48 protein-coding genes and 1 pseudogene (1 of these 49 cut by a window edge) are annotated in these 56,761 nt (G+C 70.3%); 23 read left to right on the forward strand and 26 right to left on the reverse strand.

Features of this window, described 5'->3' with window-relative positions; genetic code table 11:
- The 4 genes and pseudogenes from AB0Q90_RS30315 to glgB form a co-directional block, all read left to right on the forward strand.
- Nucleotides 1–1,230: pseudogene (locus tag AB0Q90_RS30315) on the forward strand (alpha-1,4-glucan--maltose-1-phosphate maltosyltransferase); the annotation flags it as partial.
- Nucleotides 1,227–2,927, forward strand: a complete 1,701-nt coding sequence (gene treS, locus AB0Q90_RS30320; protein WP_363163171.1) for a maltose alpha-D-glucosyltransferase — start codon at nucleotides 1,227–1,229, stop codon at nucleotides 2,925–2,927. The pseudogene AB0Q90_RS30315 and the gene treS, both read left to right, overlap by 4 nt.
- Nucleotides 2,928–3,025: 98 nt before the next feature.
- On the forward strand, nucleotides 3,026–4,447 hold the full coding sequence (locus tag AB0Q90_RS30325) for a maltokinase (RefSeq protein ID WP_363163172.1): 1,422 nt from the start codon (nucleotides 3,026–3,028) through the stop codon (nucleotides 4,445–4,447).
- A complete protein-coding gene (gene glgB, locus AB0Q90_RS30330) occupies nucleotides 4,444–6,936 on the forward strand; it encodes a 1,4-alpha-glucan branching enzyme (RefSeq protein ID WP_363163173.1) in 2,493 nt (830 codons plus the stop codon). The genes AB0Q90_RS30325 and glgB overlap by 4 nt, the downstream gene beginning before the upstream one ends.
- 208 nt (nucleotides 6,937–7,144) lie before the next feature.
- Here glgB and AB0Q90_RS30335 read toward each other — a convergent pair whose 3' ends face one another.
- The 4 genes from AB0Q90_RS30335 to AB0Q90_RS30350 form a co-directional block, all read right to left on the reverse strand.
- A complete protein-coding gene (locus tag AB0Q90_RS30335; protein WP_363163174.1) occupies nucleotides 7,145–9,376 on the reverse strand; it encodes a UvrD-helicase domain-containing protein in 2,232 nt (743 codons plus the stop codon).
- 168 nt (nucleotides 9,377–9,544) lie between these two features.
- The gene (locus AB0Q90_RS30340; RefSeq protein ID WP_363163306.1) at nucleotides 9,545–9,859 is read right to left on the reverse strand and encodes a thioredoxin domain-containing protein; all 315 of its coding nucleotides are present in this window, start codon (nucleotides 9,857–9,859) and stop codon (nucleotides 9,545–9,547) included.
- 14 nt (nucleotides 9,860–9,873) lie between these two features.
- Nucleotides 9,874–10,263, reverse strand: a complete 390-nt coding sequence (locus AB0Q90_RS30345) for a MerR family transcriptional regulator (protein WP_363163175.1) — start codon at nucleotides 10,261–10,263, stop codon at nucleotides 9,874–9,876.
- Between the two features lie 28 nt (nucleotides 10,264–10,291).
- Entirely contained in the window at nucleotides 10,292–10,801 is a 510-nt protein-coding gene (locus AB0Q90_RS30350) for an Lrp/AsnC family transcriptional regulator (protein WP_363163176.1), read from the reverse strand.
- Between the two features lie 39 nt (nucleotides 10,802–10,840).
- On the opposite strand from AB0Q90_RS30350, the gene AB0Q90_RS30355 reads away from it, so the two are divergent.
- Nucleotides 10,841–11,758 (forward strand): NAD-dependent epimerase/dehydratase family protein, encoded by a 918-nt coding sequence (locus AB0Q90_RS30355; RefSeq protein ID WP_363163177.1) that lies wholly within the window; start codon nucleotides 10,841–10,843, stop codon nucleotides 11,756–11,758.
- Nucleotide 11,759: 1 nt separating this feature from the next.
- A complete protein-coding gene (locus tag AB0Q90_RS30360; protein ID WP_363163178.1) occupies nucleotides 11,760–12,680 on the forward strand; it encodes an aldo/keto reductase in 921 nt (306 codons plus the stop codon).
- On the opposite strand, the gene AB0Q90_RS30365 is transcribed toward AB0Q90_RS30360, so the two are convergent.
- The 3 genes from AB0Q90_RS30365 to AB0Q90_RS30375 all read right to left on the reverse strand — a co-directional run bounded on the left by AB0Q90_RS30365 (nucleotide 12,667) and on the right by AB0Q90_RS30375 (nucleotide 16,105).
- Nucleotides 12,667–13,329, reverse strand: a complete 663-nt coding sequence (locus AB0Q90_RS30365; protein ID WP_363163179.1) for a TetR/AcrR family transcriptional regulator — start codon at nucleotides 13,327–13,329, stop codon at nucleotides 12,667–12,669. The two genes, AB0Q90_RS30360 and AB0Q90_RS30365, sit on opposite strands and share 14 nt — an antisense overlap.
- 85 nt (nucleotides 13,330–13,414) lie before the next feature.
- Nucleotides 13,415–14,887 (reverse strand): ATP-binding protein, encoded by a 1,473-nt coding sequence (locus AB0Q90_RS30370; RefSeq protein WP_363163180.1) that lies wholly within the window; start codon nucleotides 14,885–14,887, stop codon nucleotides 13,415–13,417.
- A 585-nt stretch (nucleotides 14,888–15,472) separates the two neighbouring features.
- On the reverse strand, nucleotides 15,473–16,105 hold the full coding sequence (locus AB0Q90_RS30375; RefSeq protein ID WP_363163307.1) for a maleylpyruvate isomerase family mycothiol-dependent enzyme: 633 nt from the start codon (nucleotides 16,103–16,105) through the stop codon (nucleotides 15,473–15,475).
- 86 nt (nucleotides 16,106–16,191) lie between these two features.
- Here AB0Q90_RS30375 and AB0Q90_RS30380 point away from each other — a divergent pair, with 86 nt between their 5' ends.
- The gene (locus tag AB0Q90_RS30380) at nucleotides 16,192–16,632 is read left to right on the forward strand and encodes a MarR family transcriptional regulator (protein WP_363163308.1); all 441 of its coding nucleotides are present in this window, start codon (nucleotides 16,192–16,194) and stop codon (nucleotides 16,630–16,632) included.
- 130 nt (nucleotides 16,633–16,762) lie between these two features.
- On the opposite strand, the gene AB0Q90_RS30385 is transcribed toward AB0Q90_RS30380, so the two are convergent.
- Entirely contained in the window at nucleotides 16,763–18,184 is a 1,422-nt protein-coding gene (locus tag AB0Q90_RS30385) for a cation:dicarboxylase symporter family transporter (protein ID WP_363163309.1), read from the reverse strand.
- 120 nt (nucleotides 18,185–18,304) lie between these two features.
- Here AB0Q90_RS30385 and AB0Q90_RS30390 point away from each other — a divergent pair, with 120 nt between their 5' ends.
- Together AB0Q90_RS30390 and AB0Q90_RS30395 are read left to right on the forward strand one after the other, a co-directional pair.
- On the forward strand, nucleotides 18,305–19,957 hold the full coding sequence (locus AB0Q90_RS30390; protein WP_363163181.1) for a sensor histidine kinase: 1,653 nt from the start codon (nucleotides 18,305–18,307) through the stop codon (nucleotides 19,955–19,957).
- Nucleotides 19,954–20,643, forward strand: coding sequence for a response regulator (locus tag AB0Q90_RS30395; protein ID WP_363163182.1), 690 nt, complete (start codon nucleotides 19,954–19,956; stop codon nucleotides 20,641–20,643). Before AB0Q90_RS30390 ends, AB0Q90_RS30395 begins: the two co-directional genes overlap by 4 nt.
- Here AB0Q90_RS30395 and AB0Q90_RS30400 read toward each other — a convergent pair.
- Nucleotides 20,636–21,169 (reverse strand): hypothetical protein, encoded by a 534-nt coding sequence (locus tag AB0Q90_RS30400; RefSeq protein ID WP_363163183.1) that lies wholly within the window; start codon nucleotides 21,167–21,169, stop codon nucleotides 20,636–20,638. The two genes, AB0Q90_RS30395 and AB0Q90_RS30400, sit on opposite strands and share 8 nt — an antisense overlap.
- A 46-nt stretch (nucleotides 21,170–21,215) precedes the next feature.
- Here AB0Q90_RS30400 and AB0Q90_RS30405 point away from each other — a divergent pair, with 46 nt between their 5' ends.
- From AB0Q90_RS30405 to AB0Q90_RS30430, 6 genes are all read left to right on the forward strand, one after another.
- Nucleotides 21,216–22,052, forward strand: a complete 837-nt coding sequence (locus AB0Q90_RS30405) for a 5'-methylthioadenosine/S-adenosylhomocysteine nucleosidase (RefSeq protein ID WP_363163184.1) — start codon at nucleotides 21,216–21,218, stop codon at nucleotides 22,050–22,052.
- A gap of 130 nt (nucleotides 22,053–22,182) precedes the next feature.
- Nucleotides 22,183–24,099 (forward strand): tetratricopeptide repeat protein, encoded by a 1,917-nt coding sequence (locus AB0Q90_RS30410; protein ID WP_363163310.1) that lies wholly within the window; start codon nucleotides 22,183–22,185, stop codon nucleotides 24,097–24,099.
- Between the two features lie 78 nt (nucleotides 24,100–24,177).
- Nucleotides 24,178–25,536 (forward strand): extracellular solute-binding protein, encoded by a 1,359-nt coding sequence (locus AB0Q90_RS30415; protein ID WP_363163185.1) that lies wholly within the window; start codon nucleotides 24,178–24,180, stop codon nucleotides 25,534–25,536.
- Nucleotides 25,537–25,546: 10 nt separating this feature from the next.
- Nucleotides 25,547–26,422, forward strand: a complete 876-nt coding sequence (locus AB0Q90_RS30420) for a sugar ABC transporter permease (protein WP_363163186.1) — start codon at nucleotides 25,547–25,549, stop codon at nucleotides 26,420–26,422.
- A 5-nt stretch (nucleotides 26,423–26,427) separates the two neighbouring features.
- Nucleotides 26,428–27,255 carry a carbohydrate ABC transporter permease gene (locus AB0Q90_RS30425; RefSeq protein WP_363163187.1) on the forward strand — a complete coding sequence of 276 codons (828 nt, stop codon included), beginning with the start codon at nucleotides 26,428–26,430 and terminating at the stop codon, nucleotides 27,253–27,255.
- 47 nt (nucleotides 27,256–27,302) lie between these two features.
- Nucleotides 27,303–30,080 carry a tetratricopeptide repeat protein gene (locus AB0Q90_RS30430; RefSeq protein WP_363163188.1) on the forward strand — a complete coding sequence of 926 codons (2,778 nt, stop codon included), beginning with the start codon at nucleotides 27,303–27,305 and terminating at the stop codon, nucleotides 30,078–30,080.
- Here AB0Q90_RS30430 and AB0Q90_RS30435 read toward each other — a convergent pair.
- A complete protein-coding gene (locus AB0Q90_RS30435; protein ID WP_363163311.1) occupies nucleotides 30,077–30,520 on the reverse strand; it encodes a PPOX class F420-dependent oxidoreductase in 444 nt (147 codons plus the stop codon). The genes AB0Q90_RS30430 and AB0Q90_RS30435 overlap by 4 nt on opposite strands.
- A 282-nt stretch (nucleotides 30,521–30,802) precedes the next feature.
- On the opposite strand from AB0Q90_RS30435, the gene AB0Q90_RS30440 reads away from it, so the two are divergent.
- Nucleotides 30,803–31,438: an XRE family transcriptional regulator gene (locus AB0Q90_RS30440; protein ID WP_363163312.1), complete on the forward strand. Its 636-nt coding sequence runs from the start codon at nucleotides 30,803–30,805 to the stop codon at nucleotides 31,436–31,438.
- Between the two features lie 20 nt (nucleotides 31,439–31,458).
- Here AB0Q90_RS30440 and AB0Q90_RS30445 read toward each other — a convergent pair whose 3' ends face one another.
- A complete protein-coding gene (locus tag AB0Q90_RS30445; protein ID WP_363163189.1) occupies nucleotides 31,459–32,484 on the reverse strand; it encodes an ATP-dependent 6-phosphofructokinase in 1,026 nt (341 codons plus the stop codon).
- Here AB0Q90_RS30445 and AB0Q90_RS30450 point away from each other — a divergent pair.
- The 4 genes from AB0Q90_RS30450 to pyk all read left to right on the forward strand — a co-directional run bounded on the left by AB0Q90_RS30450 (nucleotide 32,477) and on the right by pyk (nucleotide 37,517).
- Nucleotides 32,477–32,743 (forward strand): hypothetical protein, encoded by a 267-nt coding sequence (locus AB0Q90_RS30450; protein ID WP_363163190.1) that lies wholly within the window; start codon nucleotides 32,477–32,479, stop codon nucleotides 32,741–32,743. The genes AB0Q90_RS30445 and AB0Q90_RS30450 overlap by 8 nt on opposite strands.
- Complete coding sequence (gene pta, locus AB0Q90_RS30455) at nucleotides 32,703–34,793, forward strand: phosphate acetyltransferase (protein WP_363163191.1); 2,091 nt, start codon at nucleotides 32,703–32,705, stop codon at nucleotides 34,791–34,793. The genes AB0Q90_RS30450 and pta overlap by 41 nt, the downstream gene beginning before the upstream one ends.
- On the forward strand, nucleotides 34,790–36,013 hold the full coding sequence (locus tag AB0Q90_RS30460; protein ID WP_363163192.1) for an acetate kinase: 1,224 nt from the start codon (nucleotides 34,790–34,792) through the stop codon (nucleotides 36,011–36,013). Before pta ends, AB0Q90_RS30460 begins: the two co-directional genes overlap by 4 nt.
- A gap of 73 nt (nucleotides 36,014–36,086) precedes the next feature.
- Nucleotides 36,087–37,517 (forward strand): pyruvate kinase, encoded by a 1,431-nt coding sequence (gene pyk, locus AB0Q90_RS30465; RefSeq protein ID WP_363163193.1) that lies wholly within the window; start codon nucleotides 36,087–36,089, stop codon nucleotides 37,515–37,517.
- Between the two features lie 98 nt (nucleotides 37,518–37,615).
- On the opposite strand, the gene AB0Q90_RS30470 is transcribed toward pyk, so the two are convergent.
- From AB0Q90_RS30470 to AB0Q90_RS30485, 4 genes are all read right to left on the reverse strand, one after another.
- Entirely contained in the window at nucleotides 37,616–38,923 is a 1,308-nt protein-coding gene (locus AB0Q90_RS30470) for a hypothetical protein (protein WP_363163194.1), read from the reverse strand.
- Nucleotides 38,913–39,530: a DUF6114 domain-containing protein gene (locus tag AB0Q90_RS30475; RefSeq protein ID WP_363163195.1), complete on the reverse strand. Its 618-nt coding sequence runs from the start codon at nucleotides 39,528–39,530 to the stop codon at nucleotides 38,913–38,915. The genes AB0Q90_RS30470 and AB0Q90_RS30475 overlap by 11 nt, the downstream gene beginning before the upstream one ends.
- Before the next feature lie 128 nt (nucleotides 39,531–39,658).
- Complete coding sequence (locus AB0Q90_RS30480; RefSeq protein WP_363163196.1) at nucleotides 39,659–40,297, reverse strand: DUF6230 family protein; 639 nt, start codon at nucleotides 40,295–40,297, stop codon at nucleotides 39,659–39,661.
- Between the two features lie 652 nt (nucleotides 40,298–40,949).
- Nucleotides 40,950–41,924, reverse strand: coding sequence for a tetratricopeptide repeat protein (locus tag AB0Q90_RS30485; protein WP_363163197.1), 975 nt, complete (start codon nucleotides 41,922–41,924; stop codon nucleotides 40,950–40,952).
- A 196-nt stretch (nucleotides 41,925–42,120) separates the two neighbouring features.
- Here AB0Q90_RS30485 and AB0Q90_RS30490 point away from each other — a divergent pair, with 196 nt between their 5' ends.
- Nucleotides 42,121–42,750, forward strand: coding sequence for a TetR/AcrR family transcriptional regulator (locus AB0Q90_RS30490; protein WP_363163198.1), 630 nt, complete (start codon nucleotides 42,121–42,123; stop codon nucleotides 42,748–42,750).
- Nucleotides 42,751–42,856: 106 nt separating this feature from the next.
- Here the strand turns inward: AB0Q90_RS30490 and AB0Q90_RS30495 are convergent, their stop codons facing one another.
- The 4 genes from AB0Q90_RS30495 to AB0Q90_RS30510 form a co-directional block, all read right to left on the reverse strand.
- Entirely contained in the window at nucleotides 42,857–44,557 is a 1,701-nt protein-coding gene (locus AB0Q90_RS30495; RefSeq protein ID WP_363163199.1) for a methylmalonyl-CoA mutase family protein, read from the reverse strand.
- Between the two features lie 128 nt (nucleotides 44,558–44,685).
- On the reverse strand, nucleotides 44,686–45,024 hold the full coding sequence (locus AB0Q90_RS30500) for a DUF3817 domain-containing protein (RefSeq protein ID WP_363163200.1): 339 nt from the start codon (nucleotides 45,022–45,024) through the stop codon (nucleotides 44,686–44,688).
- Between the two features lie 43 nt (nucleotides 45,025–45,067).
- Nucleotides 45,068–45,577 (reverse strand): MarR family transcriptional regulator, encoded by a 510-nt coding sequence (locus tag AB0Q90_RS30505; RefSeq protein ID WP_363163201.1) that lies wholly within the window; start codon nucleotides 45,575–45,577, stop codon nucleotides 45,068–45,070.
- 11 nt (nucleotides 45,578–45,588) lie between these two features.
- Nucleotides 45,589–46,884 carry an MFS transporter gene (locus tag AB0Q90_RS30510; RefSeq protein ID WP_363163202.1) on the reverse strand — a complete coding sequence of 432 codons (1,296 nt, stop codon included), beginning with the start codon at nucleotides 46,882–46,884 and terminating at the stop codon, nucleotides 45,589–45,591.
- Between the two features lie 77 nt (nucleotides 46,885–46,961).
- On the opposite strand from AB0Q90_RS30510, the gene AB0Q90_RS30515 reads away from it, so the two are divergent.
- Both AB0Q90_RS30515 and AB0Q90_RS30520 read left to right on the forward strand, forming a co-directional pair.
- Entirely contained in the window at nucleotides 46,962–47,945 is a 984-nt protein-coding gene (locus AB0Q90_RS30515) for a DUF5937 family protein (protein ID WP_363163203.1), read from the forward strand.
- A gap of 76 nt (nucleotides 47,946–48,021) precedes the next feature.
- A complete protein-coding gene (locus AB0Q90_RS30520) occupies nucleotides 48,022–49,020 on the forward strand; it encodes a glycoside hydrolase family 6 protein (RefSeq protein WP_363163204.1) in 999 nt (332 codons plus the stop codon).
- A gap of 4 nt (nucleotides 49,021–49,024) precedes the next feature.
- Here the strand turns inward: AB0Q90_RS30520 and AB0Q90_RS30525 are convergent, their stop codons facing one another.
- The 7 genes from AB0Q90_RS30525 to AB0Q90_RS30555 all read right to left on the reverse strand — a co-directional run.
- Nucleotides 49,025–50,980 carry a kelch motif-containing protein gene (locus AB0Q90_RS30525; RefSeq protein WP_363163205.1) on the reverse strand — a complete coding sequence of 652 codons (1,956 nt, stop codon included), beginning with the start codon at nucleotides 50,978–50,980 and terminating at the stop codon, nucleotides 49,025–49,027.
- Between the two features lie 3 nt (nucleotides 50,981–50,983).
- Nucleotides 50,984–52,780: a cellulose synthase catalytic subunit gene (locus AB0Q90_RS30530; protein WP_363163313.1), complete on the reverse strand. Its 1,797-nt coding sequence runs from the start codon at nucleotides 52,778–52,780 to the stop codon at nucleotides 50,984–50,986.
- 1,135 nt (nucleotides 52,781–53,915) lie between these two features.
- A complete protein-coding gene (locus AB0Q90_RS30535; protein WP_363163206.1) occupies nucleotides 53,916–54,572 on the reverse strand; it encodes a TetR/AcrR family transcriptional regulator in 657 nt (218 codons plus the stop codon).
- Nucleotides 54,569–55,249, reverse strand: a complete 681-nt coding sequence (locus tag AB0Q90_RS30540; RefSeq protein ID WP_363163207.1) for a DUF4166 domain-containing protein — start codon at nucleotides 55,247–55,249, stop codon at nucleotides 54,569–54,571. Before AB0Q90_RS30540 ends, AB0Q90_RS30535 begins: the two co-directional genes overlap by 4 nt.
- Nucleotides 55,246–56,007, reverse strand: coding sequence for a hypothetical protein (locus AB0Q90_RS30545; RefSeq protein ID WP_363163314.1), 762 nt, complete (start codon nucleotides 56,005–56,007; stop codon nucleotides 55,246–55,248). Before AB0Q90_RS30545 ends, AB0Q90_RS30540 begins: the two co-directional genes overlap by 4 nt.
- 144 nt (nucleotides 56,008–56,151) lie before the next feature.
- Nucleotides 56,152–56,448, reverse strand: a complete 297-nt coding sequence (locus AB0Q90_RS30550; protein ID WP_363163208.1) for an MTH1187 family thiamine-binding protein — start codon at nucleotides 56,446–56,448, stop codon at nucleotides 56,152–56,154.
- Nucleotides 56,445–56,761: the 3' portion of a DUF3817 domain-containing protein gene (locus AB0Q90_RS30555; protein ID WP_363163209.1), read on the reverse strand. The gene runs 34 nt beyond the window's last position; 317 of the gene's 351 nt are visible here — the last part of the coding sequence; its start codon lies beyond the right edge, outside the window; its stop codon occupies nucleotides 56,445–56,447. The genes AB0Q90_RS30550 and AB0Q90_RS30555 overlap by 4 nt, the downstream gene beginning before the upstream one ends.

Raw genomic sequence — 56,761 nt, forward strand, 5'->3', positions numbered from 1 at the left:
CGCAAGGGCCCCGACAACACCCTGTCCGCCGCACCCGAGGACGTCGGCGTGCCCTGGGCGATCGGCTCCCCCGAGGGCGGCCACGACGCCGTCCATCCCGGCCTTGGCACCATCGAGGACTTCGCCCGGTTCGTCGCCCGGGCCGGCGAGCTGGGCATGGAGGTGGCCCTCGACTTCGCGCTGCAGTGCTCCCCGGACCACCCCTGGGTACAGAAGCACCCGGAGTGGTTCCACCACCGCCCCGACGGCACCATCGCGTATGCGGAGAACCCGCCGAAGAAGTACCAGGACATCTACCCCATCGCCTTCGACGCCGACCTGGACGGCCTGATCACCGAGACGCTGCGGGTGCTGCGGCTGTGGATGGGCCTGGGCGTGCGGATCTTCCGGGTGGACAACCCGCACACCAAACCGGTCCTCTTCTGGGAACGGGTGATCGCGGACATCAACGCCACCGACCCCGACGTGATCTTCCTGGCGGAGGCGTTCACCCGGCCGGCGATGATGCACACCCTGGCCCAGATCGGCTTCCAGCAGTCCTACACCTACTTCACCTGGCGCAACACCAAGCAGGAACTCACCGAGTACCTCACCGAACTGGCCGGTGAGGCGGCGAGCTACATGCGGCCGAACTTCTTCGTCAACACCCCCGACATCCTGCACGCCTTCCTCCAGCACGGCGGCCGCCCCGCCTTCGAACTCCGCGCCGTCCTCGCCGCCACCCTCTCCCCCACCTGGGGCGTCTACAGCGGTTACGAACTGTGCGAGAACACCCCCCTGCGCGAGGGCAGCGAGGAATACCTCCACTCCGAGAAGTACCAACTCAGGCCACGCGACTGGGACACCGCCGACACCATCGCTCCACTGATCACCAAGCTGAACGCCGTCCGGAACGCGAGCCCCGCCCTACAGCAGGTGCGTAGTCTCCACTTCCACCATGCCGACCAGGAAGCGGTGATCGCGTACTCGAAGCGTTCGGGGTCGAACACGGTTCTGGTGGTCGTCAACCTCGACCCCCACCACACCCAGGAGGCGACGGTCTCGTTGGACATGCCGCAACTCGGCCTGGACTGGCACGAGTCGGTGCCGGTGCGTGACGAGCTCACCGGCGAGACCTATCACTGGGGCAGGACCAACTATGTGCGCCTCGAACCGGGTCATCGGCCCGCGCACGTCTTCACGGTGCTGCGACCGTCCACCCCGCAGATCGGAGGGTCACCCACAAAATGATCGTCAACGAGCCCGTTCCGGACACCTTCGAGGACACCCCCGCCAAGGACCGGGACCCGGATTGGTTCAAACGCGCGGTCTTCTACGAGGTCCTGGTCCGCTCCTTCCAGGACAGCAACGGCGACGGCGTCGGCGACCTCAAGGGCCTGACCGCCAAGCTGGACTATCTCCAGTGGCTGGGCGTGGACTGCCTGTGGCTGCCGCCGTTCTTCAAGTCCCCGCTGCGGGACGGCGGTTACGACGTCGCCGACTACACCTCCGTACTGCCCGAGTTCGGTGACCTCGCCGACTTCGTCGAGTTCGTGGACGCCGCCCACCAGCGCGGTATGCGCGTGATCATCGACTTCGTGATGAACCACACCAGCGACCAGCACCCGTGGTTCCAGGAGTCCAGGAAGGACCCGGACGGGCCCTACGGCGACTACTACATGTGGGCCGACGACGACAAGCAGTACGCCGACGCGCGCATCATCTTCGTCGACACCGAGGCCTCCAACTGGACCTTCGACCCGGTCCGCAAGCAGTACTTCTTCCACCGCTTCTTCTCCCACCAGCCGGACCTCAACTACGAGAACCCGGCCGTGCAGGAGGAGATGATCTCCGCGCTGAGGTTCTGGCTGGACCTGGGCATCGACGGCTTCCGCCTGGACGCCGTGCCGTACCTCTACGCGGCCGAAGGAACCAACTGCGAAAACCTTCCGGCAACCCATGAGTTCCTCAAGCGGGTACGCAAGGAGATCGACGCCCACTACCCGGACACGGTGCTGCTGGCGGAGGCCAACCAGTGGCCGGAGGACGTCGTCGACTACTTCGGCGACTACGCCTCCGGCGGCGACGAATGCCACATGGCCTTCCACTTCCCGGTCATGCCGCGCATCTTCATGGCGGTGCGCCGCGAGTCCCGCTACCCGGTGTCCGAGATCCTGGCGAAGACCCCGGCGATCCCCTCCAGCTGCCAGTGGGGCGTCTTCCTGCGCAACCACGACGAGCTGACCCTGGAGATGGTCACCGACGAAGAGCGCGACTACATGTACGCGGAGTACGCCAAGGACCCGCGGATGCGCGCCAACATCGGCATCCGCCGCCGACTGGCCCCGCTCCTCGACAACGACCGCAACCAGATCGAACTCTTCACCGCGCTCCTGCTCGCCCTGCCCGGCTCGCCGATCCTCTACTACGGCGACGAGATCGGCATGGGCGACAACATCTGGCTCGGCGACCGCGACGCCGTCCGCACCCCCATGCAGTGGACGCCGGACAGAAACGCGGGCTTCTCGTCGTGCGACCCGGGCCGGCTGTATCTGCCCACGATCATGGACCCGGTCTACGGCTACCAGGTCACGAACGTCGAGGCATCGATGTCGTCGCCGTCGTCGCTGCTGCACTGGACCCGTCGCATGATCGAGATCCGCAAGCAGAACCCCGCGTTCGGCCTCGGCTCGTACACGGAACTCCAGTCGTCGAACCCGGCGGTGATCGCGTTCCTGCGCGAGTACGAGGACGACCTCGTCCTGTGCGTCAACAACTTCTCCCGCTTCGCGCAGCCCACCGAGCTGGACCTGCGCAGGTTCAACGGGCGGCACCCGGTCGAGCTGTTCGGCGGGGTGCGATTCCCGGCCATCGGCGAACTGCCGTACTTGCTGACCTTGGCGGGGCACGGCTTCTACTGGTTCAGGCTGCGCAAAGAGGGCGCGTGACGCTCCGCTGAGGGAAGCCCGGTCGGGGCGGTTTCTCCCGTCCCGCCGGGGGCACGCATCACTAACACCCCGACCACCCGGGGAAAGGACGCGACGTCATGTCGGAAGCCGTCACCCGTACCGCTGCGACCAGTCCCGGCCTGCTCGCCTCGCTGGACCCTTTGCTGCGGGAGTGGCTGCCGCGGCAGCGCTGGTTCGCCGGCAAGGGGCGTCCCGTCACCGGGTTCTCGCTGGTCGCGGCCACCGAACTGCTGCCGTCCGACGGACGGCTGGGCCTGTACCACCTGCTGGTGCAGGCCCATCAGTCGCCCGCGCCCGGCGACTGCTACCAGCTCCTCATAGGCGCGCGCGAGGCGCTGCCGCCCCATCTCGCGCCCGCGCTGATCGGTCATGTGGACCAGGGCCCGCTCACCGGACGCACGGTGTACGAGGCCCTGTACGACCCCCGGCCCGCCGAAGTGCTCCTGGAGGCCCTGCGCACCCAGGCCCGCATCGGCGGGCTGCGTTTCGAACGGGAACGGAACCAGGAGATCCGCCCGGGACTCGTACCGCGCGTGGTCACCTCCGAGCAGTCCAACTCCTCCGTCGTCTACGGAGATACGTTCATCCTGAAGCTGCTTCGCCGGATCGTGCCCGGCATCAACCCCGACCTGGAGCTTCCGCTGGCGCTGGCCCGCGAGGGCTGCCCCCGGGTGCCTCCGCCGACGGCGTGGATGCAGGCGGAACTTGAAGGGGAGCCGTATGTGCTGGGTGTGCTCCAGCCGTTCGTGCAGGGCGCGGCGGACGGCTGGGAGCTGGCGCTGCGGGAACTGGCCAAGGGCGAGGACTTCGCCGCCGAGGCGAGGGCGCTCGGGCGGGCCACCGCCGAGGTGCACACGGCGCTGGCCCGGGCGCTGCCCACGGTCACCCTCGGCCGTGCCCAGCTGGAGCTGATGGTCGAGGGCATGGTGGAACGGCTGGAGGCGGCCACCCAGGCGGTGCCCGCGCTACGGCCGTACGCGCCCGGGCTGCACTCCGCCTTCGACGCGCTGGCCGGCCTCGCGGCGGAGGGCCGCACCTGGACCGCCCAGCGCGTCCACGGCGATCTGCACCTGGGCCAGTGCCTGCGCTCGCCCGCCGGACAGTGGTGGCTGATCGACTTCGAGGGCGAGCCCGCCAAGCCGCTGGCCGAACGGCGCATGCCGCAGCCGACCGTGCGGGACATCGCCGGAATGCTCCGCTCCTTCGACTACGCGGCCCACTCCGCCGACCTGCCGGTGCCGGGCTGGGCCGACGCCTGCCGGGCCGCGTACTGCTCCGGGTACGCGGAGATCAGCGGCGTGGATCCGCGTACCGACCCCGTGCTGCTGCGGGCCTGCGAAACGGACAAGGCGATCTACGAGGTCGTCTACGAGGCCCGCCACCGCCCCGACTGGCTCCCGGTGCCGCTGTCGGCGGTCCGCCGGCTCGCCGCGGACGCCGGCGAGCCGACCACCCTCACCCCACCCTCGTCACCCTCGTCCAGGAGGCCCCACTCGTGACCCCCCGTCCCCCGTCCAGCGGTCCCGCTCCGAAGAAGTCGGCCGAGGAGACGGCCGAGGAGAAGAGCGTCGCGAAGAAGGCGGCCGCGCAGAAGAAGAGCGTCGCGAAGAAGGCGGCGAAGTCGGCCGAGAAGGCCACGGAGAGCGTGAAGAAGGCGGCGGCGAAGAAGACGACGAAGAAGGCTGCCGCGAAGAAGACGACGACGAAGAAGACCGCGGCGAAGAAGGCGGCGCCCCGGAAGACCGCGGCCAAGAAGGTCGCGGCGAAGAAGACCCCCGTCAAGAAGGTCGCGGTTCCGGAGCCCTCGGCCGAGCCGGCCGTCTCCCCCGCCGTGGACGGCGGTGACCGTGACCGGCTGCTCGCCGGGACCCATCACGACCCGCACGGCGTGCTCGGCGCCCACCCGGTGCCCGGCGGGGTCGCCTTCCGCGCCTTCCGGCCGTACGCCCGCTCGGTGACCGTCCTCGCCGGGGAGCTGCGGGCCGAACTGCACGACGACGGCGAGGGCTTCTTCTCGGGGCTGCTGCCGCTGCAGGGTGTGCCGGAGTACCGGCTCCTCGTCGCGTACGAGGGCGCCGAGCAGGACACCGAGGATCCGTACCGCTTCCTGCCCGCGCTGGGCGACCTCGACCTGCATCTGATCGGCGAGGGCCGGCACGAACAGCTGTGGACGGCGCTCGGCGCCGAGCCGATGACGCACCAGGGGGTGCCGGGGACCCGGTTCACCGTGTGGGCGCCGAACGCGCGCGGGGTGCAGCTGGCCGGGACCTTCAACTTCTGGGACGGCACGGGGTATCCGATGCGTTCGCTCGGCTCCTCCGGGGTCTGGGAGCTGTTCGTGCCGGGCATCGGCGAGGGCGAGCTGTACAAGTTCGAGATCACCCGCCCCGACGGTTCCCGGACCCTGCGCGCGGATCCGCTGGCCCGCCGCACCGAGGCTCCGCCGAACACGTCGTCGATCGTGCACGCCTCGCACTACGAGTGGGGCGACGCGGAGTGGCTGGAACGGCGCGGGAGGATACCGGCGCACGAGGGGCCGTTCTCCGTCTACGAGATCCATCTGGCCTCCTGGCGCCCCGGCCTGACCTACCGTCAACTCGCCGAGCAGCTCCCCGCATACGTGAAGGACCTGGGCTTCACGCACGTCGAGCTGATGCCGGTCGCCGAGCATCCCTTCGGCGGCTCCTGGGGCTACCAGGTCACCGGCTTCTACGCGCCCACGGCGCGGCTCGGTACGCCCGACGACTTCAAGTACCTGATCGACGCGTTGCACCAGGCCGGGATCGGGGTCCTGATGGACTGGGTCCCCGCGCACTTCCCGCGCGACGACTGGGCGCTGGCCGAGTTCGACGGGCGTCCGCTGTACGAGCACGAGGATCCGCTGAAGTCCGCGCATCCCGACTGGGGGACGCTGGAGTTCGACTTCGGCCGGCGCGAGGTCCGCAACTTCCTGGTGGCCAACGCCATTTACTGGTGCGAGGAGTTCCACATCGACGGGCTGCGGGTGGACGCGGTCGCCTCGATGCTCTACCTCGACTACTCGCGCGAGCCCGGGCAGTGGATTCCGAACGTGCACGGCGGGCGGGAGAACCTGGACGCGGTGGCGTTCCTCCAGGAGATGAACGCCACGGTGTACCGGCGTTCGCCGGGCGTCGTGACGATCGCGGAGGAGTCCACGGCGTGGGACGGGGTGACCCAGCCCACCGACAGCGGGGGCCTGGGCTTCGGCCTGAAGTGGAACATGGGCTGGATGCACGACTCGCTCGACTACATGACCCACGAACCGGTCCACCGCAAGTACCACCACAACGAGATGACGTTCTCGATGGTGTACGCGTACAGCGAGAACTACGTGCTGCCGATCTCCCACGACGAGGTCGTCCACGGCAAGCGGGCTCTGGTGTCGAAGATGCCGGGCGACTGGTGGCAGCAGCGCGCCAACCACCGCGCGTATCTGGGCTTCATGTGGGCGCACCCCGGCAAGCAACTGCTGTTCATGGGGCAGGAGTTCGCCCAGGGGGCGGAGTGGTCGGAGGCGCACGGCCCGGACTGGTGGCTCCTCGACCCGGCCTACGGCGCCGAGGCCGACCACCGCGGTGTCCGGGACCTGGTCCGTGACCTGAACACGGTGTACCGGGTGACTCCGGCGCTGTGGCAGCTCGATACCGACCCTGCGGGCTTCCAGTGGGTGGTCGGGGACGCGGCCGACGACAACGTCTTCGCGTTCCTCCGCTACGACGAGGAGGGCGCCCCGCTGTTGGCGGTGTCGAACCTCTCCCCCGTGGTCCGCCACGACTACCGTCTCGGCGTCCCGGACGACATCCCCGCCTGGCACGAGACCTTGAACACCGACGCCGCCCGCTACGGCGGCAGCGACGTCACCAACCCCGACGCAATCAAGCCGGAGCCACTGCCTTGGCACGGCCGCGGCGCCAGCATCCACCTGACACTCCCACCCCTGGCAACGCTATGGCTCCGCCCGGCCTAGCTTTTCTCGCCCCCGCCGCCCTTACCCGTCCCATCCCAGGGGGCGCTGCCCCCTGGACCCCCGCTCCTCAAACGCCGGAGGGGCTGACTACTCAGCCCGTCCGGCGTTTGAGGACGAGGCCGTTCAGGCCGAAGCGGGGGTCTGGGGGCGGCAGCCCCCAGGGGACGGGAACGGGTAGGGGCGGCGGGGGCGAAAACCAGCCCGACCGTCAGCCGGACTCCGTCGTCAAGCCCCGCGGCAAGCGGCCCGTGTGCAGCACCCCCAGTCGCTGGGTCGCGCGGGTCAGGGCGACGTACAGGTCGCTCGTGCCGTAGCGGCCCGGTTCGACGACCAGGACGGAGTCGAACTCCAGGCCCTTCGCCTGACGGGGGTCCAGCAGGACCACGGACCGCGTCAGGTCAGGTTCGGCACCCGCCGTGACGCCGTCGAGGCGGGACGCAAGACGTCGATGGAGCTCGCGCGGAGCGATCACCGCCAACCGCCCCTCCGCCGGCGTCAGTTCCCCCACCGCCTTCGCCACCGCCCCCGGCAGATCATCGGTCGCCCGGATCCACGGCCGCACCCCCGTCGACCGCACCGAACTCGGCGGCGAGAAGTCGGGCCGCTCGGCCCGGACGACCGCCGCCGCAAGGTCCATGATCTCTGCGGGAGTGCGGTAGTTGACGCCCAACCGCGTGTGCTCCCAGCGGTCCTCCACATACGGCGCCAGGATCCCCTCCCAGGACCCGACCCCCGCCGCCTCCGCGGTCTGCGCGGGATCGCCGACCAGCGTCATCGACCGCGTCGGACAGCGCCGCATCAGCAACCGCCACGCCATCGGCGACAACTCCTGCGCCTCGTCCACGATGATGTGCCCGAACGCCCAGGTCCGGTCGGCGGCCGCCCGTTCCGCGGCACTGCGGTGATCGTCCTCCTCGTGCCGCTCCGCGAAGCGCTCCGCGTCGATGATGTCGTGCGCGGACAGCACCTCCGAGGCATCGGGATCGCCGTCCTCCTTGTCCTCGAACTCGTAGGTGCGCGAGGCGTACGACACGTCCAGCACGCCCTGCGCGTACGCGATCTGCGTCTCCCGCTCGCGTTCCGCCCGCAGCCGCGCCACCCGGTCGTCCTCGCCCAGCAGTTCGGCCGCCTCGTCGAGCAGCGGCACGTCGGCCACCGTCCACGCCCGGGTCGTCGGACGCCGGATGGCGGCCGCGTCCTCGTCGGGGAGGTAGCCCACGGGGTCGGCGAGGAAGTCCGCGACCAGCCGCTCCGGAGTGAGCAGCGGCCACAACTGGTCGATCGCCGACCAGACTTCGGGGTTCTCGGCCAGCTCGTCGCGGATCTGGGTGATGTCGCTCGGGTCGAGGAGGTTCGTCCCGTCGTAGGGGTCCGTGCCGATGCGTTCGGCGACCATGTCGGTGAGTGTGTTGAGGATGTGGCCCTCGAAGTGCTCGCGCGCCACGTTGTGCGGGAGCTTCGCCGCGCGGGCGCGCTCGCGGGCCACCTTCACCAGGCCGTCGTCGAGCATCAGGATCTCGCGGTCGTGCTCGATCGCGATCACCGGATCGGGCAGCGACTGCCAGTCGCGTACGACGGCGGCGAGCACGTCGGCCATGTCGGCACGGCCCTTCACGGCGGCCGCCTCACGCGTGTCGCCCGCCGTGGCCTTCACGCCGGGGAACAGTTCCCCGACCGTCGCCAGCAGCACGCCCGTCTCGCCCAGCGAGGGCAGCACCTCGCCGATGTAGCCGAGGAAGGCGGGGTTGGGGCCGACGATCAGGACGGCACGCTTGGCGAGCAGTTCCCGGTGTTCGTAGAGGAGGTAGGCGGCTCGGTGCAGGGCGACCGCCGTCTTTCCGGTGCCCGGACCGCCCTCGACCACCAGGACGCCGCGGTGCGGGGCGCGGATGATCTCGTCCTGCTCGGCCTGGATGGTCTGCACGATGTCGCCCATCCGGCCGGTGCGCGCGGAGCCCAGCGCGGCGAGCAGCACGGCGTCACCGCTCGGGTCCTCGTGGCCGGTCCGCTCCTGGTCCCCGAGGTCGAGGATCTCGTCGTGCAGCGCGGTCACCGTACGGCTGTCGGTGCTGATGTGCCGGCGCCGGCGCAGGCCCATCGGGGTGTGGCCGGTGGCCAGGTAGAAGGGGCGGGCGACGTCGGCCCGCCAGTCGATGAGGATCGGCGTGCGCTGCTCGTCCTCGGTGCGCAGGCCGATGCGGCCGATGTGATGGGTGATGCCCGTGGACAGGTCGATCCGGCCGAAGCAGAGGGAGCCGTCGACCGCGTTCAGGGCGGCCAGCAGCCCGGAGCGTTCGGCGACGAGGATGTCCCGTTCCAGCCGGGCCTGCATGGGCGTGTTGCCCTGGGCGAGCGCGTCCTGGACGGAGGTCTCGGTGTCACCGCGCAGGGCGTCCACGCGCGCATACAGGCCGTCGATGAATTCCTGCTCGCCGCGCATTTCATCGTCCGGAAATTCGCTGTTTGACAATTCCACTCCCGCCCGGATATACTGTGCCCACTGAACTTCTTTGCGACTCAATTCCCTTGAAGTCGCGAATCATTGAATATACGCAAAGAAATCCCCCGAGCGCAATTGCTCGGGGGATTTCTTCGTGTACGGCCGGGGTTACAGCACGTCGGACAGCTCCTCCAGGAGCCTGCGCTTCGGTCGCGCCCCCACCATCGACTTCACCGGCTCACCGCCGCGGAAGACCATGAAGGTCGGCATCGACAGCACCTTGTACGCGTTCGTCGTGTCCGGGTTGGTGTCCACGTCCAGCTGGACCACCTTGAGCCGCTCGCCCTCCTCCGCCGCGAGGGCGGCGAGCACCGGCCCCATCTGCCGGCACGGCGGGCACCAGTCGGCGGTGAACTCCACCAGCACGGGCAGTTCCGCGCCGATCACCTCCGTATCGAAGTCCGCGTCCGTCACCTCGGCCACACCCGCTGCCCTGATCACAACTCCCGCCCTCCCAGTTCGCACATCGGTGGTTCCGCTTCCGTCATCGCCGCCAGCCGTACGCCGATCTGCGCCCGTACGGCCTGCAAGTCGCCGATCAGCGCGTCGAGTTCGTCCAGCTTGCGCCGGTAGACCGCGAGCGAGGCCGGGCATTCGTCGCCCTCGGGATGGCCGGCCCGCAGACACTCCACGAAGGGCCGGGTCTCCTCCAGGTCGAACCCGAAGTCCTGGAGCGTCCTGATCTGCCGCAGCAGCTTCAGGTCGCTCTCGTCGTAGGTCCGGTACCCGTTGCCACTGCGCCGCGCGGGCAGCAGCCCCCGCGACTCGTAGTACCTGAGCGTCCGGGTCGTCGTCCCGGCCCGCTCGGCCAGCTCGCCGATTCGCATGCCCCGACCGTAATCCTTGACGTCGGCGTCAGGGCAACAGCGGTTTGCGCTCCACCGGGGAGGTGAGCACGATCGACGTCGTCGTGCGGCCGAGGGCGGAGACCTCTTCGAGGACCTCCTCCAGGTGGACGGTGTCATGGACGGCGACCTTGAGGATCCAGCAGTCCTCGCCGACCACGTGGTGCACCTCGGTGATCTCGGGGCGCTCCATCAGCTCCAGGGTCCTCGGGTGCTTCAGGTTGTAGCCGCCGTGCGGGTTGACCCGGACGAAGGCCTGGATGCCGTAGCCGAGCCGGGCCGGGACGACCTGGGCGCCGTAGCCGCTGATCACGCCCGCCGTCTCCAGGCGGCGCACCCGTTCGGTGACCGCCGCGGGGCTCAGGCGGACACGGCGGCCCAGCTCGCTGAGTTTGATCCGGCCGTCGGTCTGGAGGAGCTGGAGGATCTGCCGGTCCAGCGCGTCGAAGGCCACCGACGTTTCGTCGGCGGTGCCGCGCGAACGTCGTGGTTCTTTTGGCGTGATGGCCCGAACTCCCATGGTTCCCCCTTCAGGACGTGGATGTACGCCGGGAGAATTATGGTCATGGAAAAGGCGCGAGAGGTACTGGTCATCGGCGGTAACCGCTATTTCGGAAAGCGGCTGATCGGCCGGCTGCTGGCCGCCGGGGACCGGGTCACGGTCCTCAATCGGGGCTCGGCCGCGCCGCCCGCCGGAGCCCTTCATCTCGTCGCCGACCGGGACGACGAGAACTCCCTGCGGGAGGCTCTCGGTTCACGCACCTTCGACGTCGTCGTCGACCAGGTCTGCTACACCCCGCGCCAGGCGGCCGTGGCCCGCCGGGTGTTCGCGGGGCGCGTGCGGCGGTATGTGCTGACGTCGACGGTGGAGGTGTACGAGTACGAGGACTCCCCCGCGCCGGTCGGGGAGGCGGCCGTCGATCCCCGCTCGGTCGCCGTCGATCTCGAACTCCCCTGGGACGAACCGGAGTTCCTCGAAGCGCACTACGGCGAGGGCAAGCGGCAGGCGGAGGCCGTGCTGGCCGCGGACCCGGCGTTCCCGTACGTGGCCGTGCGCGTCGCCCATGTGCTGGGCGGGGACGACGACTTCACCGGACGGCTCGCGCACTACGCCGACCGCATCCGCTCGGGCACCCCGATCGCCGTCCCGGCGGTGAACCGGCCCGCCACCTACATCCACGTCGAGGAGATCGCCGACTTCCTGGCCTGGACGGCGGGCGCGGACTTCACCGGGCCGGTCAACGCCGCCTCCCACGGGCTGCTGACCACGGCCGAGCTGTGCGAGGCGGTAGCGGCACAGATCCCCGGCGGACGGACCGTCCTGCGGCCGGTCGAGGTCGGCGCCGTCTCCCCGCTGTCCTTCGCCCGCTCCTACGGCATGGACAACGCCCGGGCCACCCGGCTCGGGTTCACCTTCGGCGACGTACGGCAGTGGCTGCCGAAGGCCGTCGCCGAGACGCTGGGGAAGGACAACTGACATGCGGTACCGCACACTTGGCGGCCTGCGCGTGAGCGCGATCGGGCTCGGCGCCATGCCCCTGTCCATCGAGGGGCGGCCGGAGGAGACACGCGCCCTGGCCACCGTGCACGCGGCGCTGGACGCGGGGGTGACGCTGCTGGACACGGCGGACTCCTACCATCTGCCCGGTGACGGGCCGGGTCACAACGAGCTCCTGGTCGCCCGCGCCCTCGCGGCCTACGGCGGCGACACGGCCGATGTCCTGGTCGCCACCAAGGGCGGGCGGGGCCGGCCCGCGGACGGCAGCTGGACGGTGACGGGCGGCCCCGGTCATCTGAAGTCGGCCGCGGAGGGGTCGTTGAAGCGGCTCGGCGTCGAGGCCATCGGCCTCTACCAACTTCACAAGCCCGACCCCGCCGTGCCCTTCGAGGAGTCGGTGGGCGCACTGCGCGAGCTGCTCGACGAGGGCAAGATCCGGCTGGCTGGCGTCTCCAACACGGACGTGACACAGATCCGTGCGGCCCACGCGATCCTGGGCGACCGGCTGGTCTCGGTGCAGAACCGGTACTCGCCGGCCGTCCGGGACAGCGAGGCCGAGCTGCGGCTGTGCACGGAACTGGGGCTGGCGTTCCTGCCGTGGAGCCCGCTGGGCGGACTCTCGCGCAGCTCCCTGGACGGGCCGTCGAGGATGGAGGGCGGCGCGGCGGGCCGCCTGGAGGCGTTCCACGACGTGGCGCGGGAGCGGGGCGTCAGCGCACAACAGGTGGGCCTGGCCTGGCTGTTGGAGCGGTCGCCCTCGGTGATCCCGATCCCTGGGGCGAGTCGGCCGGAGACGATCCGGGACTCGGCGGGGGCGGCGGAACTGGAGCTGAGCGCGGAGGAGATGACACGGCTGGACGCGGCCGCGGACGGGGCTGCGGACGCGCTCAGGGGCTCGTGAGGGCTGCCGTCTCGGCGGCGTAGAGCTCGGCGGCGTCGAAGCCCATGCCGGTGAAGTGCCCGGCGAGTTCGAGGGACAGCACGCCGTGCAGGCGGGTCCAGAAGGTGAGAGAGCGACGGAGCGCCGCCGCGGACGCCGGATGGTCACCGGCCCAGTCCCGGTGTTCGGCGAGGTGCGCGTCGAGGGCTTCCGCCGCGGGGTCGGCCGGAGGTTCGAGGGCTTCGACGGCGGCGAAGGCGTCGAGCAGGACGGCCATGACCTCGGAGGCGATCCGGGTGGTGTCCTCGGGTGCCTGATAGCCCGGCACGGGCGTCCCGAAGACGAGCAGATAGCGGTGCGGGTCGTCCAGCGCCCAGCGGCGCATCGTACGGGCCAGTTCCGCGAGGTCCGCTCCCGCCGCGGCGCGCGCACGGAAGACGTCCGCGAGACTCCGGTACGCGTCCCTGATCAGCGCGGTGATCAGCTCGTCCCGGTTGGCGAAGTACCGGTACAGCGCGGGTCCGCTCATGCCCATCTGCTTGGCGATGGCATTGAGCGAGATCGCGGACGCGCCTGCGCTGCCGATCTGCTCCCACGCGAGCTTCTTGATCTCTTCCCGTACCTGGGCGCGGTAGCGCTCCCGGGGGGTTCTGGGATCAGGCTCGGGCACGGTGGCCTCCGGGCTGCGTGGCTATAGTGTCGAGGTTTTGCTAGACGCTATCACCATGCGAGGGCTGGGGCTCAGGGCCTGGGGGTCAGGGGGCTGACGCTGCCGCGGTCTCGGTCTCTGTTTCCGCCTCCGTCGCTTCTTCTTCGGCCTCGTTCTCGCCCTGCACCCCGAGCAGCCTGCGGGTCAGGCGGTCGTGGTCGGAGAGGAGTTCGTCGAGGGCGGCGCGGACGTCCGCCGGCCGGGTCCGTTCGGACTCGCGCTCGGCGGCGATCAGTACGGCGCGACGGACCAGTTCCTTGGTGAAGGAGGCGGTCGTGCCCTCGGTACGGGTCACCACCTCCGCGGCGACGTCCTCGCCGAGGCCGAGGCCGGAGCCGTACAGACCGAGGAGGCGGGCGCGGCCCTCCGCGTCCGGGAGCGGGATCTCCACGGCCAGGTCGACTCGGCCGGGGCGCTGGACGAGGGCCGGCTCCAGCAGGTCGGCCCGGTTGGTGGTGAGCAGGAAGGCGACGTCGGCGTCGTCGCCGAGGCCGTCCATCTCGTTCAGCACCTGGAAGAGCAGGGGCTGCTCGCCGCCGCCGTAGTCCCGGGCCTCGGCGATCAGGTCGCAGTCCTCCAGGACGACCAGCGCGGGCTGGAGCATCCGGGCCAGGGCGCAGGCCGGGCCGATGGCCTGGATGCTCGTGCCGGCCAGGATCACGACCGTGAACTGCGGGAGGTGGGAGAGGAGATAGCGGATCGTGTGGGTCTTTCCGGTGCCGGGCGGACCGTAGAGGAGGAGTCCGCGGCGCAGGTGCTGGCCCGCGGCGCGCAGCTGCTCGCGGCGCCGGGCCACGCCGACGACCTGGCGTTCCACGCGCTCCAGGAGGCCGGCCGGGAGGACGATGTCGTCGCGGGTGAGGTCGGGGCGGCGGTGGAAGCGGAAGGGGCCGAGGCCGTGGCCGAACTCCGAGCCCTCGAAGGAGAGGACCTGGCCGCGGAAGATGTTGCGCTCGCGCACGAGTGCGTCGATCTCGGCGAGGAAGCGGTCGGCGAACTCGGTGTTGGTGGCGAGGACTTCGATCTCGACCTTGTTGCGGCCGTACTCGTCCTGGGGGCCGCGGAGCAGGACCGCGAATCGTTCGTCGGCCTCGGTGCCGAGGTAGAAGCCGCAGGAGACGCAGGCCAGTTCCTCGTCCGGGGAGACCGGGAGGTGGGCGTAGTCGACGGCACCGATGGTGAAACGGTCGTAGCGGTCGGCGGCTTCGAGGATGTCGCCGAGGGTGAGGTCGCCGTGGTGCTGGGAGCCGCGGAGGCCGATGAGTTCGTGGGTGCGGGTGGGGGTGGCGAACCAGCGTTCCAGGGCGAGGTGGACGTTGGGGAGGTCGTAGGGGGCGTAGGCGGCCTTGACCACGGGGCGGTCGGTGGGGGTGGCGCCGAGGTGTTTGCGGAGGCGGTTGCTGAGGTTGCGGGTGGGGTCGTTGTGGTCGGGGCGGTGGGGGTGGGCGACGGCGGTGAGGAAGTCGTAGAAGAGTTCGCTGACGCGTTCGAGGTCGATCGGTTCCGTCGATTCGCCCATGCCGTGACCTCCGTATGCCCGAACGGACCGTTTCACACCGGGGTGTCCAGGGTGGGTCGAACGAGGCTGACGGGTCAAAGGATTTCCCTCGCCCCCGCCGCCCTTACCCGTCCCATCCCCAGGGGCTGCCGCCCCTTCGACCCCACCAGGGGGCTCCGCCTCCTGAACCCCCGCGGGGCTTCGCCCCCTGCACCCCACCAGGGGCTCCGCCCCTGGACCCCGCCGGCCTGAACGGCCTCGTCCTCAAACGCCGGACGGGCTGGATATACCGACCGGCACCGAAAAGGGTGCCGTCAGTCTGCGGGCATGCGTGCCGCCTGGGGCGGCGCCCACCCGGGCAGGCGGTGCCGATGAAGCCGCTGAGCCTGCGGGCATGAGTGCCGCCTGGGGCGGCCCCGCTGCCAAAGAGAGGCGGCACCCCGTTGGCGCCGGGCTGCGCGACCCACCCCCGGCCGGCGCGAAACTGCGGGTGCGTGGGGGCTGGTCGCGCAGTTCCCCGCGCCCCTTTCGGGGCGCTGGCAGCGGCGCGAGGCGGCGGGCTCTGGGCGTGCCCGCCGCCTCGTTCCCCCGTCCCCCGAGGGTCCGCTACTCCCCCGTCCCCGTCCCCGCCCGCGCAGCGTCCCGGCGGCCGGTCATGAGGAGGAGGAGGTCGGCGATCGGGGCGCGGACCTCCTCGCCCTTGCCGCGGGTCCAGTCGATGTCGGTGGCGATGATGCGGGCGTGCGGGAGTGGCCAGGGGCGGGGCGGGAAGCGCATCGTCCAGACGCGGTCGGCGGCGTCTCGGGCGGCGGCCGGGGGCATTGCGCGCCGGCGGCCGAGGGCGAGGGCGATGTCCTGGCCGTGGACGAGGATGTCTAGCAGCGGTTCGCGGGGCGTGGTCGTAGGCGCCAGGCGGCGGGAGCCGATGGTCGAGCGGAGGTTGGCGACGATGTCCGCCACGGGGCGCTCCGCCTCCCGGACCGCCGTGTCGTGGATCATCCGGTCGACGTTGCCCCGGGCCCGGGCGAAGTCGCGCAGGCAGCCGGCGTAGGTGATGCGGGCCGCGAGGGTGAGGTGGGCGGCCACGTCACGCACCCGCCAGTCGCCGCAGCGCGTCGGCGTCTCCCATTCCTCCGGGGTCAGCCCCTCCAGGAGGTCGGCCAGGCTCGCCCGCTCCCGGTCGACGATCTGCCAGCGCTCGTCGGTCCCCAGCACCACGCCCACGCCCACGGGAATCACCACCCACTCAAGTGGTAAGCTTCTCTGACCAAAGTAGTCAGAGGCTCTGACCAATGTCAAGGCGAAGGAAGGACGGAGGCGCGGTCATGGTCGCGGAGAGCGAGCTCAATACGGGCGTGCTCCTGTTTCTCCCTTACCGGGCCCTGGAGAATCGTGTCTTCGCCGCGCTCGCCGAGGCCGGTTTCGACGACTTCACGCCCGCCCAGGCCCGGGTCATGCAGCGCATCGGGCCCAACGGCACCCGGCTCACCGAGCTCGCCGAGCAGGCCCAGGTCACCAAACAGACGGCCGGCTTCCTCGTCGACCAGCTGGAGAAGGCCGGCTATGTGACACGTAAGCCGGACCCGACCGACAGGCGGGCCCGGCTGGTGTGCACGGCGGAGAAGGCCCAGGCCGCCAAGGTGGTCGCCGACGCCGTGGTCGCCGAGGCGGAGCGGGAGTGGGAGGAGCACCTCGGCAAGCGCCGTATGAAGCAGCTGCGCGAGGCGCTCACCCTGCTGCGGGAGATCACCGACCCGTGGGCGTGAGCCCTTGGCCGGAGCGGGAAATGAGCCGAGCGGCCAAGGGCGTGAGCCCTTGGCCGGAGCACAGAAAAGAGCCGAGCGGTCAGGCCAACGGGGGGAGTGCCTGACCGCTCGGGGTTGTGGGGAGGGCTGCCTACGCCTTCGCGAGTTCCTTCTCGCCGCCCTGCTCCGGAACGTCCACGGGAACCGCGTCCTCCGCGCCGTCCTCCGCGCCGTCGTCCAGCAGCGTCTTCTCGTCGAACGGAAGCTGTCCGGCCAGCACCTGGTCCACCCGGCCCCGGTCGATCTCCTTCGTCCACGTACCGATCAGGACCGTCGCGACCGCGTTGCCGGCGAAGTTCGTCAGCGCACGCGCCTCGCTCATGAACCGGTCGATGCCGACGATCAGACCGATGCCGTCCACCAGCGCGGGCTTGTGGGACTGGAGTCCGCCCGCCAGGGTGGCCAGGCCCGCGCCCGTGACACCCGCCGCGCCCTTGGACGCGACCAGCAGGAACAGCAGCAGCGGGATCTGCTCGCCGATCGACATCGGCGTCCCCATGGCGTCCGCGATGAACAGGGAGGCCATGGTCATGTAGATCATGGTGCCGTCGAGGTTGAAGGAGTAGCCGGTCGGAACCGTGATGCCGACCACCGGCTTGCTGACACCGAGGTGCTCCATCTTCGCGATGAGCCGCGGCAGCGCGGACTCCGACGACGACGTCGACAGGATCAGCAGGAACTCACGGCCCAGGTACTTGAAGAACGTGAAGATGTTCAGGCCCGCGACGACCCTCAGCAGCGCGGCGAGCACGATGAAGACGAACAGGAAGCACGTGGTGTAGAAGCCGAGCATCAGCACGGCCAGGCTCTTGAGCGCGTCCAGACCGGCCGAACCGGTGACGGCGGCGATGGCACCGAAGGCGCCGATCGGGGCGGCCCACATCACCATGGCGAGGATGCGGAAGACCAGCCGCTGGATGTGCTCCACACCGCGCAGGATCGGCTGCCCGGCCGGGCCCATGGCCTGGAGCGCGAAGCCGGTGAGCAGCGCGACGAGCAGGGTCTGGAGGACCTCGCCGCCGGTGAATGCGGAGACGATCGTGGTCGGGATGATGCCGAGCAGGAACTCGGTGGTGTCCTTGGCCTCCGCGTCGACCTGTGCGTGGCCGACGTCCTTGACCGCGTCGGTGACCGCGAGGCCGGTGCCGGGCTCCAGGATGTTGCCGACGACCAGGCCGATGCCCAGGGCCACCAGCGACATCACCGTGAAGTAGGCCAGGGCGATACCGCCGACGGCACCGACCTTGGCGGCCTTGCGCACCGAGCCGATGCCCAGCACGATCGTGCAGAAGATGATCGGCGAGATCATCATCTTGATCAGGTTCACGAAGCCGGTACCGATCGGCTTCAGCTCGACGGCGAAGTCCGGCGCGGCCAGACCGACGGCGATGCCGAGGGCGACCGCGACGATCACCGCGATGTAGAGGTAGTGGGTGCGGTCTCGTTTGACTGCGGGTGCCGTTTCGGGGGTGCTGGCGGCCACGGCTGCCCTCCTTGACGTCTTCGTCGGCATCACCGGCGTGCGGCTCACGTCCGGGGGATTGAGGAATGCCGTGACTATCTCCCGCCCTGTGAGGGCGGTCACCCTTCCGTTCATTTAGTTCATGCTTAACCGGAGAGGCACACTGACGACATGCGCTTCCCCGTCCCCCGACCCCGCAGCCTGGCCGGCCAGCTGTTCGCCATGCAGGCCGTGCTGATAGCGGTGCTCGTGGCCGGATACGCGCTGTTCACCTACGTCAGCGACCGCAGCCAGGCCGAGGAAGCGGCCGGCCGTCAGGCGCTGGCAGTGGCCCGCTCGGTGGCGGACGCCCCGTCCGTGCGGGAGGCGATCCGCACCTCCGACCCCACGGCCCGGCTCCAGCCGTACGCGCAGCGGGTGCAGCGGGACACCGGGGTCGACTTCGTCACGATCATGAACCCGCAGGGCATCCGCTGGACCCACCCCCGGCCGGAGGAGATCGGCCAGCACTTCCGCGGCCACATCGAGGCCGCGCTGCGGGGCGAGACCTTCACCGAGACCTACACCGGCACCCTCGGCCCGTCGGTCCGCGCCGTCACACCGGTCCGGGACGGCGGGGAGATCGTCGGCCTGGTCAGCGCGGGCATCAGGGTCGAGGAGATCAGCAAGCGGGTGGAGGGCCAGCTGACGGCCCTCATCGGGGTCGCGGGCGGCGCGCTCGCGCTGGGCGCGGTCGGCACGTACGTCGTCAACGCCCGGCTGCGCCGGCACACCCACGGCATGAACGCGGCCGAGCTCAGCCGGATGCACGACTACCACCAGGCCGCGCTGCACGCCGTGCGCGAGGGGCTGCTGATGCTCGACGGCCAGTTCCGCGTGGCGCTGGTCAACGACGGCGGCCGTGAACTGCTGGGCGTCTCGGAGGAGGTCGTCGGCCAGTCCGTCGCCGACCTCGGGCTGCCACCGTCGCTGACCGGCGCGCTGCTGGCCTCGGAGCCGCGGGTGGACGAGGTGCATCTGACGGCGGACCGGGTGCTGGTGGTGAACACCTCGCCGGTGTCCGGCGGAGAGCGCCGCGGCACCGTCGTGACCTTGCGCGACGTAACCGAACTCCAGTCGCTGATGGGCGAGTTGGACTCCGAACGGGGTTTCACTCAGGCGCTGCGCTCACAGGCGCACGAGGCGGCCAACCGCCTCCACACGGTCGTCTCGCTGATCGAGCTGGGCCGGGCCGAGGAGGCCGTCGACTTCGCCACCGCCGAACTGGAACTGGCCCAGGCGCTGACCGACCAGGTGGTGGCCGCGGTGAGCGAACCGGTGCTGGCGGCCCTTCTGCTGGGCAAGACCGCCCAAGCGAACGAGCGGGGCGTGGAGCTGGTGGTGTCGGAGGACAGCCGCCTGGACGACGGCCTCCTGCCGTCGTCGCTGCCCGCGCGGGACCTGGTGACGATCCTCGGCAACCTGATCGACAACGCCGTGGACGCGGCGCAGGGCGGTGTGCCGGCGCGGGTGACGGTGACGGCGTACACGGAGGACGGGGCGCTGGTGCTGCGGGTGTCGGACACCGGGGAGGGAGTGGACCCCGCGCACGCCGAGACGGTGTTCGAGCGGGGCTTCTCGACGAAGCCGGCGGGGCCCGGCGGGCGCGGGCTGGGGCTGGCGCTGGTGCGGCAGGCGGTGAGCCGGCACGAGGGCTCGCTGACGGTCGCGGCGGCGGCCGGGGGCGGGGCGGAATTCGAGGTGCGGTTGCCGCTGGGGGCGGGGGCCGTACGGACAGGTGAAGGCGTAGTTTCTGGGGGCGCAGTCTCTGGAGGCGACGTATGACCACCGAACAGCAGATCCGTGTCCTGGTCGTGGAGGACGACCCCGTCGCCGCCGACGCGCACGTCATGTACGTCAACCGCGTCCCCGGCTTCACGGCGGTCGGCAAGGCGCACACCGGCGCGGAGGCGCGCCGCGCGCTGGACCGTACGCCGGTCGACCTGCTCCTGCTGGACCTCCACCTGCCGGATGTGCACGGCCTCCAACTCGCCCGCTCACTGCGGGCGTTGGGCCACCACGCGGACGTGATAGCGGTAACGTCGGCACGGGATCTGGCGGTGGTGCGGGAGGGCGTCTCGCTGGGCGTGGTCCAGTACGTCCTCAAGCCGTTCACCTTCGCCACCCTGCGGGACCGTCTGGTGCGCTACGCCGAGTTCCACGCGGCCGTCGGCGAGGCGAGCGGCCAGGACGAGGTCGACCGGGCCCTGGCGACCCTGCGCGCACCGGGTCCGGCGGCCCTGCCGAAGGGCCTGAGCGCGCCGACGCTGGAACGGGTGACGGTGGCCCTGCGGGACTGCGGGGAGGGACTGACCGCAGCCGGCCTCGCCGAAGCGGTGGGCATCTCGCGGATCACGGCCCGGCGGTATCTGGAGCATCTCGTCGATGCCGGGCGGGCGGCGCGGAGTCCGCAGTACGGGACGGTGGGGCGGCCGGAGCTGCAGTACCGGTGGGTGCGCCGCTCTACGTGAACGGCCGTGCGTAGAGAACGACTTGGGAGGCGAGTCCGGTGAGGGCGAGGGCTTCGACGACCGAGACGACGAGGAGCCCGGCAGACGTCTGCCCGGCGCCCCAGTAGACGGCGAGTCCGGCGAGCGGGACGACACAGAACGCCAGCAGGTCCACGGCGCACTGGAGTGCTTTACGGGTGTGGCGGCGGCCGTCGGTGCGATGCGCGGTCTCCCACGCGAACGCCCCCTCCGCCTGGGCGAGTTGACCGAGCCGGGGCCCGAGGTCCTGACGTATGTACCGGCCGATCGCGGAGATCTTCTCGTCGTTGACGAGGTAGGTCCAGCCGAGGACCACGCACACCGGCGGAATCGCGAGCAGCATCGCCGACTGCTCGGCCTGCGCGGCCGCGGCGATCACGACGGCGACGACGGTGAGGGTGACGTAGAGGAGGTTGTCGCGGAAGCCGATGCGGGTCTTCTGCTCGTCCTTGACGGTCTGGTACTCGGCGAGGAGGAGTTGACCGAGGGTGACGTCCTGCTCCGCCATGCGCTTTCCTTCCCCCGGTGGTGATGCTTGGCAGTACCTTAAATGCGTGCCGCAGACTTCACCGACTGTTGTCGTGCTTACCGCGCTGGCTGTCGAGTACGACGCCGTCCGTGCGTACCTTGAGGCTCCGGAGGAGTTGGTCCACGACGACGGCATGCGGGTGGAGCGCGGGCGGCTCGCCGGCACTGAATGGACGCTGGCCGTCGCCGAGTTGGGCGAGGGCGCCCTGAACTCCTCCGCGCTCACCACGCAGATCATCGCCTGGCTGCGCCCCGAGGCCGTGCTCTTCGTGGGGGTGGCGGGTGCCCTGAAGGACGATGTCGCGATCGGTGACGTCGTGGTGGGGACGAAGGTGTACGCCGTGCAGGGCGGGAAGGTGACGCCGGAGGGCTTTCAGGCGCGGCCCGAGGTCTGGCACGGGTCGAACCGGCTGCTGCAGGCGGCGCGGTCGGCGTTGCGGGGGCAGGGGGATGTCCGGGGGCACCTGAAGCCGATTGCCTGCGGGGATGTGGTGCTGACCGACGACAGGTCGGCGTTCGCCGAGTTCATCGGGCGGAACTACAACGACGCCAACGCGATCGAGATGGAGGGGGCGGGGGCGGCGCATGCGGCGCATCTGAGCGGGCAGTTGGACGCGCTGGTGATTCGCGGGATCAGCGACCGGGCGAACCCTGGGAAGTCGAAGGCGGACAAGGGGGGTTCGCAGGAGCGCGCGGCCGCGCAGGCGGCGGCTGTGGCGGTGGGGGTGCTGCGCAAGCACCGGCCCCGGGGTTCCGGAGGTTCCGCCGACTCCGAGGAGGGGCCCCATTACGGGGGCGACCACATCGACTTCCGGGGCGGGGTCTTCCACGGGCCGGTCGTCGGAAAGCAGATCGGGCAATAGAGGGACCGTTCACGGTCCGGTGCCGCGGGCGACGGCGACACTCCCACCGCGCCCGCTGGGCTTCACCGGCAGGTCGGCCGAGCTGGAGCGGCTGCTGGGGCAGCTCGCGCCGGGGGCGGACGGACAGGCGGTGCTCATCTTCGCGGTGACCGGCATGGGCGGCATCGGGAAGACGGCACTGGCGATCGAGGCCGCGCACCGGGCGAGCGCGAGGGGCTGGTTCCCCGGCGACACGCTGTTCGTGGACCTGCGGGGGTACGACGACAATCCGGTGACCGCGGACCAGGCGGTACTGGCGCTGCTGGACGCCTTGGGCGTACGGGGTGCCGATCTGCCACCGACGGCGACGCAGCAGTACGACGCCTATCGCGCACTGCTCGCCGAACGGCAGGAGCGGACGCTGCTGATCCTCGACAACGCCTCGGATCCGGCGCAGTTCCTGGAGCTGCTGCCCGGTACCGACCGTCACCGGGTACTGATCACTTCCCGGGACCGTCCGGACTCCTTGCCGGTACGGCTGATCGACCTGGAGACGCTGCGTCCGGACGACTCCGTGGCCCTGGTGACCCGGGCGCTGCACGACGCGGACGAGCGGGACGACCGACCGGCGAGGGAGCCGTCGGCGCTGCGTGAACTGGCCGACCTGTGCGGCCACTTGCCGCTCGCGCTCCAGATCGCGGCGGCGATGCTGCGCAGACGGCGGCATCGCCCCGTCGCCGTACTGGTGAGAGAGATCAGAGACGCCGGGGACCCGACCGCCGTCCTCGACAACGGCAGCCCCGGCACCGATCTGTACGGCCGTTCCCTCGTCCTGAGGCCGGTACTGGAGACGTCGTACCGCCGGCTGGCGCCGGAACAGGCACGCCTGCTGCGGCTGCTGTGCCTCGCTCCGGGCACGGACAGCGGCACCGAGGCCATGGCGGCGCTGGCCGACCGCGACGAGGGGGCGGTGACAGGACTGCTGGAGGACATGGCCGCCGCGTCGCTGGTGTCCCCAGTGCAGTCGGGCGGGCGATGGCGGGTGCACGACCTGGTGCGGGCGTTCGGGGCGGGTGTGGTGGCGAGGGACGCGGAACTGCGGGAGGAGGGGGAGGAGGCACGGGAGCGGCTGCTGGTCTTCTTCTGGCGGTGGGCGTATGCGGCCAACACCCGGTTGCTCTGGCTGCCCGGAATGGCGGAGCCGGAGCGCTTCGCGGACCGGCCACAGGCACTGGCCTGGCTGGACCGGGAGCGGGCGGGGCTGGTGGCCGCCGTGCAGTGGGCGGGCGAAGGGCGGTACGCGCACTGGGCGATGAGGCTGGCCCTGTCGCTGGCGGAGTACCTGGAGTGGCGACGGTACTTCGACGACGCGATCACCGTTGCCGGTACTGCCCGGGAGGCCGCCTGCCGCGCCGAGGATCTCCACTCCGAGACCCGCGCCCTGACCGACCTGGGCATGGCCTTGGACGAGGTCGGGCGGGCGGAGGAGGCGATCGAGGCCCACACCCGCTCCCGCGACCTGTACCAGGCCATGGGAGACCTCGAAGGCGAGGCCGACGCGTGGAACAACCTGGGCTGGTCCCTGGGGGAGACCGGCCGGACGGAGGAGGCCATCGAGGCCCACACCCGCTCCCGCGACCTGTACCGGACCGTGGCAGCGCCCGGAGGCGAGGCCGACGCCTGGAACAACCTCGGCAGCGCCCTGAAGGCGGTCGGCCGGACGGAGGAGGCCATCGAGGCCCACACCCGGGCCCTCGACCTGTACCGGGCCACCGGAGACCACCACCGCAGGGGCAAGGCGCTCCACAACCTCGGCAATGTGATGCTGGCAACGGGCCGGATCGAGGACGCGATCAAGGCGTACTCCATGGACCTGGAGATCTGCCGCCAGTTCGAGGACTGGTACGGGACGGGCCAGACCCTCGATGCCCTGGCCATCGCCCACTCGCGCGCTCACCGACTCGCCGAAGCCCGCGCCTACTACCTTGAGGCCGCCGACGCCTACACCCGGGCCAACGCCCCCGACAAAGCCGCCACCGCCCAATCCGCCGCAGACGCATTGACCTGACTAGACCACCCCACCTACGTTCACACGGCAGCCATCCCCGCGCCACAACGAAGTGAGCCCGCTGGAGGTCATGCCGTCATGCCTGTGCGCCGCACCGCCGCGTTACTTCTCACCACCGCCCTCGCCGCAGCCGCGACCCTCACCGCCTGCGGCGACGACTCCGGAAGCGACCCGGACACCCTGAAGGTCTCCTTCAAGCAGTCCACGGACAACAACATCAAGGTGATGGACACCTTCCTCGCGGACATCAAGAAGCAGTTCGAGAAGAAGTACCCCGGCAAGAAGGTCGAGTTCATCCCCATCAAGGCCCCGGACTCGGAGTACTACACCAAGCTCCAGCAGATGCTCCGCTCCGCGAAGACCGCCCCGGACCTGGTCTACGAGGACACCTTCCTCATCAACTCCGACATCACCAGCGGCTACTTGAAGCCCCTCGACGGGTACCTCGCCAAGTGGCCGGACTGGAACGAGTTCATCGACACGGCGAAGGCGGCGGCGAAGGGCGAGGACGGCAGGACGTACGGCGTTCCGGACGGCACCGACACCCGCGGACTCTGGTACGACAAGGGCATCTTCGCCAAGGCCGGCCTGCCCACCACCTGGCAGCCGAAGACCTGGGACGACGTCCTCGAAGCGGCCCGCACGATCAAGGAGAAGGTCCCCGACGTCACCCCCCTCAACGTCTACACCGGCAAGCCCGCGGGCGAGGCCGCCACCATGCAGGGCTTCGAGATGCTGCTCTACGGCACCGAAGACCGGCTCTACGACGAGCAGTCCAAGAAATGGATCGCGGGCAGCCAGGGCTTCAAGGACGCCCTGACCTTCGTAGAGACCGTCTACAAGGAAGAGCTCGGCCCGGACATCTCCACCGCTCTCGACCCCAACATCCAGACCATCGTCCGCGGCGACCTGCTGCCGAACGGCAAGCTGGGCATCAACCTCGACGGCTCCTGGCTCCCGCAGGACTGGCTGGAGGGCAGCGGTCACGAATGGCCCGAGTGGTCGGACGAGTTGGGCCTCGCCGCGATGCCCACCCAGCACGGCCAGGCCCCCGGCAAGGTGAGCATGTCCGGCGGCTGGACGTGGGCGATCCCGGACAAGGCGGCCAACCCCGGCCTCGCCTTCGACTTCATCGAGGTGATGCAGACGAAGGCCAACGCCCAGAAGTGGTACGTCGCCAACTCCGGCATCGCGGTCCGCAGCGATGTCGCCGACGACCCCGCCTACGCCGACGCCCAGCCCGGCATCAAGTTCTTCACGGACCTGGTGGCCAGCACGCACTACCGGCCCGCGTTCCCGGCGTACCCGAAGGTCTCCACGGCCGTCCAGGAGGCGATGGAGGGCGTGACGACGGGGGACGTGTCGGTCGAGGACGCGGCGAAGAACTACGACGAGGAGCTGCGGACGGCGACCGACGACCAGGTGATCGAGAAGTGAGCCCCCGCGCATGAGGAGCACGAGGACCATGCGGAGGACGACCACCCGCTTCCTCACCCTCTCCCCCGCCGTCGTCCTCCTGCTCCTCTTCCTCGCCGGCCCGATCGCCTACTGCGCCTGGATCGCCTTCACCGACCTCCAGCTCACCGGCCAGGCCGAGGAGTCGTTCGTCGGGTTCGAGAACTTCCGTACGGCGTTCGGGGACGAGGCGTTCCTGAACGCCGTATGGCTCACGCTCGTCTTCACGGTCGTATCGGCGCTGATCGGCCAGAACACGCTGGGCCTGGCGCTCGCCTCCCTGATGCAGCGCGCGTCGAAGCCGGTGCGCACACTGACGGGCGCCGTCGTGATCGCGGCCTGGGTGCTCCCGGAGGTCGTCGCCGGGTTCCTCCTCTACGCCTTCTTCCGCCGCGAAGGCACCCTGAACGCCATCCTGGACTGGCTCCATCTCCCCTCCCAGAACTGGCTGTTCACCCTCCCGATCCTGGCGGTGTCGTTCGCGAACGTCTGGCGGGGCACGGCGTTCTCGATGCTGGTCTACTCGGCCGCCCTGAACGAGATCCCCAAGGAGATCACCGAGGCGGCGGAGGTCGACGGCGCGAGCGGCTGGCGCCGCATGTGGCACATCACGCTGCCGATGATCCGCCGCTCCATCGGCACGAACCTGATGCTCATCACCCTCCAGACCCTGTCCGTCTTCGGGCTGATCTGGGTGATGACGAGGGGCGGGCCGGGCGGCAGGAGCCAGACGCTCCCCCTGTTCATGTACGAGGAGGCGTTCCAGAAGAGCATGATCGGCTACGGCACGGCGGTGGCGCTGTTGTTGCTGGTGGTGGGTTCGCTGTTCTCGGTGGTCTACCTGCGGCTGCTGCGGACGGAGGTGTAGCGCCCTTGCGGTCCCGAAGAACGACTCGCCGCCTGGCCGCCGACGCGGGTCTGCTGGCCGTCGCGGCGGCCTTCGTGCTCCCGCTGGCCTGGGTGGTCCTCTCCTCCCTCGACCCGCGCGCGGACCTGACGGTGAAGGTGCCGGACGGCGTGACGCTGGACAACTTCGACGCGGTCCTGACGGACGAGATCACCTTCACGCCGCTCCTCAACAGCCTGCTGCTGTGCGGAGGCGGGACCGCGTTGACGGTGGCGTGCGCGGCACTGGCGGCGTACCCGCTGTCGAGGTTCCGCTCCCGCCTCAATCGCCCCTTCCTCCTGACGATCCTGTTCGCGACCTGCCTGCCGATCACGGCGGTCATGGTCCCGGTGTACGCCCTGTTCGTCCAGGTCAACCTGATCGACACCATGCGGGGCACGATCTTCTTCTTCGCCGCCTCCCAACTCCCCTTCGCCATCTGGCTGATGAAGAACTTCATGGACGGCGTACCGAAGGAACTGGAGGAGGCGGCCTGGACGGACGGGGCGAACTCCCTCCAGTCACTCATCCGGATCGTGCTCCCCCTGATGGGCCCGGGAGTCGCGGTCGTGACCGTCTTCTCGTTCGTGATGATGTGGGGGAACTTCTTCGTCCCGTTCATGCTGCTGCTGACACCGGACCAGATGCCGGCGGCGGTGAGCATCAATGAGTTCTTCGGGAACCGGGGATCGGTGGTGTACGGGCAGCTGGCGGCGTTCTCGGTCATCTACTCGACGCCGGTGATTCTGCTGTACGTGCTGGTGGCCCGGCGGCTGGGCGGGGGGTTCGCGCTGGGCGGGGCGGTCAAGGGGTGACCCCCAACTCCCCCTCTGATCAGGGGACTTCGCAGTACCTTGAGCAGGTGCCCACCATCGCCGTGCTCACCGCCCTCCCCCTCGAATACATGGCGGTCCGTGCCCACCTCACGGACATCGAGAAGCGCGTGCACCCCGAGTACGGCACCCGGGCAGAGGTGGGCCGGCTGCCCGGAACCCCCTGGCAGATCGCGCTCCTTGAGATGGGCGAGGGAACACGCGGGGCCGCCGCGCTCACCGAGCGCGCGATGACCTGGCTGACCCCGCAGGCGGTCCTCTTCGTCGGCGTGGCGGGCGGCCTGAAGGAGGACATCGGGATCGGCGACGTCGTCGTCGCCACCAAGGTGTACGCCATCCACGGCGGCAAGGAGACCCCCGACGGCTTCCTCGATCGCACGGAGACCTGGCAGGCCCCGCACGACCTGGAATCGGCCGCCCGGCACGCCCTGCGCGGCAAGCCCCACATCCACTTCAAGCCCATCGCCGCCGGTGAAGTCCTCCTCGCCGACGCCGACTCCCCTCTCGCCCACCGCCTCCGGCAGCGCTTCAACGACGCGGTCGCCATCGAGATGGAGGCCTCCGGCGTGGCGCACGCGGCCCATCTCGCGGGCGGGGCGGGCGCGTTGATCATCCGGGGCATCAGCGACAGGGCGGACGCGGGGAAGTCGGCGGCGGACGCACGGGGCTCCCAGCCGGAGGCTGCCGCCCGGGCGGCGGAGGCGGCGGTGGCCGTACTCCACGAATGGGAACCCAAGGAGAAGCCGCTCCAGCACCACGGCCCCGTGCCCACCGCCTCGACCACCCTCCCGCCCCGCCCCCTCGGCTTCACCGGACGATCGGCAGACCTGTCCCATCTGCTCGCCCACCTCACCCCCACCCCCGACGCCCCGACCGCGCCCCCGCTCCTCATCTCCGCCGTCACCGGCATGGGTGGCATCGGCAAGACGGCACTGGCGATCGAGGCCGCGCACCAGGCGTGTGCGCAGGGCTGGTTCCCGGGCGGGATGCTCTTCGTCGATCTGCGGGGGTACGACGACAATCCGGTCACCGCGGACCAGGCGGTACTGGCGCTCCTCGACGCTCTCGACGTACGCGGCACGGATCTGCCGACGTCCACGGCACGCCAGTACGACGCCTACCGGAGCCGGCTCTCCCAGCACCAGCCGCGCACCCTCCTGATCCTCGACAACGCCTCGGACCCGTCCCAGTTCCTTCCCCTCCTCCCCGGCACCGGCCATCACGGTGTCCTGATCACGTCCCGCGACCGCCCCGACTCGCTCCCGCTGCACACCGTCGACCTGGAGACCCTCTCCGAGGCCGACTCGATCGCCCTGGTGACCACCGCCCTCAGCAACGACCCGCGCGACGACCGCCCGTCCCGCGAGCCGGAGGCCGTCCGCGAACTGACCGCTCTCTGCGGCCACTTGCCCCTCGCCCTCCAGATCGCCGCCGCGATGCTGCGCAGACGCCGCAACCGTGACATCGCCACCCTGGTGGCCGAGATCAGGAGGGTCGGAGACGCGCTGACCGTCCTCGACCACGGCAGCCGGGGCACGGACCTGTACGGCCGTTCCCTCAGCCTCCGCCCGGTCCTGGAGACGTCGTACCGCCGGCTGCCGCCGGACCGCGCCCGGCTGCTGCGGCTGCTCGCCCTCGCCCCGGGCGCCGACGCGAGCACGGAGGCCGTGGCCGCGCTCACCGGCCTGGACCTGGATCTCACCGCGAGCCTGCTGGAGGACCTGACCGCCACCGGTCTCGTCACGGCCGTGAAGGCACCGAGAGGTGTGCGCTGGCGACTGCACGACCTGGTGCGGGCGTTCGGGGCGGGCGTGGTGGCGGAGGACGCGCTGCTCCGGGAGGAGGGGGAGGCGGCGCGGGTTCGGCTGCTGGAGTTCTACATGCACTGCACCGTAAGGGCGGACAACCGGCTGGAATGGCGTCCGGGGGTGGAGGAACCGGAGCTGTTCACGGACCGGGCCCACGCACTGGCGTGGCTGGACGCGGAGCGGGCGGGGCTGGTGACCGCCGTGCAGTGGGCGGCGGGCGAGAAGCGGTACGCGTACCAGGCGGTCTTCCTGGCCAACTGCCTGGATGTGTATCTGCGTTGGCGCCGGTACTTCGACGACGCCATCACCGTGGCCCGCACCGCGCAGGAGGCCGCGCACCAGGCCGGGGAACGCGGCGCCGAGGCCGTCTCATGGACCGCCCTGGGCAGCGCCCTGCGGGAGGCGGACCGGGTGGAGGAGGCCATCGAGGCGCACACCCGCTCCCGCGATCTGTACCGGGCCAGGATCGACCGCCGGGGCGAGGCCATCGCCTCGCACAATCTCGGTAACGCCCTGCGGGACGCCGGCCGGATCGAGGAGGCCATCGAGGCCCTCACCCTCGCCCGGGACGCCCACCACGCCTCCGGGGACCAGCGCGGCGAGGCCGACGCCTGGACGAACCTCGGCCTCGCGCTGATCAAGCAGGACATGGTGGAGGACGCCATCGACGCCCACAGCCGGGCCCGCGACCTGTACCAGGCCGCCCGTGACCGCCACCGCGAGGGTATGGCGTGGAACAACCTCGGCTTCGCCCTGGACGATGCCGGCCGGATGGAGGAGGCGGTCGAGGCCTACCGCAAGGCGCTGGAGACCCACCGGGAGTTCGAGGACTGGTACGCGACGGGCGCCACCCTCTTCAACCTGGCTCTCAACCACAAGCTGACCCACCGCACCGCCGAGGCCCGGACGCTCTTCCTGCAGGCCGCCGATGCCTACGCCCGCGCCAACGCCCCGGCCGAGGCCGACGACGCCCGCGCCCGGGCCGAGCAGCTGGGCTAATCGCCCTGCGGCAGCACCCCCGCCCGAAACGCCTCCACCCCCACCACTCTCCGCACCCGGTCCGCCTCGATCAACAACATCACCCGCCGCTCCCCGGGCAGCAGCCACGGGTAGCGCTCCTCCCCGATGTACTTCTTCGCCAGCCGGTCCATCGCCCGCTCCGCCGGCTCCCCCTCCACGAACCGCACGACCCGCCCCCGGATCTCCGCCCGGTCGTAGGGGTTCTCCGGGTCGTGGTGGGACAGCGAAACGAACGGATTGCGCCGCAGGTTGTCCACCTTGATCCGCCCGATCGACGTGTTGACCATGACGTACTCCCCTTCGATGTCCGCCCACATGGGCGAGACGTGGGGAGCCCCGTCCGGACCCACCGTCGCGAGATGCCAGAAGTTCGGAGCCAGAAGCCGCTCGCGAATATGCCCGCCGAGCTTGCCGTTCATCGGCACACCACCCTCCGGGGTGTCCACGCGATCACCCCGGCGCCATACTCCTCACCACTCCCGCCCCACCGACAGGCGATCTTCGGCCACCCCGCCTCCGCGGCCGGATCCGTACGTTCCTACAATCCGTAATCCTGGCCGAACAGACCGTAGTCACCGCACTCCCGCACCCTTAGCTTGAGGGCCGTGCGCCGACCCCCAGCTCAACCGAACCAGCCCCCCACCCCGCCGACACCGCCGTTCAACGCCCCCGCCGCCCGCCGGCTCCGTGCCGCCCTGAACATGGGCCCCGAACATGTCGCCTACGGCATGCGCGTGTCGTACGGACTCCCCTATGTCACCCCGGACCTCGTCACCGCCTGGGAACGCGGGGTGTTCTCCCCCTCCAACCCCGAACTCACCGCTCTCGCGGGCGTCCTGTGGTGCTCGCCCGGCGAGCTGCTCGGCCGGCCGCGGACGCTGCGTGAGCACCGCATGTCCCGCGGGCTCGCGCCCGAGGACGTCGCCCGTGCCGTGGGGCACGAGCTCCACGTCTATCTGCGGATGGAGGAGAGCGACGACTGGCGCGGCACCGACCGCCAGTCCGCCGCCCTCGCCGATCTCCTCGGGCTCGCCCTGCCCGACTTCGTCACCGTCACCGGGCGGGACGACAAGCTCGCCGATCTGCTGCGCAGCGCGGTGACGACGCGCTGGCAGGCGTACGTCCGCCCGATCGGCAAGTTCCTCCCGCTGGAGCGGCGGATCCTGGAGGACGCCCTCCAGGATCTGCACGCCGACTACCACGGTCAGATGGTCGCCACCCTGAGCTGGGGCGGGAGCGGCGACAGCGGATCCAGCGCGTCGGGGCGGGAGTTCCTGGAGCGGATCGTGGAGCACTTCTGGACCCGGGTCAGTGACCGTTCCCCAGGTGGGGTCTGAGCGGGTCCACGCAGCGCGGTCTAGAAGACCGACTCCGCCTCGTCCATGCGGTCCTTCGGGACCGTCTTCAGCTCGGTGACCGCCTGGGCCAGCGGCACCATCACGATGTCGGTGCCGCGCAGCGCGGTCATCCTGCCGAACTCGCCCCGGTGCGCGGCCTCCACCGCGTGCCAGCCGAAGCGGGTGGCGAGGACGCGGTCGTAGGCGGTGGGGACGCCGCCGCGCTGGACGTGGCCGAGGATGACCGGCTTGGACTCCTTGCCGAGGCGCCGCTCCAGTTCGAAGGCGAGGGCCGTGCCGATGCCCTGGAAGCGCTCGTGGCCGAACTGGTCGATCTCGCCCTTGCCGTAGTCCATGCTGCCCTCGGCGGGGTGGGCACCCTCGGCGACGCAGATGACGGCGAACTTCTTGCCGCGCGCGAAGCGTTCCTCGACCATCTTGACCAGGTCGGCGGGGTCGAACGGGCGCTCGGGCAGGCAGATGCCGTGCGCGCCGGCGGCCATGCCGGACTCCAGCGCGATCCAGCCCGCGTGGCGGCCCATGACCTCGACCACCATCACCCGCTGGTGCGACTCGGCCGTCGTCTTCAGGCGGTCCATCGCCTCCGTGGCGACGCCGACGGCCGTGTCGAAGCCGAAGGTGCGGTCCGTGGAGGAGATGTCGTTGTCGATCGTCTTCGGGACGCCGACCACCGGCAGACCGGCGTCCGACAGCATGCGGGCCGCCGTCAGGGTGCCCTCGCCGCCGATCGGGATGAGCGCGTCGATGCCGAAGTCGCGGGCGATGTCGGGGGCGTTCTCGCAGGCCTCGCGCAGCCGGTCGCGCTCCAGGCGGGAGGAGCCGAGGATCGTGCCGCCGCGGGCCAGGATGCCGCTCACCGCGTCCAGGTCGAGGGTGCGGTAGTGACCGTCGAGCAGACCCGCGTATCCGTCCTCGAAGCCGATGACCTCGTCGCCGTACTGGGTGAGCGCCCGGTGCACGACCGACCGGATCACTGCGTTCAGGCCGGGGCAGTCGCCGCCTGCGGTGAGAACTCCGATGCGCATCGTGCTGTGTCTCCTGCTCGCTGTTGATACCGGTGAGCCATTCCGATTGTTTCACGTCCCGCAGGACACTGTCGCTTCCGCCTGGTCCGTCCCCATCCGCCCGTTCCAGCCTTCGATCCTGACGGGCGCCTTATCTATCGACAGAGGTATTGTCAAGAGGGTTCTGCTCACCTCGGTGGGCGATTTTTATGACATCGAAGGTGAAGGGGAGACCACGCGTGACGCGCAGCGTGTACGTGACCGGTATCGATCGCGGTGACGGCCGCCAGGTCGTGGAACTGGGGGTCATGGAGCTGCTGACCCGGCAGGTCGACCGGGTCGGCGTCTTCCGTCCCCTCGTCCACGACGGCCCCGACCGCCTCTTCGAGCTGCTGCGCGCCCGCTACCGGCTGGCGCAGGACCCGGCGACGGTCTACGGCATGGACTACCACGAGGCGTCCGCGCTCCAGGCCGAGCAGGGCACCGACGAGCTCGTGTCCACCCTCGTCGACCGGTTCCATCTGGTCGCGCGCGACTACGACGTGGTCCTCGTCCTCGGCACCGACTTCGCCGACACCCAGCTCCCCGACGAGCTCTCCCTCAACGCGCGGCTGGCGAACGAGTTCGGGGCCTCCGTCATACCCGTCGTCGGCGGCCGCAAGCAGACCGCCGAGGCCGTGCGCGCCGAGACCCGCAACGCCTACCGGGCCTACGACGGACTCGGCTGCGACGTACTCGCCATGGTGACCAACCGGGTGGCGCGGGAGGACCGCGACGAGATCGCCGAACGGCTCGCCAACCGGCTGCCGGTGCCCTGTTACGTCCTGCCCGACGAGCCCGCCCTGTCCGCGCCGACGGTCTCGCAGATCGCCCACTCCCTCGGCGCGAAGGTGCTCCTCGGCGACGACTCGGGGCTGGCCCGCGACGCGCTCGACTTCGTCTTCGGCGGTGCGATGCTGCCGAACTTCATCAAGGCCCTGTCCCCGGGCTGCATGGTCGTCACCCCGGGCGACCGCGCGGACCTGGTGGTGGGCGCGCTGGCCGCGCACAGCGCCGGCACCCCGCCGATCGCCGGCGTGCTGCTCACGCTGGACGAGCGGCCCGGCGACGAGATCCTCACCCTCGCCGCCCGGCTCGCCCCCGGCACCCCGGTGATCTCGGTGCCCGGCTACAGCTTCCCGACCGCCGAGCACCTCTTCGCCATGGAGGGCAAGCTGAACGCGGCCACCCCGCGCAAGGCGGAGACCGCGCTCGGCCTGTTCGAGCGGTACGCCGACACCGGCGACCTGCTCAAGCGGGTGAGCGCCCCGAGCAGCGACCGCGTGACGCCGATGATGTTCGAGCACAAGCTGCTGGAGCAGGCCCGCTCCGACCTGCGCCGCGTGGTGCTCCCCGAGGGCACCGAGCCGCGCGTGCTGCACGCCGCCGAGGTGCTGCTGCGCCGCGGGGTGTGCGAGCTGACCCTGCTGGGCCCGGAGGACCAGATCCGCAAGAAGGCCGCCGACCTCGGCATCGACCTGGGCGAGACCCAGCTGATCGACCCGGCCACCAGCGAGCTGCGCGACTCCTTCGCCGAGAAGTACGCCCAGCTCCGCGCCCACAAGGGCGTCACCGTCGAGCTGGCCTACGACGTCGTCTCCGACGTGAACTACTTCGGCACGCTGATGGTCCAGGAGGGCCTGGCCGACGGCATGGTGTCGGGGTCGGTGCACTCGACGGCCGCGACCATCCGCCCCGGCTTCGAGATCATCAAGACCAAGGCGGACACGAAGATCGTCAGCTCGGTCTTCTTCATGTGCCTCGCCGACAAGGTCCTCGTCTACGGCGACTGCGCGGTGAACCCGGACCCGAACGCCGAGCAGCTGGCCGACATCGCCATCCAGTCGGCCGCCACCGCCGAGCAGTTCGGCGTGGAGGCGCGGATCGCGATGCTGTCGTACTCGACAGGTACGTCCGGCTCCGGCGCCGACGTCGACAAGGTGCGCGAGGCGACCGAGCTGGTGCGGCTGCGCAGGCCCGATCTGAAGATCGAGGGGCCGATCCAGTACGACGCCGCCGTGGAGCCGTCGGTGGCCGCCACCAAGCTGCCGGGATCGGATGTCGCCGGGCAGGCAACGGTTCTGATCTTTCCGGACCTCAATACGGGCAACAACACCTACAAGGCCGTGCAGCGTTCGGCCGGCGCCATCGCCGTCGGCCCGGTGCTGCAGGGTCTGCGCAAGCCCGTCAACGACCTGTCCCGCGGTGCGCTGGTGCAGGACATCGTCAACACCGTCGCCATCACGGCGATCCAGGCCCAGTCCCCCATCGAGAAGGCGTCCCAGCAGTGAGCTCGTCCCGCGGCACCCGCGTTCTAGTCCTGAACTCCGGCTCCTCGTCGGTGAAGTACCAGCTGCTCGACATGAGCGACCACAGCCGGCTCGCGGTGGGGCTCGTCGAGCGGATCGGTGAGGAGTCCTCCCGGCTCAAGCACACCCCGGCGGGCGGCGAGGCCCGGGAGTGGACCGGCCCGATCGCCGACCACGACGCCGCGCTGAAGGCCGTGTCGGCGGAGCTGGCCAAGGACGGCCTCGGTCTCGACTCGCCGGAGCTGGCGGCGATCGGGCACCGGGTGGTGCACGGCGGCAAGCACTTCACCGAGCCGACCGTGATCGACGACGCCGTGCTCGCCGAGATCGAGCGGCTGATCCCGGTGGCCCCGCTGCACAACCCGGCCAACCTCACCGGCATCCGCACCGCGCAGGCCCTCAGGCCGGACCTGCCGCAGGTCGCCGTCTTCGACACCGCGTTCCACACGACGATGCCGGAGTCGGCCGCCCGCTACGCGATCGACGTGAAGACCGCCGACCAGCACCGCATCCGCCGCTACGGCTTCCACGGCACGTCGCACGCGTACGTCTCCCGGGCGACGGCGAAGCTGCTGGGCAAGGCGCCAGAAGAGGTGAACGTCATCGTGCTGCACCTGGGCAACGGCGCCTCGGCCTCCGCCGTGCGCGGCGGCCGGTGTGTGGACACCTCCATGGGGCTGACGCCGCTGGAGGGGCTGGTGATGGGTACGCGCTCCGGAGACATGGATCCCGCCGTCATCTTCCATTTGATGCGCGTTGGCGGAATGTCCACGGACGAGATCGACACTCTTCTCAACAAGAAGAGCGGGCTGATCGGCCTGTGCGGTGACAACGACATGCGGGAGATCCGCCGCAGGGTCGACGAGGGTGACGAACAGGCGCAACTCGCCTTCGACATCTACATTCACCGGCTGAAGAAGTACATCGGCGCCTATTACGCCGTCCTCGGACGGGTGGACGCGGTGGCCTTCACAGCGGGAGTCGGGGAAAACGCGAGTCCGGTGCGGGAAGCTGCGGTGGCGGGCCTGGAGGAGCTGGGCCTGGTGGTGGACGGCGAGCTGAACGCCGTGCGCGGTGACGAGCCGCGGCTGATCTCGCCGGAGGACGCACGGGTGGCCGTGGCCGTCGTACCGACCGACGAGGAACTGGAGATTGCTACACAGACGTACGCGCTTGTAAATGGCTCACGGAATCTCACCTGAGCGGCATCCCGCCCCTTTGTATTTTCCGCCAGACGGAATATTCCGCGCCGAAACAAACCGATAGGATCGCCCCATGCGCCGTTCGAAAATCGTCTGTACTCTCGGCCCCGCGGTCGACTCCCATGAACAGCTCGTCGCGCTGATCGAGGCGGGCATGAACGTGGCCCGCTTCAACTTCAGCCACGGCACGCACGCAGAGCACCAGGGGCGGTACGACCGCGTCCGTGCCGCCGCCAAGGAGACCGGCCGCGCCATCGGCGTGCTCGCCGACCTCCAGGGCCCCAAGATCCGTCTGGAGACCTTCGCCGAGGGTCCGGTGGAGCTGGAACGCGGTGACGAGTTCGTCATCACCACCGAGGACGTCCCGGGTGACAAGCACATCTGCGGCACCACCTACAAGGGCCTGCCGGGCGACGTCTCGCGCGGCGACCAGATCCTCATCAACGACGGCAACGTCGAGCTGAAGGTCCTGGACGTCGAGGGCCCCCGGGTCAAGACGATCGTCATCGAGGGCGGTGTCGTCTCCGACCACAAGGGCATCAACCTGCCCGGCGCGGCCGTCAACGTCCCCGCACTGTCCGAGAAGGACGTCGAGGACCTGCGGTTCGCGCTGCGCATGGGCTGCGACCTGGTCGCCCTGTCCTTCGTCCGGGACGCGGGCGACGTCCAGGACGTGCACAAGGTCATGGACGAGGTCGGCCGCCGCGTCCCGGTCATCGCCAAGGTGGAGAAGCCGCAGGCGGTGAACAACATGGAGGACGTCGTGATGGCGTTCGACGGTGTGATGGTCGCGCGTGGCGACCTGGCCGTCGAGTACCCGCTCGAAAAGGTCCCCATGGTGCAGAAGCGGCTCATCGAGCTGTGCCGCCGCAACGCCAAGCCGGTGATCGTGGCGACCCAGATGATGGAGTCGATGATCACCAACTCCCGTCCGACCCGCGCCGAGGCCTCCGACGTGGCCAACGCGATCCTGGACGGCGCCGACGCGGTCATGCTGTCGGCGGAGTCCTCCGTCGGCGCGTACCCGATCGAGACCGTCAAGACGATGTCGAAGATCGTCCAGGCGGCCGAGCAGGAGCTGCTGTCCAAGGGCCTGCAGCCCCTCGTCCCGGGCAAGAAGCCGCGCACGCAGGGTGGTTCGGTGGCCCGCGCGGCCTGCGAGATCGCCGACTTCCTCGGCGGCAAGGGCCTGGTCGCCTTCACCAAGTCCGGTGACACCGCCCGCCGGCTGTGCCGCTACCGCGCCGCCCAGCCGATCCTCGCCTTCACCACCGACGAGGGCACCCGCAACCAGCTGGCGCTCAGCTGGGGCGTGGAGTCGCATGTCGTGCCGTTCGTGAACAGCACCGACGAGATGGTCGACCTGGTGGACCAGGAAGTGATCAAGCTCAACCGCTTCAACGAGGGCGACGTCCTCATCATCACGGCCGGCTCGCCCCCCGGCGTCCCCGGCACCACCAACATGGTGCGCGTCCACCACCTCGGCGGCGGCGACACCAACTGACGGCCCCGCAAAGGGCCTTGTACGGCACTGAGGGCGCCCCCTGGACAACAGGGGGCGCCCTCAGCCTTTGCGGCTCCCGAACGGGCTTGTACGGCCGCTCAGTCGGTCGTGAACTGATGCAGCCCGGGCACGTGCAGGGTCCCGCCGAACTGACCTGCCTGCACGACCTTCACCTTGGTGAAGTAGATGAGCGGGATGTCCAGCGGCGGCGGGCTCTCCGGGCTGAACGTCACCGGGATCAGCCCCAGCAGATTGCCGGAGATGCTCTCGGTGTACATCACCGTGTCGCCGTCGCGGATCGTCGACGTCGAGCCCTCGGCCGCCTGCACGTGGTACGTCTTGCCCGACTGCGCGTCCTTCACCGTCTGGTGCAGGTCGCCGATGTCGGTGCCGTCGGAGATGACGTACTTCAGGACCTCTTTGGTGGTGCCGCTGGCCGTCTTCACCTTGACGATGCCCTCGTACTTGGCACCCTTCAGCAGCAGCGAGCTGGCGTTCAGCTGCCACGGGTCGTCGGGCAGCGGCACGGTGTTGTCGACGCCGCCCTTCTCGTCCGTGGCGACCGGGCAGTCCTCGGGGTCGGTGGTGGAGCTCGCCGACGGGCTCGGCGTGGCGGTGGCCTCCTCGGCCGCCTCCTGAGCCGCTTCCTCGACCGCCTCGGTGGCGTCCTCGGCCGTCTCGGTGGTGTCCTTCACGGTGTCCTCGACCGTGTCGGTGACCTTGTCGGCCGTCTCCTGCACGGGGTCGGACGCATCCGGCTCGTCCGCGCTCGGCGACTCGGACGCCGACGGGGTGGCCGACGGCGACGGGCTCGCGCTCGCCGTGCCGTCGTCGCCCGGGGTGAAGATGCCGGTGATGGCGTCGCCGATGTCCTCCAGCAGGTTGCCGTCCGACTCGGAGGGCGACGGCGACGGGGAGGCCGTCGCGGTGTCGCCACCGGACTGGGCCTCGGGGGTCTTGGTCGCGGAGGGCGTGGGCTCGGCCTCGGCCTCGTCGTCGGAACCTGAATCCGACGAAGAGGAACCGTCGTCCGAGGAGCCGCCGTCCGCGCTGGCCGACGGCGACGGAGTCGGCTCCGCCGTCTCGTCCGTGCCCGCGGACTCGCTCTCGCTCGCGGACGGCGACGGGGACGGGGACGCGGACTCGCCCTCCAGGGCGGCCACGCACTCCTTGTACTCGTCGGCCGTCAGGCTCTTGGACGCGGGCTGGTCCTCCGCGTTGGCGAGCGTCGGAGTGAACCCCATCCCCATGAGGACCGCGGTCGGCATGGCCGCCAGGGCTATCGCCTTGCCGGCCGGCATGTGGAACCTGGTGAACAGCGGCTTCTTGGGTGCCGCATGGCGCGGCCCGGTTCTCGCACGGGACGCGTCCACGTCAGTCCCGTGGGTCACCTCGTCAGCCGGCACTGTGCCTCCCGTTCGCCCCGTTCACCGGGCTCGTTCCTGACAGATCGTTGGGCTCGTCCACCGCGTCCCGCGGAGCGGGGATCGCGCCCTCGGGCGCGTCGTTCTTCTCCAGGGTGGTGGTGGCCGGCGGTGCCGGAACCACGCCCTCGGGCGCGTCGCCCTCCGTGACCGTGTCCTCCTGGACCGGCTGCGGCTGCGGCGGCGCACCGGGCGCCCACGAGACGGCCATCGCGCCGCCGATGAGGGCGAACAGGAAGCCGATCAGGAAGCCGCCGAGGTTGGACACGGGGATGGACACCAGCGCCAGCAGGATCGCCGCCACACCCGCGAAGGTGCGCACATGCTTCTGGAACCAGAGGCTGATGCCGAGTACGACCAGCAGCACGCCGATGATCAGGGATCCGGCACCCGCGGTCGTGGCCATCGCCAGCGTCAGGTGGCCGATCTGGAGGCTCGCGTACGGGAAGTAGGCGATGGGGAGTCCGCCGAGCATGACGAACAGACCCGCCCAGAACGGCCTCTGGCCCCGCCAGGCGCGGAAGTTCCGCCTGAAGACCCGGAGGTAGTGCTCGTCGCGGCCGGGTACGGCAGGAGTCTCGGCGCTCATGGAAAACAGCTCCCTGCTACGGCGTTGCTGTGGTGGTGAGTTGCAGTGCTTGTGCCGGGCGCGTGAAGATCGCCCGGAGTGTGTGACGGGCGGGGGCGCCACCGGCTCCCCCGCCCGTCAGTGAGTGCTTAGTAGCACTCCTTGACACCCGTCGACAGCGACATCTTCAGACCGCTGAGCTTGAAGGTTCCGGCGGTGGTCGCCCACGCCGTCTGCTTCACGTCCTTCAGCACGACCGAGTCGGCCTGCTGAGCGAACCCGAACGGGTTGGCCTGCTCCTTGCCGCCCTTCATGCCCGGACCCTTGGCGGCGTCCTTGGCGGCCACACCGATGTCGATGCCCTTGAACGTCGCGTCGGCCTCAAGCTCGGCCACGTCGATGTACAGGTTCTCGGCCTCGACCGGCTTGTTCGGGTCTTCGCCGGCCCGCAGGATCAGGCTGACGCTCCCGAGCAGCGGGATGTCAGGGGTGACGACCGACTGGCACAGGCTGTTGATGGTCGCGGACTTGAAGCCCGAGACCGCGACGGGGTGAACCGTCTTCTTGCCGGTGAGCGTGTAGCCCTCGTCAAGGGCGCCGTACTGGACGAAGCCCGTACCGTCGAGCTGCTTGGTCGTCACCTTGAACGACTGGCCCGACACGCTGAACGACGCGGCGAGAGCGCCCTGCGCAAGGGCGACACCTATCGCGGCCGTGGCGGCCACGCTGGGCACCATCACGACGGCGAACCGCTTCCATCTGGTCCCGCCACGCACCTGGGACTCCATATTTCCTCCTTCTCGGACGTACATCTCCTGACCCTGACTGCCCCTGTCGAACATGACGGCTCAGCCGGGCAGGGATGGGAGAAGTGCTACGTCCTCGGGAAGGAGAGCGCCTGCGCTCGGCGGCGCGAACCGCGCCCGAATCACCGGCGATCACCCCCGAGCGACAACCACTGGTCGCGCCTGACACGCATCACGCACAACCTTGCTGGACAGGCTTCGCCGGGTGGGCGAAGACCCCCCTGTCCGAGAGCCGGCGCCACTGCCGCCGGCTCTGCTCGGTGGGGACCCTGGACTCCCGTGGCCCGACCGGCTGTCGGGTCGTACGGGAATGGACCGAGCGTCGCCGATCGTGGTGCATTCTCGCCGCCCGCACAAGGGGGTTCGTTACTCGCTAGTAACGGCCGGATAACCGAACAACGACCCGTCGGTCTCGGACGACGACACAGGGTGGTGTCAAGCGGGGGGACAAAGGAGGGAATGATCGGACAGAATCCGACAGAACAACGCCCTCGACTTACTTGCAGTAACAGCGGCCGCGATTACCAAGATTTGGTAAAGCGCGGCCGCACTGGCACTCCGTCGGCCGTCTTTTCACTCGGGCAACACACGCCCGGGCGTTTAGCGACTGGTCAGAACGGGGCTCGTGCCCCGGTCAGAACAGGGCGCGCGCAAGAGCCCTGCGCGCCGCCGCCACCCGCGGATCCTCGGCGCCGACCACCTCGAACAGCTCCAGCAGCCGCAGCCGTACGGCGTCGCGGTCGTCGCCCGCGGTGCGCCGCACCGTGTCGATGAGCCGCCCGAAGGCGTCCTCGACATGCCCGCCCACCAGGTCCAGGTCGGCGGCCGTGATCTGCGCCTGCACATCGGCCGGCTTCTCGGCGGCGTCCTTGCGCACCTGCTGCGGATCGACGTCCTGCACCCGCTGGAGCAACTCGGCCTGCGCGAGGCCCAGTTTGGCCTCGGTGTTGCCCGGGTCGTCGCTCAGTACGTTCTTGTACGCCTGGACGGCACCGCCGAGGTCACCCGCGTCCAGCGCCTGGACGGCCGCCTCCAGCAGCGCGTCGTAGGGCCCGGCCGGAGCGGCGGGGGCCGTCTGGGCGGCACCGGGCTCGGCCTCCGGGTCGACGGTCAGACCGGTCAGCCCGAAGCGCTGCTCGGCCACGGCCACCAGCTGGTCCAGGGTCTCGCGGATCTGCGCCTCACCGGCGGCACCCTGGAAGAGCGGCAGGGCCTGGCCCGCCACGACGGCGAAGACGGCCGGGATGCCCTGCACCCCGAACTGCTGCATCAGCATCTGGTTGGCGTCGACGTCGATCCTGGCAAGGAGGAAGCGCCCGTTGTACTCGACGGCGAGCCGCTCCAGGACGGGGCTCAGCTGCTTGCAGGGCTCGCACCACTCGGCCCAGAAGTCGATGACGACCGGGACCTCGGTGGACCGCTGAAGTACATCCTGTTCAAAACCGGCCTCGTCGACATCGATGACGAGGTCGGCGGGCGACACGGCCCCTCCCCCGCCCTGCCGGGCCGTTTCGGCGCGCGCCTGCTCCGCCTTCGCCTTGGCCTCCTGGGCCGCCTTCACCGCGGCGAGGTCGACGACTCCGCTCATGGACATGTTCCGTGGCTGCATGCGTCTATCCTCCCCCGTTCTCGCGCACGAGTGAAAAGCGATTGCCGTTCTGCGTCGTTCTGCGTCGGGTCCCCACCCCACGCCAGTGGTTTCGCTACGAGTCGTAGCGTAATGGCACTGAGTGCCTTGGGAACACCCGGGGTCGGTGATCTCCCTCACGGAGTCAGGTCAACGACCCGGTGGTTATCGTCTTGGGATGCAGAGCCGCACTCCCGCCCCACGCGCCACAGGGCGCCCCCGCAGCGCCGCGGCGGACGCCGCGATCCTCGCGGCGACCCGGGAGGCGCTGGTGGAGCTGGGCTGGTCCAAGCTCACCCTGGGAGACGTGGCGGCGCGGGCGGGGGTTGCGAAGACGACGATCTACCGCCGCTGGGCAGGCAAGAACGAACTGGTCGTCGACGCGGTGGCCGAACTCTTCGACGAACTCAAGCTCCCCGACCGCGGGACGCTCGCCGCGGACATCGAGGGCGTGGTGCTCCAGTTCGCGGCGATCCTCGCCCGCCCCGAGGCGAAGAGCGGCCTGATGGCGGTGGTCGCGGAGTCGACCCGCGACGACGCGCTGCGCGAGCGGATCCGCGCGTCGATCGTGGACCGCCAGAAGCGGTTGGTGGTGGAGGGCAGGTACCGGGCGCAGAGCCGCGGAGAACTCCCTCCCGAGACCGACCCCGCCGAAGCCGCCCGCACGGCCGACCTCATCTTCGACGTCGTCGCCGGTGCGGTGGTGCACCGCACCCTCGTCAGCGCGGAACCGGCTAACGAGGAGTGGGTGCGGAGCTTTACGCGGGTGCTGGTGGCTGGACTGGCGGCGGCCGCGTCTGCGGGGTGAGGTGCGTCGCGGGCTGCGGGTGGTGGGTGGCTGATCGCGCAGTTCCCCGCGCCCCTTCGGGGCGCTGCGCGCCCCACCCCCGCGGTCACCTCGGCGAGCGGTGCGCTCAGAAGCCCGCCGGCTCCGTGTACACCCCCCACTCGTCCCGCAGCACCCCGCAGATTTCGCCCAGCGTCGCCTCGGCGCGCACCGCGTTCAGCATGGGCTCGATCATGTTGGAACCGTCGCGCGCGGCGGCGAGCATCGCGTCCAGGGTCGAACGGACCGCCGCCTCGTCCCGGCCGGACTTACGCCCGCCGAGCACGCGGACCTGCTCCCGCTCCACCTCATGGCTGACCCGCAGAATCTCCAGGTCCCCGGTGACGGACCCGGTGTGGACGTTGACGCCCACCACCCTCTTGTCACCCTTCTCCAGCGACTGCTGGTAGCGGAAGGCGGATTCCGCGATCTCGCCGGTGAACCAGCCGTCCTCGATGCCGCGGAGGATCCCGGAGGTGATCGGACCGATGGGGTGGCGCCCGTCCGGATGCGCCCGCAGACCCCGCTCCTTGATCTGGTCGAAGATCTTCTCGGCGTCGGCCTCGATACGGTCCGTGAGCTGCTCGACGTACCACGCACCGCCCAGCGGGTCGGCGACGTTGGCGACGCCGGTCTCCTCCATGAGGACCTGCTGGGTGCGCAGTGCGATCTCCGCGGCCTGCTCGCTGGGCAGCGCGAGGGTCTCGTCCAGCGCGTTGGTGTGGAGGGAGTTGGTGCCGCCGAGGACCGCCGCCAGCGCCTCCACCGCCGTACGCACCACGTTGTTGTACGGCTGCTGCGCGGTCAGCGAGACACCGGCCGTCTGGGTGTGGAAGCGGAGCCACTGCGCCTTGTCGGTCTTGGCGCCGTAGACCTCGCGCATCCAGCGGGCCCAGATCCGGCGCGCCGCGCGGAACTTGGCGATCTCCTCGAAGAAATCGACGTGCGCGTCGAAGAAGAAGGACAGGCCCGGCGCGAAGACGTCCACGTCCAGGCCGCGCGAGAGGCCGAGTTCGACGTAGCCGAAGCCGTCCGCGAGCGTGTACGCCAGCTCCTGCGCGGCCGTCGCCCCGGCCTCGCGGATGTGGTAGCCGGAGACGGACAGCGGCTTGTACGCGGGGATGCCCGCCGCGCAGTGCTCCATGAGGTCGCCGATGAGGCGCAGGTGCGGCTCGGGCTGGAAGAGCCACTCCTTCTGGGCGATGTACTCCTTGAAGATGTCCGTCTGGAGCGTGCCGTTGAGGACGGACGGGTCCACGCCCTGGCGTTCGGCCGCCACCAGGTACATGCAGAAGACGGGGACCGCCGGGCCGCTGATCGTCATCGAGGTGGTGACGTCGCCCAGCGGGATGTCCTTGAAGAGGACCTCCATGTCGGCCGCCGAGTCGATGGCCACCCCGCAGTGCCCGACCTCGCCGAGCGAGCGGGGGTCGTCGGAGTCGCGGCCCATGAGGGTCGGCATGTCGAAGGCGACGGACAGGCCCCCGCCGCCGTTGGCGAGGATCATCTTGTAGCGCTCGTTGGTCTGCTCGGCGTTGCCGAACCCGGCGAACTGCCGGATGGTCCACGTCCGCCCGCGGTAGCCGGTCGGGTACAGCCCGCGCGTGTAGGGGTACTCCCCGGGCCAGCCGATCCGCTCGAAGCCGTCATAGGTGTCCCCCGGACGGGGACCGTACACCGGCTCAACGGGGTCCCCGGAGAGCGTGGTGAAGTCAGCGTCGCGCTTGCGCGCGGCGTCGTACCGGGCCTGCCAGCGACGGCGGCCTTCCTCGATGGCGTCAGCGTCCATACCTTCAAATTTACTTGGACGTCCTAGTAAATGTCGACGGTTCACGGCCGTTAACTTGGACGTCCTAGTAATCCTCCGGCGAAAACCGCCGCACGATCGAGTCGTACGGCGGTGACAGCCGAGTGCGGCTAGGCCTTGGCGACGGCTTCCGCGCCGTCGGTGACCTTGGCCTCCAGCTCGTGGCTGACCTTGCGCTCGACGAAGAAGGCGGCCGTCGGGATGGTCCCGGCCAGCAGCACCCACAGCTGCTTGGCGACCGGCCACTTCGCCTTGGAGCCCAGGTCGAAGGCGAAGACGAGGTAGAGCACGTAGAGCCAGCCGTGCGCGATGCCCACGACGCGGGTGAAGCCGTCGGCGCCGTCCATATCGAGCAGGTACTTGCCGATCACGCCCAGGGTCAGCAGGACCAGCAGCACGCCGGTGACGTAGGCCATGACCCGGTAGCGGGTCAGCACGGACTTCTTCATGGCTACGAGCGTAACGGCGCGCTCGGGGCGATCTTCCGCCGGGTCAGTCCTCGTGGAAGTCGTCGGCGGCGACCCGCAGCGGGCGCAGCATCGCGAAGATCTCCGCGCACTCCTCGGCGTCGTACACGCCGAGCCCGAAGTCCATCGCCATCAGGTCGCGGGTGGCCGCCTCGACCACCTCGCGGCCCTTCTCCGTGATGGAGGCGAGTGTGCCGCGCCCGTCGTTGGGGTTGGGGCGCTTGTCCACCAGGCCCGACTTCACCAGCCGGTCGACGGTGTTCGTCACCGACGTGGGGTGCACCATCAGCCGCTCGCCGATCTTCGACATCGGCAGCTCGCCGGCCTTGGAGAAGTTGAGCAGCACCAGCGCCTCGTAGCGGGCGAACGTCAGCCCGTAGGGCTTGACCACCGCGTCGACCTCGGCGAGCAGGATCTGCTGGGCGCGCATGATCGAGGTGATCGCTGCCATCGACGGCACGCTTCCCCAGCGCTGCTTCCAGAGTTCGTCGGCGCGGGCGATGGGATCGAAGGGAAGACTGAGGGGCTTCGGCACAGTTCTAGACCTTACCGGCCGGTCACATGCTGGTCAGCCCCGTCTCGCCCATCGGTCCGGGAGAGGTTCGGGCGAGGTTCGCGAGACGTCCGCCGGACCTCCAGGACCAGGCACAGGCAGCACCCCGTGCCGAGCGCACCGGCCCCGCCCACCACCGTCGCGACCGGCCAGAACTCGGCCGCCGCCCCGGCCAGCGCCATGCCGATGCCCTGGATGGTCATGATGCCCGCGGTGTGCACGGTCATCGCCCGGCCGCGCAGCTCCTGCGGCACCGAGTCCACGAACCAGCGGTCCAGACCCAGGGTGTACGCCCCCGCCAGCCCGGTGCCCAGCAGTGCCGCCAGGATCCAGCCGAGGCCGGGGTCGAGCGGGAAGAGCAGCAGCGGCAGCAGAGCGCCGGCGGCGAGCGGGAGCACAATCCGGGAGCGGGCGGCGGGCGAGAGGGCGGACCCGGCGTACACCTCGCCGACGATCGTGCCGACCGGCATCGCGCCCATCAGGAGCCCGACCCCGGCCGTGCCCATGCCGATCTCGTCGGCGTACGCGGCGGCCAGCACCTCGGGCGCGACCATGAACATCGGCGGCACCCACAGAAGCAGCAGCAATGAGCGGATCCTGCGGTCGCCGAGCACCTGGCGGGCGCCCGCCAGCGAGTACCGCACGAGCGGGCCGCCCGCGGCGGTGGCGGCCCTGCGCCGGGTGCCGAACCGCAGCAGCAGCGCGGAGCACAGGAACGTGCCGACCGTGACGGCCAGGGCGCCCCGCGGTGACACGACCGTGAGCAGGACGCCGCCGAGACCGAAGCCCACCAGCACGGCGCTCTGCGAGACCATCCTCAGCAGCGAGCGCCCGAGCACGAAGAGGTCGCCGTCGCCGAGGATCTCGGTGAGCGTGGCGGTCCGGGTGCCGCTGAACACCGGCGAGACGACGGCGATCACACAACGCAGGGCGAGCAGCACGGCGACGGAGGTACCGGGCGCCGCCATGAGCGCCGCGCACCCCGCGCACACCAGGTCGCACAGCACCAGCACGCGGCGCGCCGGATACCGGTCGGCGATCCCGGACAGCAGCGTCCCGCCGAGCAGATACGGCAGGAAGCCCAGCGCGAACGTCAGCGCGCTCAGCAGGGGCGAGCCGGTGAGCCCGTACACGAGCACGGTGAGCGCGATCTCGCCTACGACGGTGCCGAGCAGGGAGAGCGCGTGGGCCGTGAAGACGGCACGGAACTCCCGTACGGCGAAGGCGCGACGGTAGCCGGTGGGCTCCTGGAGGGCCTCGGGTGCGGGATTGCTCGTCTGTTCTGGCATGCGCGCAGCCTGCACGCGCGGGTGCAGGCCGCCGTAGAGTTTCGGCCACAGCCGAATGTTCCGACTCGGGGAGAGCCGTGCCGTTCCAACTGCGCTTCGGCGACGACGACCTCCTCCGGTGCCGTTTCGCGGTGTCCCCGCTCTGGGAGACCCAGGAGGCGGTGCGCACGCTGCGCCGCCCCGACCGGCACGGCTATCACCCGCACTGGCTCCGCCGTATCCAGGAGGCGGCCCGCGCGCTGGACCTTGCCCCGCTCTGGCTGCTCATGCCCCGGCGCGGGCACTCCCCGGACTTTCTCGGCCCGCCTCCGATCGGCCCCGCGGCCGGCTTCGAGCAGGAGATCGCGGCGGTGCGCTCGGCCGACCCGGACGCGGCACGCGAGGACATGGCGCGGGCGCTCGCCGACACCCCGGGCGCCCTGGACTCCCCCGAGGGCCGGGCACTGCTCGCCGATCCCGCCCGCAGCATCCAGGAACTGGCCGACCTGCTGGAGGCCGCCTGGCGCGCCCTGGTCGCACCGGACTGGCCCCGGCTGCGCGCCCTGCTGGAGGCCGATGTCGCCTTCCACTCCCGGCGCCTGGCCGAGGTGGGCCTGGGCGCGCTCCTGCCCGAACTGGACCGGCGGCTCGCCTGGAACGGGCGCACCCTGACCATGGAGTCGGGCGGTGAGCATGTGCGCGACCTCGGCGGGCAGGGCCTGGTCCTGATGCCGAGCGTCTTCTCCTGGCCGGATGTGATCAGCGGCTTCGAGCCACCCTGGCAGCCCACCGTCGTCTACCCGGCCCGGGGCCTCGGCGGCCTGTGGACCGAGCCCGCGGACCGCGCTTCCGAGGCGCTCGTACGGCTGCTGGGCCGGGGCCGGGCGGCCGTGCTCGCCGCGCTGGACGACCCGGCCACGACCTCCGCCCTCGCCCACCGCCTTGGCCTCGCGCCCTCGTCGGTGTCGGCGCATCTGACGACGCTGAGGGATACGGGACTGCTCGTCGCGCGGCGCTACGGCCATCAGGTGCTGTACGAGCGGACGCCGCTGGGGATCGCGCTGACCTCCGGGGGCGACTGATCCATGTCTATTCCGTGACAAATTCGACCGTTATGGAACGATTGGTGACGGACTGTCACCTACGCAAGGGAGCAGCATGTCCCCGCTGATCCGCACCCTCACGGCTGTCACGGTGCTCGGGCTCGCGGCGGGCTGCACGTCCGCGTCCGACGTCGACGAGGCCTCCGTCGCCGGTGCCGCCTCCAGGAAGTCGAGCCCGGCGCCCGCCTCTCCCTTCTGGGTCGATCCGAACAGTCCGGCCGCACAGCAGATCGAGCTGTGGAAGCGGGAGGGCCGTACGCAGGACGCCGAGCTGCTCCGCCGGATCGCCGACCGGCCGGCCGCGCTGTGGCCGGCGGGCGAGATCGACCCGGGACCCGGGGTCCGCAGGGCGACCGCCGCGGCCTCGGCCGAGGGGCGTACGGCGCTGTTCGTGGCGTACAACATCCCGCACCGGGACTGCGGCCAGCACTCGGCGGGCGGGGCCGCGGACGCGGACGCCTACCGGCAGTGGATCGGGAAGTTCGCCGACGCGCTCGGGGAGAGCCGGGCCCTGGTGGTGCTGGAGCCCGACGCGGTCGCGCACGTCGTGGACGGCTGCACGCCCGGCGAGTACCACGCCGAGCGCGAGCAGCTGCTGGGCGAGGCGATCCGCCGGCTCAAGCAGCAGCCGAACACCAAGGTGTACCTCGACGCGGGCAACCCGTCCTGGATCAAGGAGCCCTGGAAGCTGGTCGAACCGCTCCAGCGCGCCGGGATCGCCGAGGCCGACGGCTTCGCCCTCAACGTCTCCAACTTCCAGACCGACGACGACACCAGGCAGTACGGCCTGAAGCTCTCCGGCGAACTCGGCGGCAAGCACTTCGTCATCGACACCAGCCGCAACGGCAACGGCCCGCTGCCGGGCGTCTGGTGCAACCCGCCGGGACGGGCCCTGGGCACCCCGCCCACGACGGAGACCGGCGAGCCCGCCGTCGACGCCTACCTCTGGGTCAAGCGGCCCGGCGAGTCCGACGGGACCTGCGAGGGCGGACCCGACGCCGGGCAGTGGTGGCCGGAGTACGCGCTGACGCTGGCGCGGAACTCCAAGGCCTGAACCGTCACTTGACCTGAATCCACTTCGCCTCCGACGGAGTGCCCTCCGCGTCCGTCACGAACAGCATGTACCAGCCCGGCGGCACCAGCGTCGGATCCTTCGGCACGTCGACCGTGACCGAGTTCCGGCTCTTGGTCAGGCCGAGTGCGATGGAGCGCTGCTCCACGTCCGTCGTGTGCGTCACCGCACTGGGCCGCATCAGCCGGGCGCTCGTGATCCGTTCCGGGTCGCCGGTGCGGAAGGTCGCCCGGTGGTCCTCGTCGAGCTCCTGCGGACCGTCCTGGAGTACGGGCCGGTCGGCGCCGTTCTTGTGCAGGGCCGGCGGGGTGAAGACCTCCATCCGCTGCTCGAAGTGGCCCAGCTTGGTGTTCTGCTGGTCGTCGAAGAGCGGGTCGGAGCCGAAGGTGGCGACCCGGCCGTCGGGCAGCAGCAGCGCCTCGGAGTGGTAGTTGCGGCCCACCTCGGGCGCGGCCGCCTCCCGGAAGGCGTTCTCCTTCGGGACGTAGAACTGCGCCTTGAGGATGTTGCTGGCGCTGCGGCCGCGGTAGTCCTCGGAGCCGTTGGAGGTGAAGACGGTGTCGTCCGGCATGATCACGCTGTTGAGATAGCGCGTGCCCTGGGGGAGGTTGGGGCCGTCCTGGAAGACGGGGCTGTCCTTCTTCAGGTCCACGACGGCCGTGCGCGGGGTGGACTTCTTGGACTCGCCGACGCCTCCGCCGCCGAGGATCATCACCTTCTGGTCCTGGGCCGGGGGCAGGAGCAGCGACGCCGAGGTCTCGGTCTCGTCGGGGTCGCGCAGGCCGGGCACCTTCTCGAAGGTGTTGGTCTCCAGATCCCACAGACCCGGCTCCCGGCCCTTGTCGGCGGGGCCGTAACCGGCGTTCGAGGCCGGGTAGAAGAGCTTGCCGCCCTTGGTGAGGAACAGGGCCGGGTAGGTCGGGAAGTACCGCTTCGGGCCCGGCGTCCACTTCTTGGTCTTCGGGTCGTAGATCTCGTTGTCGCCCGGGTCGACCACGCCCACGTCGTCGAGTCCGGAGACAGCGAGGATCCGGCCGTCGTCGAGGCCGACCAGGGTCGGGTACCAGCGGGCCTTGTCCATCGGGTCGACCGGGATGTACTTCTCCGCCACGGGGTCGAACTCGTAGGCGGCGCGGATCCCCTGGAAGTCCTGCTTGTCGAGGGTGATCTTCTCCGACAGACCGTAGGTGTTGTCCGCCTCCTTCCCGGTCAGGCCGACGATCTCGTACTGCGCCTGCTCGTCGGTGACCGACAGCGGTCCCTTCTCGACGGCCTCGACGAAGACCCGGGCCTCGCTGGCCGTCACCTTCGTCTGCCAGGGCTGCATCACACCGGCCCTGTTGTACGTCACCTTGAAGGAGCGCTTGGCCTTCGGGACGGTGACGTCGAACCGCGTGACGTACTCGACTCCGGCGGGCGAGCGGAAACGGGTGCCCTTCTTGAGCCGGACCGGCTTGTCGGGGTTCTCGTTCTTCACCCGCATACCGCCGCCGGCCCGGTCCACCTCGCCGTCCAGGAGCTCGTAGCGGGCGGTGCCGCCGGCCACGAGCAGGCGTCCGTCGGGGAGTTGGGCGTGGCCGGAGCAGAAGAAGTCGTCGGGGGTGGGGATCTTCTTGAAGGTGTTGGCCTTCGGATCCCACAGGATCGTGTCGAAGGACCCCTTGTCGAACTTCTTCTGCTCGTTGCCCGACCCGGCGACGATCAGGACCTTGCCGGTGCGCAGGAGGGCCGCGTGGATGGCGTTGGTGCGGTACTCCTCCGGGATGTCCACCTGGGTCCAGGAGCCGTACTGCGCCTTGTAACCGGGCTGGGCGATCTTGTAGTCGTGGTACTGCTCGCCCACGAAGTCCAGCGCGGCCGGGGCGTTGAGGCCGGCCAGGATCGCGATGCCGCCGATGCCGAGGACGGTCTTCTTGGTCTTCTGCGAGGGCTGGTAGGCCATGGGCTAGTTGCCTCCTGTCGGGGTGCCGGAGACGGGGGCGGTCGCGCCGCTGGTGGCGAGGGCGGGCTCCGTGCCGTCGACGGAGCGGGCGGCGGTGGCCGCGGCCGGGTGCAGCGCCTGGCGCGCTCTGCGTTCCTTGAGCAGCGTGGTGGCCCACACGGCGACCGGCGCCAGGGAGATCACTGTGGCCAGCACCGCCCACGTGCGCATGGCCACGTGCGTGTGGTCGAGGACCACCGAGGCGGCCAGGGAGGTCGCGAGGAGTGCCGCCCAGCACAGGTGGATGCGGAAGGTGAGCAGGCGGTCGGGGCTGGTGTCGTCGCCCTTCGGCGTGACGACGAAGCGGCTGGGGAGGCGGACGACGGCCTCGCCGAAGGACTTGAGGTAGATCGGCGCGGAGAGCGCGGACATCGCCATGCCGGCCAGGCCGCCCGAGCCCTGAGGCTCGTGGGGCGAGACGTTGTGCCGTCTGTTCCAGAGGTACAGCCCGATCTGGAGGGCTGCCGCGTCGCTGTAGAGCATCAGCCAGACGGAGGCGGAGACCTGGGTGCCGGAGGCGCCGAACCAGAGGAAGAGGACGCAACTGAGGATGCCGAGGAACCAGTTGACCGCGGTCATCGGGTAGTAGAAGAGCATGAGGCTGTACGAGAACAGCCGGCCGGGAGGCATGGTGAAGGGTGCCTTCCAGTACTGCTTGAAGAGCGTCTCGTACGTCCCTCGTGACCAGCGCATCTGCTGCGTGAAGAAGTCCGTCCAGGAAGCCGGGCCTTCGCCGACGGCCAGCACGTCCGGGGTGTAGACGGAGCGCCAGTGCGTGCCGGTCCTGGGGTTGCGGCGACGGTGGAGCTCGAAGCCGGTGGCCATGTCCTCGGTGATGGAGTCGTACAGGCCGCCGATCTGTTTGACGGCCGCGATGCGTACGACGTTGTTGGTGCCGACGAACATGGGGGCGCGGTAGCGGTTGCCGGCGCGCTGGATGAGCGCGTGGAAGAGGAACTGCTGGGACTCGGCGGCCTTGGTGACGGGGTTGTGGTAGTTGCCGTAGACCTGCGGTCCCACGACGAAGGCGACGTCCGGGTCGCGGAAGTAACCCATCATCCGCTCCAGGAAGTTGGGGAGCGGGACGTGGTCGGTGTCGACGGACGCGAAGAACTCGTACTCGTCGCCGTGCATCGCGATCCACGCGTTGTAGTTCCCGTGCTTGGTACGGGCCTTGTGGGCGCCCTTGGGGCGGTTCCACTCCGGGACGCCGTGCCGGGTGAAGTGACGGACGCCGAGCTCCGTACAGAGCGCCTTGGCCTGCTCGTCGTCGCCCTCATCGAGGAGCCAGATGTCGAGGGGGCCGGTGTGGTGGATCCGTGTCGCGCCTTCGAGGGTGGCGCGGACCATGTCCAGGGGTTCCTTGCCCGGGACGTATGTCGTGAGGAAGGCGACGCGGGTGCCGGGTTGTGGGGTGACGGGTGTGGGGTCGCGGGCTACGAGGGTGGCGTGGGCGACGGAGGCGACGTTGACGACCATGAAGAGCTCGATGAGCCCGATGGCTATGAGCATGACGATGTCGAGGTGGACCATCCAGGCGTCGCCGCCCTCGCGCTCCACCCAGTGGGTGGGCCAGACGAGGTAGACCAGGAGGATGCCGGTGAGCACCGGTGCGAGGCTCATCAGCAGGATGGCGCGTATTCGGTGGGGCTCGCGGGAGAGCAGCGAGGTGTACTGCACCCGGTACGACGGGCCGACCGCCTCCGTGAGCGGTCCGGCGAGTCGGCTGTGGGTGTCGTAGTCGTAGCCCTCCGGCCGCACAGCGCCCTCCAGTGATTGAGGAGTCATCGGCGATCAAGACCGATACCCATACAAAAGTGGAGATTTACGGGCGTGTCGAACTGGGGGCGTCCAGGTGGGTGGGTGGGGGTTGGGGGTGGGGGGCAGGGGGTGGATGCCTGCGGCGCATGTGCGGGTCCGGCGGGGGTGCGCGTAGCGCCTTCGGTCGGGTCGTGGGTCGGGGCCGGGGTGGGGGGTGTCCGTCCTCGGACCGGCGGTGCCGCCTGCTGATGCAGTCCCGTACGCGAACGCCGGCCTCTGCGGGCGGACACCCCCCACCCCGTCCCCTTCCCGCCGTAGGCGACTCCGGGCACGCCGCCCGCAGCCCGACCCGCCGCAGGGGCACCTCCCGACGCCGGTCCACACCGTCCGGTCCGTCCACACCGTCCACACCGTCCGGTCCGTCCGGTCCGTCCGACGCGTGGGAACTTCCACCCGCCCACAGGGGACACGGCCCCATGGCCGGTACATCTCAGCGCCGGTCGGTGCACTGGCCTGTCCGGTGTACGAGCGCGAGTCCGCAACCATCCCGAACCCCCACCCACCCGCAGGGGCGCAGCCCTCAACGGCGGTGCATCTGGGCACCGGCCCGCATCCCCCAACCCGCCCGGCGTTCGAGGCCGAGTCCGCAACCATCGCGAACCCCCACCCACCCGCCAGAGGCGCAGCCCCAGACGGGGCGCATCTGGGCGCCGGAGCGCATCCTCCGGCCCGTCCGGCGTTCAAGGACAAGCCCGCAACCATCCCGAACCCCCACCCACCCGCAGGGGCGCAGCCCCAGACGGGGCGCATCTGGGCGTCGGTCGGTACTTCCAGCCCGTCCGGCGTTTGAGGACGAGGCCGTTCAGGCCGACGGGGTCCAGGGGCGGAGCCCCTGGTGGGGTGCAGGGGCGAAGCCCTGCTGGGGGTTCAGGGGCGGAGCCCCGAGGGGGTTCAGGGGGCGGAGCCCCCGAGGGTTTCCTGGGGCGGCGCCCCGGTGGGGTGCAGGGGCGGAGCCCCGCGGGGGGTCAGGGGGCGGAGCCCCCTGGGCGGGGTCGAAGGGGCGGCAGCCCCTGGAGGTGGGACGGGTAGGGGCGGCGGGGGCGAGAAAAAGGTTTGTGGAGTCGCGCGCGACGTCTCACCCCGCGGACGCGCCCCGTCGCCGCAAGTGGTGGCGCACCGCCCGCTGGGCCACCGGCCCGAGGGTCTCCAACGCCGCTACCAGGGAGCCGAGTTGTTCGAGGGCGTCCAGCGCCGAGCCCGCCCCCTCTGCAGAAACCCCTTCGTACAGCTCGATCCCCACGAACGACGCCGCCACCGCCCGCGCCAGCCCCACCGGATCGACGAACTCCCCGAACGGCGCCCGCGCAAGCACTCGGGTCAGGACGTTCTCGATCTCGACGATCCAGAGGTCGAGCCCGGCCGCCGTCGCGGGCCCGAGGCTCGCGTGGGTCTGGGCGCCGGCGAGCAGCTGGCCGAGGAGGGAGACGTACCCGGACGCCCGTTCCTCCTCGTGCATCTCTCGCCCGAGGGCGAGCAGTTCGGAGAGCGAGGTGATCTCCGCGAAGCGGGAACGGTAGCGGGACACCCGCTGTTCGGCACCGTACCGGCACGCCGCGGCCAGCAGTTCGTCCACAGAACCGAAGTGGTAGAAGACCAGCGCCTGATTGACCCCCGCGGCCGCCGCCACCGTACGCGCCGACGTCTTCGCGATCCCCTGCTCGGTGAGCGTCCGCAACGCCCCTTCGAGAAGCTTCGTCTTCGTCTCCAGGGACTTCGCCGTCTCCGGACTCACGCGCGCGCCTCCTCGCGCACGGGACGCAGCCCCGGCCGTACACCGCAGGCCCGGATGTCGGTGTAGGTGGCGCGGAAGGTCCCCTCGTAACCGAAGAGGGGTCCGAAGTAGCGGTTCACCACGCGGACTTGGATACGGAATCGGTCCGTCGAGTCGTCGTAGGACTCGCGCACTTGCGCGGTGGCACCGATGAGTTCGGGTACGCGTATGTCAACCGCCCCCTCCCGGAAACGGTGTTCGCCCGAGCGGATCAGGAGCGAGCCGTCGGGCTCGGCGTGGAAGTGCAGGTCGCTCGCGAGGTGCTGGTGGGTGCCCAGGTAGTCGAGGATGCGGTCGCCGCGAGGGCCGAGAACCATCTGGGCGTCGAAGCGGCGGGCCCGGCCGGGCAGGTCGAAGGTGCGCACGAAGGTCACCGTCTCACGGCCGTAGGTGTCGACGTACGGCACGTTCTCGATGACGAAGGGCACCCTGCGACCCTCGCGCGGGACGAGGATGTTGCGCGTGGCGCCGAGGGACAGGAACGGCTTCACGAACGCCCGGCCGTGCCAGATGCGGTCCATGACGCCCTGCCCGGTGCACGCCTCCCCGCTCGCCAGGCCCACGGAGAAGCGGCGTTGGAGCTGCGGGTGCAGGCGGTCGAATTCCGGGCCCATCGCCGTGCGGAAGATCGAGGTCATCGGGGGTTCTCCAGGGTGCGCAGAAGGCGTGGCGCACACACGCGCGTGGGCGGCCGGCGCAGACACCTGCGGGCGGCCGGGGTGCAGGACAGCGGCGTCTTGAAGAGCGCTGCGCAGACCGCGACGGTGAGCAGGAGGGGGCAGAGGTACGCCAGCGGCGCGGCGTAGGGCCCCAGCAGGCGCAGGGTCGATTCGAGGCCCAGGCCCGTGCAGCAGACCGCGATGACCAGCGCGCGCACCGCCAGCTCCGTCAGCCAGTTCAGGCGGGCCCGCTCGGGGGTGATGCCGCGCTCCAGCCACAGGCGCAGGCGGTCGAAGGACCAGGCGGTCGCCCAGCCCATGAGGGGGCGGAAGAGCAGGCGGTCCGCGACTGCGCCGAAGGCACCCCAGCGCGGGCGGTAGTCGTAGCCGGTGAGGAAGCGGATCCCGTCGCCGTCGGGGACGTAGCGCCAGTAGCCGCTGCCCTCGGCGAGGAGGGACAGGGGGTGCGGGGAGGAGAAGCGCAGCGCGGAGGTGCGGGTGCCGTCGGGGCGTTCCTTCTCGCCCGCCGAGACGCCCGTGCCGGCGATGGTCAGGAGCGGCAGCACGCGTGTGGCGTAGCGGAAGCGCTGTGGTTCGCCCTCCGCGCGCGGGAGGTAGTCGATCTCGGTGAAGCGGACGTCCCAGCGCTGGTGCTGGGACGGCTGCTGGGTGCGCGTCCAGAGATCGTCGAGGTCGGCGCGGATGCGCGCCTCTATATAGAGCCCGTTGTGACCCATGTGATTCCCCCAGGTCAGCTTGGAGTTTGAGCGATCGCTCAAGTTGTTTGAGGAGGAAGGTACATCGTTTTGAGCGACCGCTCAAACAGCGGGTACAAGAAAACCCCGGCCCGCGCGGGGCCGGGGTTTCGCGTATGCCGGTGGCTACTCGGCGGCCAGGTGCCGCTCCACCGTCTCCACCTTCGAGGTCAGTCCGTCCGTCACTCCGGGGCGGATGTCCGCCTTGAGGACGAGGGACACACGCGGGGCGCGTGCCTCCACGGCCGCCACTGCTCGCTTCACGACGTCCATGACCTCGTCCCACTCGCCTTCGACCGAGGTGAACATCGCGTCGGTGCGGTTGGGCAGCCCCGACTCACGGACGACTCGGACGGCATCGGCGACGTACTCCCCCACGTCCTCGCCGACCCCGAGCGGCGTCACGGAGAAGGCGACGATCATGCGTTCACGATCCCTTCACCACGGGCACGGGCGGCGATCACCGCGTCCTCGGCCTCACGGCGCAGTCGGCGCTCGGCCATGAAGCCGCCGCCGGGGATGATCGAGTAGGCGAAGTACATCGCGGCCGTCCCGCCGTTCCACTTGGTGCGGTTCCAGGCATCCAGCCAGAAGATCACGTACAGGATGAACAGCACGCCATGGATGGGCCCCATCACCGGCGCCGCGTCGAAGCCGGACGCGACCGTGTACTTGATGATCGTGCAGGCCGCGAGAATGATCCACGAGATGCCCTCCGGCACGGAGATCAGGCGGA

This window comes from Streptomyces sp. NPDC079141 (assembly GCF_040686775.1).
Classification (GTDB): Bacteria; Actinomycetota; Actinomycetes; order Streptomycetales; family Streptomycetaceae; genus Streptomyces.

Bases quoted from the DNA above. Each gene is read 5' to 3' on its own strand.
- treS (WP_363163171.1), top strand. From the start codon at position 1,227: ATGATCGTCAACGAGCCCGTTCCGGACACCTTCGAGGACACCCCCGCC.
- AB0Q90_RS30325 (WP_363163172.1), top strand. From the start codon at position 3,026: ATGTCGGAAGCCGTCACCCGTACCGCTGCGACCAGTCCCGGCCTGCTC.
- AB0Q90_RS30335 (WP_363163174.1), bottom strand. From the start codon at position 9,376: ATGCGCGGCGAGCAGGAATTCATCGACGGCCTGTATGCGCGCGTGGAC.
- AB0Q90_RS30345 (WP_363163175.1), bottom strand. From the start codon at position 10,263: ATGCGAATCGGCGAGCTGGCCGAGCGGGCCGGGACGACGACCCGGACG.
- AB0Q90_RS30350 (WP_363163176.1), bottom strand. From the start codon at position 10,801: ATGGGAGTTCGGGCCATCACGCCAAAAGAACCACGACGTTCGCGCGGC.
- AB0Q90_RS30355 (WP_363163177.1), top strand. From the start codon at position 10,841: ATGGTCATGGAAAAGGCGCGAGAGGTACTGGTCATCGGCGGTAACCGC.
- AB0Q90_RS30360 (WP_363163178.1), top strand. From the start codon at position 11,760: ATGCGGTACCGCACACTTGGCGGCCTGCGCGTGAGCGCGATCGGGCTC.
- AB0Q90_RS30370 (WP_363163180.1), bottom strand. From the start codon at position 14,887: ATGGGCGAATCGACGGAACCGATCGACCTCGAACGCGTCAGCGAACTC.
- AB0Q90_RS30380 (WP_363163308.1), top strand. From the start codon at position 16,192: ATGGTCGCGGAGAGCGAGCTCAATACGGGCGTGCTCCTGTTTCTCCCT.
- AB0Q90_RS30385 (WP_363163309.1), bottom strand. From the start codon at position 18,184: ATGCCGACGAAGACGTCAAGGAGGGCAGCCGTGGCCGCCAGCACCCCC.
- AB0Q90_RS30390 (WP_363163181.1), top strand. From the start codon at position 18,305: ATGCGCTTCCCCGTCCCCCGACCCCGCAGCCTGGCCGGCCAGCTGTTC.
- AB0Q90_RS30395 (WP_363163182.1), top strand. From the start codon at position 19,954: ATGACCACCGAACAGCAGATCCGTGTCCTGGTCGTGGAGGACGACCCC.
- AB0Q90_RS30400 (WP_363163183.1), bottom strand. From the start codon at position 21,169: ATGGCGGAGCAGGACGTCACCCTCGGTCAACTCCTCCTCGCCGAGTAC.
- AB0Q90_RS30415 (WP_363163185.1), top strand. From the start codon at position 24,178: ATGCCTGTGCGCCGCACCGCCGCGTTACTTCTCACCACCGCCCTCGCC.
- AB0Q90_RS30420 (WP_363163186.1), top strand. From the start codon at position 25,547: ATGAGGAGCACGAGGACCATGCGGAGGACGACCACCCGCTTCCTCACC.
- AB0Q90_RS30435 (WP_363163311.1), bottom strand. From the start codon at position 30,520: ATGAACGGCAAGCTCGGCGGGCATATTCGCGAGCGGCTTCTGGCTCCG.
- AB0Q90_RS30440 (WP_363163312.1), top strand. From the start codon at position 30,803: ATGGGCCCCGAACATGTCGCCTACGGCATGCGCGTGTCGTACGGACTC.
- AB0Q90_RS30450 (WP_363163190.1), top strand. From the start codon at position 32,477: ATGCGCATCGTGCTGTGTCTCCTGCTCGCTGTTGATACCGGTGAGCCA.
- AB0Q90_RS30445 (WP_363163189.1), bottom strand. From the start codon at position 32,484: ATGCGCATCGGAGTTCTCACCGCAGGCGGCGACTGCCCCGGCCTGAAC.
- pyk (WP_363163193.1), top strand. From the start codon at position 36,087: ATGCGCCGTTCGAAAATCGTCTGTACTCTCGGCCCCGCGGTCGACTCC.
- AB0Q90_RS30475 (WP_363163195.1), bottom strand. From the start codon at position 39,530: ATGAGCGCCGAGACTCCTGCCGTACCCGGCCGCGACGAGCACTACCTC.
- AB0Q90_RS30480 (WP_363163196.1), bottom strand. From the start codon at position 40,297: ATGGAGTCCCAGGTGCGTGGCGGGACCAGATGGAAGCGGTTCGCCGTC.
- AB0Q90_RS30485 (WP_363163197.1), bottom strand. From the start codon at position 41,924: ATGCAGCCACGGAACATGTCCATGAGCGGAGTCGTCGACCTCGCCGCG.
- AB0Q90_RS30490 (WP_363163198.1), top strand. From the start codon at position 42,121: ATGCAGAGCCGCACTCCCGCCCCACGCGCCACAGGGCGCCCCCGCAGC.
- AB0Q90_RS30495 (WP_363163199.1), bottom strand. From the start codon at position 44,557: ATGGACGCTGACGCCATCGAGGAAGGCCGCCGTCGCTGGCAGGCCCGG.
- AB0Q90_RS30500 (WP_363163200.1), bottom strand. From the start codon at position 45,024: ATGAAGAAGTCCGTGCTGACCCGCTACCGGGTCATGGCCTACGTCACC.
- AB0Q90_RS30510 (WP_363163202.1), bottom strand. From the start codon at position 46,884: ATGCCAGAACAGACGAGCAATCCCGCACCCGAGGCCCTCCAGGAGCCC.
- AB0Q90_RS30520 (WP_363163204.1), top strand. From the start codon at position 48,022: ATGTCCCCGCTGATCCGCACCCTCACGGCTGTCACGGTGCTCGGGCTC.
- AB0Q90_RS30525 (WP_363163205.1), bottom strand. From the start codon at position 50,980: ATGGCCTACCAGCCCTCGCAGAAGACCAAGAAGACCGTCCTCGGCATC.
- AB0Q90_RS30540 (WP_363163207.1), bottom strand. From the start codon at position 55,249: ATGACCTCGATCTTCCGCACGGCGATGGGCCCGGAATTCGACCGCCTG.
- AB0Q90_RS30545 (WP_363163314.1), bottom strand. From the start codon at position 56,007: ATGGGTCACAACGGGCTCTATATAGAGGCGCGCATCCGCGCCGACCTC.
- AB0Q90_RS30550 (WP_363163208.1), bottom strand. From the start codon at position 56,448: ATGATCGTCGCCTTCTCCGTGACGCCGCTCGGGGTCGGCGAGGACGTG.